The sequence below is a fragment of the Rhizobium sp. CFBP 13644 genome (assembly GCF_014842165.1).
GTDB lineage: Bacteria > Pseudomonadota > Alphaproteobacteria > Rhizobiales > Rhizobiaceae > Agrobacterium > Agrobacterium tumefaciens_C.
In genome coordinates this window covers 1-42,515 of record NZ_JACYVF010000015.1, presented here as the reverse complement: position 1 = coordinate 42,515, position 42,515 = coordinate 1, and the positions used below count along the sequence as shown (strand labels likewise).

Annotated in this window: 31 protein-coding genes and 5 pseudogenes; 20 read left to right on the top strand and 16 right to left on the bottom strand. The window is 55.7% G+C overall.

Annotated features, from left to right (window positions below; translation table 11 throughout):
• Positions 1-231: 231 nt before the first annotated feature.
• Positions 232-366 (bottom strand): annotated as a pseudogene (locus tag IFT53_RS22890) (GapR family DNA-binding domain-containing protein); the annotation flags it as partial.
• 274 nt (positions 367-640) lie between these two features.
• On the opposite strand from IFT53_RS22890, the pseudogene IFT53_RS22885 reads away from it, so the two are divergent.
• Both IFT53_RS22885 and IFT53_RS24020 read left to right on the top strand, forming a co-directional pair.
• Positions 641-808, top strand: a pseudogene (locus IFT53_RS22885) (DDE-type integrase/transposase/recombinase); the annotation flags it as partial.
• A gap of 171 nt (positions 809-979) precedes the next feature.
• A pseudogene (locus IFT53_RS24020) lies at positions 980-1,273 on the top strand (transposase); the annotation flags it as partial.
• Positions 1,274-1,376: 103 nt separating this feature from the next.
• Here IFT53_RS24020 and IFT53_RS22875 read toward each other — a convergent pair.
• The 8 genes from IFT53_RS22875 to IFT53_RS22840 all read right to left on the bottom strand — a co-directional run bounded on the left by IFT53_RS22875 (position 1,377) and on the right by IFT53_RS22840 (position 12,161).
• On the bottom strand, positions 1,377-2,603 hold the full coding sequence (locus IFT53_RS22875) for a tyrosine-type recombinase/integrase (RefSeq protein WP_192068268.1): 1,227 nt from the start codon (positions 2,601-2,603) through the stop codon (positions 1,377-1,379).
• An 818-nt stretch (positions 2,604-3,421) separates the two neighbouring features.
• Positions 3,422-5,203, bottom strand: coding sequence for a glycerol-3-phosphate dehydrogenase/oxidase (locus IFT53_RS22870; protein ID WP_192068266.1), 1,782 nt, complete (start codon positions 5,201-5,203; stop codon positions 3,422-3,424).
• Between the two features lie 41 nt (positions 5,204-5,244).
• Positions 5,245-6,774: an FGGY-family carbohydrate kinase gene (locus IFT53_RS22865; protein ID WP_192068264.1), complete on the bottom strand. Its 1,530-nt coding sequence runs from the start codon at positions 6,772-6,774 to the stop codon at positions 5,245-5,247.
• 56 nt (positions 6,775-6,830) lie between these two features.
• Positions 6,831-7,673 carry a DeoR family transcriptional regulator gene (locus IFT53_RS22860; protein ID WP_192068263.1) on the bottom strand — a complete coding sequence of 281 codons (843 nt, stop codon included), beginning with the start codon at positions 7,671-7,673 and terminating at the stop codon, positions 6,831-6,833.
• Between the two features lie 164 nt (positions 7,674-7,837).
• Positions 7,838-8,785, bottom strand: a complete 948-nt coding sequence (locus IFT53_RS22855; RefSeq protein WP_192068261.1) for a D-ribose ABC transporter substrate-binding protein — start codon at positions 8,783-8,785, stop codon at positions 7,838-7,840.
• A gap of 112 nt (positions 8,786-8,897) precedes the next feature.
• Positions 8,898-9,950, bottom strand: a complete 1,053-nt coding sequence (locus IFT53_RS22850) for an ABC transporter permease (RefSeq protein ID WP_192068259.1) — start codon at positions 9,948-9,950, stop codon at positions 8,898-8,900.
• Between the two features lie 22 nt (positions 9,951-9,972).
• Entirely contained in the window at positions 9,973-11,514 is a 1,542-nt protein-coding gene (locus IFT53_RS22845) for a sugar ABC transporter ATP-binding protein (RefSeq protein ID WP_192068257.1), read from the bottom strand.
• The gene (locus tag IFT53_RS22840) at positions 11,511-12,161 is read right to left on the bottom strand and encodes a DUF2291 family protein (RefSeq protein WP_192068256.1); all 651 of its coding nucleotides are present in this window, start codon (positions 12,159-12,161) and stop codon (positions 11,511-11,513) included. Before IFT53_RS22840 ends, IFT53_RS22845 begins: the two co-directional genes overlap by 4 nt.
• Before the next feature lie 757 nt (positions 12,162-12,918).
• Between IFT53_RS22840 and IFT53_RS22835 the strand changes: the two genes are divergently transcribed.
• From IFT53_RS22835 to IFT53_RS24235, 15 genes are all read left to right on the top strand, one after another.
• A complete protein-coding gene (locus tag IFT53_RS22835; RefSeq protein ID WP_446737713.1) occupies positions 12,919-14,493 on the top strand; it encodes an FGGY family carbohydrate kinase in 1,575 nt (524 codons plus the stop codon).
• A 36-nt stretch (positions 14,494-14,529) separates the two neighbouring features.
• The gene (locus tag IFT53_RS22830; RefSeq protein ID WP_192068252.1) at positions 14,530-16,041 is read left to right on the top strand and encodes a glycerol-3-phosphate dehydrogenase; all 1,512 of its coding nucleotides are present in this window, start codon (positions 14,530-14,532) and stop codon (positions 16,039-16,041) included.
• A gap of 12 nt (positions 16,042-16,053) precedes the next feature.
• Positions 16,054-16,986, top strand: a complete 933-nt coding sequence (locus IFT53_RS22825) for a sugar phosphate isomerase/epimerase family protein (protein ID WP_192068250.1) — start codon at positions 16,054-16,056, stop codon at positions 16,984-16,986.
• A 70-nt stretch (positions 16,987-17,056) separates the two neighbouring features.
• Positions 17,057-17,995 carry a sugar-binding transcriptional regulator gene (locus IFT53_RS22820; protein WP_192068248.1) on the top strand — a complete coding sequence of 313 codons (939 nt, stop codon included), beginning with the start codon at positions 17,057-17,059 and terminating at the stop codon, positions 17,993-17,995.
• A 53-nt stretch (positions 17,996-18,048) separates the two neighbouring features.
• Entirely contained in the window at positions 18,049-18,843 is a 795-nt protein-coding gene (locus IFT53_RS22815; protein ID WP_192068246.1) for a triose-phosphate isomerase, read from the top strand.
• Positions 18,843-19,298 carry a D-erythrulose-4-phosphate isomerase gene (gene derI, locus IFT53_RS22810; protein WP_192068244.1) on the top strand — a complete coding sequence of 152 codons (456 nt, stop codon included), beginning with the start codon at positions 18,843-18,845 and terminating at the stop codon, positions 19,296-19,298. The genes IFT53_RS22815 and derI overlap by 1 nt, the downstream gene beginning before the upstream one ends.
• 354 nt (positions 19,299-19,652) lie before the next feature.
• A complete protein-coding gene (locus IFT53_RS22805) occupies positions 19,653-21,131 on the top strand; it encodes an ATP-binding cassette domain-containing protein (RefSeq protein ID WP_192068243.1) in 1,479 nt (492 codons plus the stop codon).
• A gap of 56 nt (positions 21,132-21,187) precedes the next feature.
• On the top strand, positions 21,188-22,192 hold the full coding sequence (locus IFT53_RS22800; RefSeq protein WP_192068241.1) for an ABC transporter permease subunit: 1,005 nt from the start codon (positions 21,188-21,190) through the stop codon (positions 22,190-22,192).
• An 82-nt stretch (positions 22,193-22,274) separates the two neighbouring features.
• Positions 22,275-23,261: a substrate-binding domain-containing protein gene (locus IFT53_RS22795; protein WP_192068239.1), complete on the top strand. Its 987-nt coding sequence runs from the start codon at positions 22,275-22,277 to the stop codon at positions 23,259-23,261.
• Positions 23,262-23,319: 58 nt separating this feature from the next.
• On the top strand, positions 23,320-24,093 hold the full coding sequence (locus IFT53_RS22790; RefSeq protein WP_192068237.1) for an SDR family oxidoreductase: 774 nt from the start codon (positions 23,320-23,322) through the stop codon (positions 24,091-24,093).
• Positions 24,094-24,124: 31 nt separating this feature from the next.
• A complete protein-coding gene (locus IFT53_RS22785; RefSeq protein ID WP_192068236.1) occupies positions 24,125-25,117 on the top strand; it encodes a dihydroxyacetone kinase subunit DhaK in 993 nt (330 codons plus the stop codon).
• Between the two features lie 12 nt (positions 25,118-25,129).
• A complete protein-coding gene (dhaL, locus tag IFT53_RS22780) occupies positions 25,130-25,774 on the top strand; it encodes a dihydroxyacetone kinase subunit DhaL (RefSeq protein ID WP_192068234.1) in 645 nt (214 codons plus the stop codon).
• 78 nt (positions 25,775-25,852) lie between these two features.
• Positions 25,853-27,952, top strand: a complete 2,100-nt coding sequence (locus IFT53_RS22775) for a bifunctional sugar-binding transcriptional regulator/dihydroxyacetone kinase subunit DhaK (protein WP_192068232.1) — start codon at positions 25,853-25,855, stop codon at positions 27,950-27,952.
• A 44-nt stretch (positions 27,953-27,996) separates the two neighbouring features.
• A complete protein-coding gene (gene dhaL, locus IFT53_RS22770; protein WP_192068230.1) occupies positions 27,997-28,692 on the top strand; it encodes a dihydroxyacetone kinase subunit DhaL in 696 nt (231 codons plus the stop codon).
• Positions 28,693-28,839: 147 nt separating this feature from the next.
• Positions 28,840-29,076, top strand: coding sequence for a DUF4145 domain-containing protein (locus IFT53_RS24235; protein WP_446737714.1), 237 nt, complete (start codon positions 28,840-28,842; stop codon positions 29,074-29,076).
• Between the two features lie 283 nt (positions 29,077-29,359).
• Here IFT53_RS24235 and IFT53_RS23895 read toward each other — a convergent pair whose 3' ends face one another.
• Positions 29,360-29,674, bottom strand: a complete 315-nt coding sequence (locus tag IFT53_RS23895) for a tyrosine-type recombinase/integrase (RefSeq protein ID WP_274604114.1) — start codon at positions 29,672-29,674, stop codon at positions 29,360-29,362.
• A gap of 235 nt (positions 29,675-29,909) precedes the next feature.
• Between IFT53_RS23895 and IFT53_RS23890 the strand changes: the two genes are divergently transcribed.
• Positions 29,910-30,083: a hypothetical protein gene (locus IFT53_RS23890; protein ID WP_244656451.1), complete on the top strand. Its 174-nt coding sequence runs from the start codon at positions 29,910-29,912 to the stop codon at positions 30,081-30,083.
• 560 nt (positions 30,084-30,643) lie between these two features.
• On the opposite strand, the gene IFT53_RS22755 is transcribed toward IFT53_RS23890, so the two are convergent.
• From IFT53_RS22755 to IFT53_RS22745, 3 genes are all read right to left on the bottom strand, one after another.
• On the bottom strand, positions 30,644-31,432 hold the full coding sequence (locus IFT53_RS22755; RefSeq protein WP_192068228.1) for a COG3904 family protein: 789 nt from the start codon (positions 31,430-31,432) through the stop codon (positions 30,644-30,646).
• Positions 31,429-32,748 (bottom strand): hypothetical protein, encoded by a 1,320-nt coding sequence (locus tag IFT53_RS22750; protein WP_192068227.1) that lies wholly within the window; start codon positions 32,746-32,748, stop codon positions 31,429-31,431. The genes IFT53_RS22755 and IFT53_RS22750 overlap by 4 nt, the downstream gene beginning before the upstream one ends.
• Positions 32,749-33,253: 505 nt before the next feature.
• Entirely contained in the window at positions 33,254-33,400 is a 147-nt protein-coding gene (locus tag IFT53_RS22745) for a DUF1127 domain-containing protein (protein ID WP_192068225.1), read from the bottom strand.
• 927 nt (positions 33,401-34,327) lie between these two features.
• Here IFT53_RS22745 and IFT53_RS22740 point away from each other — a divergent pair.
• Positions 34,328-38,323 carry a non-ribosomal peptide synthetase gene (locus tag IFT53_RS22740; protein ID WP_192068223.1) on the top strand — a complete coding sequence of 1,332 codons (3,996 nt, stop codon included), beginning with the start codon at positions 34,328-34,330 and terminating at the stop codon, positions 38,321-38,323.
• A gap of 395 nt (positions 38,324-38,718) precedes the next feature.
• On the opposite strand, the pseudogene IFT53_RS24230 reads toward IFT53_RS22740, so the two are convergent.
• Positions 38,719-39,684, bottom strand: a pseudogene (locus IFT53_RS24230) (IS110 family transposase).
• A gap of 64 nt (positions 39,685-39,748) precedes the next feature.
• On the opposite strand from IFT53_RS24230, the pseudogene IFT53_RS22730 reads away from it, so the two are divergent.
• A pseudogene (locus IFT53_RS22730) lies at positions 39,749-40,506 on the top strand (integrase core domain-containing protein); the annotation flags it as partial.
• Between the two features lie 492 nt (positions 40,507-40,998).
• Here the strand turns inward: IFT53_RS22730 and IFT53_RS24225 are convergent.
• Positions 40,999-41,250 (bottom strand): DUF2283 domain-containing protein, encoded by a 252-nt coding sequence (locus IFT53_RS24225; RefSeq protein WP_192068222.1) that lies wholly within the window; start codon positions 41,248-41,250, stop codon positions 40,999-41,001.
• A partial coding sequence (locus IFT53_RS22720) for a DUF6862 domain-containing protein (protein ID WP_192096967.1) occupies positions 41,247-42,515 on the bottom strand: 1,269 nt, incomplete at its 5' end. The genes IFT53_RS22720 and IFT53_RS24225, both read right to left, overlap by 4 nt.

Sequence of the window (42,515 nt, the reverse complement as noted above, 5' to 3'; positions counted from 1 at the left end):
GGTGCCCTCGCGTTCATGCGCGGCAACAACGTCATTCCATTCCGTCAAGCGTAAAACCACGTGCCATCAAAACGGCGCTTACCGTTTACGTCTCCTGTCGTTGCTACTTCTTCCATCTCTGTCTCCTTGTTTGACAATCGGTTCGGCAGCCTTGCCCATGGCGCCAATACCAAATATGTTGTGCTTATCTATTTGATAACGTTACGATAACATTCGTATTCAGGGGTTTAAGAAGCCCATCCCCTTGGCCTCGCCGCAGACATCCTTGATGTCATCAGCGATCGTCTTTTTTTCCTATTCGAGGCGTTCAATTGGCTCGATGGAGGCGCGGAGTAGCTCACGATCTACGCCATGGGCGTCGGACAGGTGGGTGGTCCTTTCTCTTGATCGCCGGCCGTTGGCTTGATGATGGTGTTGCCGTAGAAGTCCAAGGTGAGCTCGCAGATGGGGTTCACTCGGTGGAACACGTGCGACCCTGCTTGAGGTAGTATGCGGTCATGCACCGATCGCCGGCAGACTTGCGGAGCGACCGGCGAGCTTTCGAGCTCGCGGTACGGGCCAGACGATCTGGCCAGCAGAGCATCACTTCCTGATTGAAGGTGAAGCCGTTTGCTAGCTTCTCGTCGTGGCTCAAGCCGCTACCGACATCCGAACCAATGAAGGTTTTGCCTATCTGACCGTCGTCATCGATCTCTATTCCCGCCGCGTCATTGGCTGGTCGATGCAAAGCCTTCAGACAACGGATGTCGTGTTGCAGGCGTTGCTGATGGCTGTCTGTAGGCGAGAGCCAAAGGAAAAGGTTCTGGTGTAATCGGATCACCGCACCGCAGCCAGTCTGCTAAAAAAGGGGATGTTCCCCGACGTATCAGACGCACAAAAGGCGGGCTGAACGCTAAGTTGCATTCCGTCCGCGATGGTCACGGTCGGCCATTGATCCTGCTTCTGAGCGAAGGGCAGATGAGCGACTACAACGGTAGCGCAGATGCTACATGCTTTCCCGAAAGCAAAGACGCTTCTGGCCGAAAAGCGTTATGACGCTGACTGGTTTCGAGACGCGTTGGCGCAACGCAAAGTAACAGGATGCATTCCATTGCGGGCAAACCGCAAGGTGCCAATCCCACACGATCCGACGCTCTATAAAAAACGTCACAAGATCGAAAACGTGTTTGGCAGACTTAAGGACTGGCGCAGAATTCACACCAGATACGATCGCTGCGCTCATATCTTTTTTTCAAGCATATGCATCGCAGCGACCGTCATTTTCTGGCTATGATTTAACGAGGCCTGAACCTAGCCAGCGCGCCGATCGAGATACAGTTCCATGGTGTAAGGTTCAGGCAATGCCTAGTTTGGCGATGCTGCGAGAGCTGCTGCTATTATCCGTGAATGCAGTACCGCTCCCACTCCAGCATCATCGGTCGGCGCTGCTCGAGAAGATCGGTTCGATGGTAGGCAGCTTCGACCGCATTCTTCACTGTGTGGGCCAGCGCCCTTTCGGCCAGGTCACGCGGGTAGCCGTTCTCGGATGCCCAGTCGCGAAAGCTTGATCTGAACCCGTGTGCGGTCGCATTTCGTCCAGGGGTATCGCTTTCGATATCATGATCGTGCAGAAATTTTGTCAAAGCCACGTCGGTAACTGGTTTCTTCGTCCGTGACTGGAACACCAGTCCTACTCCGTGGTCCGACTGCTTAAGCTCGTGTTTCGATTGCTCAAGCCGTCCTTCAAGAATTTCGATTGCTCGCGGCCCGAGTGGTACGCGATGAGCAGCCTTAGCCTTCATCCTAGCCGCAGGCACCGTCCAGATAGCTTGGGAGAAGTCAATCTCTTGCCATTCCATGTGCCGAAGCTCGCCGGAGCGGCAGGCGGTCAGGATGACGAGCTCCAGCATCTGACGCGTGATATTAGTTTCGCCAGCTTGCAGGACCTCTTTGAAGAAAGTCGGCAGCGATTTCCATGGCAGCGCAGGTTGGTGCTGGACCCGTTCGCGCTTGCCCGGCTGCTTGGGCAGTATCTTGTCAACGACGCCGACGGGGCTTGCAACGATAAAGCCGTTTGCAGCTGCCCAGTTCATGACGGCATCACAACGCTGCTTCACTCGCGATGCAGTCTCCGGCTTTTCCAGCCAGATAGACTTGAGGCAGGCTGCAAAGTCGGCAGGGCCGAGCTCGTTGACGCGTGTCTTTCCAATCCTCGGGAAAATGAACCTTTCAAGTGTGCTGATCCATTGATCCCTATGCTTCTTGTTACCAAAGCCTTCCGCCTTGTCAGCGTGGTGCTGGTGTGCAGCTTCGGCGAAGGTGGGAACCGTCGCAAGCCGCACAGCCTCGCGCTCCTGCTTTCGGCGAACCTCCAGGGGGTCGTTGCCGCCATCAATAGCGCCCCGCGCCTCGAAGGCCTTCGTTCTTGCCTCCCTGATTGATGTGGTCGGATAACTTCCAAGCCCCATTTCACGACGTTTACCGGTCGTGGGAGACAGAAAGCGTAAGATCCATTTACCATTGCCGGGGCTACCGCCCGGTACGAGATAAAGCCCGGTGATGGTGCCGTCCGAAACGGGTTTGTCGTCCGGTTTCAGCTTCCGGGCCTTGGCGTCGCTGAGCATGTTTCACTCTCCTTCATGCACCTCATGAAGGTTTCCTAGCCCGCCACTCAGCCCGCCACAAGAGCCGAGATTTGGTGTTACGGGATGGTACTGGATGGCATGTGGACAAGCAAAAAGAAGATTAAATAAAAAGCAATTACAATACGATATGGGATTTAATGAGTTTGGATGGGTCGTTTCAAAAAGCGGCCACCCTCTCCGCCAAGTTGTAATCACTCTCCGCCAGATTACCTGCAAATCATTGAATTTCTTTGTGAAGCCTCTGCTCACCAGCGACCCATGAGAAGTGAAAATTCCGGTAGACAATTTGCTTGTTGTCTTGCTCATAGTGCACCCACTCTCTTAAAAGTAGGGCCTCCGGCAAACCGGGTTCGGTTCAATCACGGACTTTGGTCCGCATGTGCGCGGTAGAAACAGGCTATGCTATGATAATGCTGGGAGGACGGTTGCCGACGGCTTGTTAGAGGTGTCATACGCCGTTAAAAAACTTGGCACATGGGCTGTTGAGTACTTGAGAGTGGTGACGCTGTAGTATCAGCGATCCCGGTTAGGTAAATGACGAAATTGCGCGGCGCAGTCCCTCCCGATTTATATGAGGACAAGTCATGCCCAAGATAATACCAGTCAACCATCAAAATCTTACGCGCACGGATCCGAGCAATCGTTTCGGGATAACACGAGGCATGCTGAATCGAAACCGGACACTAGTGCGAAGGCGAAGGGAGCGACAAAATGAAACTGGCTGAAGAGTGACGGGCGACGTCAGTTGCGTGGACCGCAGCAGAGCCATAGCCCTGCACAGGGGAGAGATCCCGAAATCACCCCTCGCGCGCCGAAATCGATTGACCCGCGTTCATCGATTGAGCCAATCCAGAAACGCTTGGCATCTGGGAACGGACAGTTTCTTGCGAAACCTTCTGGCTGTGGAAGCGCTCAAGAATTGTCAAGACATCGTCAATTTCTGCCGTAATGCGTCCATCATTCCAGGACAATACCGCACCGGCGATGGCGGCGATTTCTCGCAATCCCTCCAGCGTCAACCGACCTTCAATGGCCAAGGTCGTTCGTCGCATCACGATATCCGACAGGTGGACGACCATTTCATTTCGCGCGATCCAGTCGATCTCACGGGCACTATAGTCGTGCGCATCCGGGAGCCGCTTATCGTCAGAACTGGCTAAATAGGAGGAAAGAATCGAGGTGGCCGTTGTCCCGTAGCGGCAGAGCAGCTCTTCGGCGCGTTCTATCGTGACTGCGTTTCGGCTCGCGACATCGGTTGCCCAACTCTGGCGTGCCTGCCCGCTTGCCGGGAAATCCTTGCCTCCGCCAATTGCAAGATAACGGGTCGATTGGCTTCGTTGACATTCCAGGCGCCACAAGATGGTATCGGCCACCTCCTCGGCGAAACCACGAAATGTCGTCCACTTGCCGCCAACTAGCGAGATGATCGGAAATGGCCGCCTATCCTCAGGCTCTATGACGGGTGCAGAATGATCCCGGCTAATGAGCCCAGGCGCTGTTGCATCCGAGGCCGGAAGCGGGCGAATGCCGCTATAGCTGTAGACGACCTGACGACGATCAAATGTCAGCGTCGGCAGCAATATACGCACGCTCTCGAGGAAATAATCCGTCTCCTCCTCATCGCAGCGCACATTGTCTGGGTCGTTTGCTGGAATATCCGTCGAGCCGACCAATGCCAGCCCAAGATAGCTGTAAACAAGGCAGATGCGTCCATCATCCGCCTCGAAATAGATCATGTGGCCGTTGAGGCTTTTCACCAATTCGGGATGGTCGAGGAGGATGTGAGAGCCCTTTGTACCGCCGATCAGCTTCGATGGGCTGCCAAGCGCGGCATTGACGTGATCGATCCAGGGACCAGCAGCGTTGACGACGAGCTTGGGCGCAATGGTAAAGACGCTGCTATCGGCTCGTTTGTAGGTTAACCGACCATCACGACTTTCCACCAGCGTCGTGAAGTTGGCAGCCAGACTTTTTCCGTTTCCGTCAAGCCCGTCACGCACGAGTTCATAGACCAGCCGCTCAGGCCTGCTCACTTTGGCGTCATAGTAAATTCCACCCGCAACGATGGCAGACGTGACATGCGGCATTTCCCGGCGCGCCCTGCCTTTCAGAATGAGACGGTGACGCGGCATCATCCGGTCACGAGAGCCAAAGAAATCGTAGAGCCAAAGCCCTATCTTGACCAGAATGGCACCCCTGCTGCGGGGTGCGGTTTTGGAACCGAACAGTGTTCGCAAAGCGGCCCCGATCCCGCGCGTCCAAGAAAACACGGGAATGAAGGTCGGCAGCGGCTCGACGCAGTGGGGTGCATTCTTCAAAAGAAGATTGCGCTCCAGCGTGGACTGCGCGACAAGCCCGAACTCGCCGGTCTCCAGATATTTCAGGCCGCCATGGATCAGACGGGATGGCGCGGCACTGGTGCCCGAGCCGAAATCGACCTTGTCTACAATCGCGCAATTAACACCTTGAACCGACAGGTCACGGAAGAGACCTGCCCCATTGATGCCGGCGCCAATGATCAGAACGTCGATATCAGTTTCCTGAAGGGTGTCAAAGCGCGTCTCTGGATCGGGTGTCATTGTCTGTCATCCTGAATTCTATGTCGATAATTGCCGTAGTGTCAGTTCGACTCTCGCTCCTGCGTGAGGGCCCCGATTTTGGGCCACAAGGGCGCCATGGTCGTGGCGATCTCGCAGAAGAGTCGATAACGCTTTTCCATGTCGGCGCTGCGTTGTGGATCCGGCCGATAGGTTTTCGCAATGCTGGCAATATCGCGCGGGTCGCTCTGAGGATCTGCATAGATGCCGACGCCCGACCCTGCGCAAAGGGCAGCACCCCAGGCCGCGGCCTCATCGGTTTGCGTAACCGTTACCGGCATGCCCAGCACATCGGCAAACATCTGTGCGACAGCGCGATTGCGGGAAACGCCACCCGCCAGACTAGCCTTGTCGAAGACAAAACCTTCCCGAAGCGAGTCGACATGGATGCGGTGGTTGAAAGCGATCCCCTCTAGCACCGCGCGCAACAGGTCTCCCCGATCATGCCAGCCGCCAAGGCCGAAAAAGCTGGCGCTGGCGGCGGCCCCATGAGGAGAGCCGAACAGAAAAGGATGAAACAGCACGGTCGAAGGCCGGGCCATTGCCGAATCCAGTTCCGGGGCCAGATGTGCATGGATCGACGTTCCGGCCGCGGCACAATCGACCAGCTCGGCGCGGCACAGGGTTTCCAGAAACCATTCGTAATTGGCCGAAGACGCCGGTGAGATCGACATATTGTTCCAACTGCCGGGCGCAATACCGTTGCGGCAGAACCAGCGCCGATCAACTTTCGGCTCACGCGACAGTGTTTCGTTGATCGAGTATGTTCCCGCAATCAGCGCCACCGTGCCTTCCAAATAATGCCCCGCGCCAAGGGCAGACGCCATGACGTCGTGCAGACCAGCAACCACAGCCGTTTTATCCGACAGGCCGGTGCGCTGCGCCGCCTGCGACGTCACGTGTCCGACAATGCAATCGGATCTGGAAACCGGAGGTAGCGCGTGGGCAATGCCCTCCAGCCCGAAAAGACGAAGCGCAGCGTCGCTGTAATCCTGAGTGGAAACATCGGTGAAGGACGTACTGGCTTCCGTGCGGTCGGCTCCGACAATCCCGCTCAAGCAGAAGGTCAACCAGTCCTTGCAGCTCATGATATGACCGATGCGCTCGAACCGCTCCGGCTCATTGTCACGAATGAAGGCGAGCAATGCAGAGGGCGCCGATACATGCGGCACTTGCCCCGTCAGTGCCAGTGATCGCTCCGATACACCATCCGCCTCCCACCGGTTGATGACCTGCCCTGCCCGGCTATCAAGCGATATAATGGCGCGACCCAGCGGGCGGTTCTGACGGTCAGAGAGATAGATGCCATCACCGTGAGCGGTGACAGACACCGCCTTGATGTCATCGGCCGGGCGGCCACTCAGGGCGACAGCCTCGCGGATCGCATCGGCGGTCGCGCTCCAGAGTTCGTCAATGTCACGCTCGACATAATGTGGCTTCGGCATGAACTGCGTGACCCGGCGCCTGGCAACGGCAAGCTGCGTTCCGTCGCTATCGAAGATGACGGCTTTGGTGACTGTCAGACCGCTATCGATCCCAAGCAAACTCGGCATGGATGCCCCTCAAATCTTGCGCTGCGCCTGCTCCACCCTGTCCCGATCACATCGGATTATCGTCGGGTTGGGCTGCTTCTGGCGACAACAACATTGATATTTTTTGATCGCATGCGATCGATCTGCTCCGCAGGCAGCTTGTCATCGACGATGACGACGTCGAAGTCCTCAAGCGCTGCAAAACTGTGAAGTGCGCGCCGCTCGAACTTTGTATGATCCGCAAGCAAGATCCGCTTGAGCGAACAGTCGAACATGGCGCGTTTGGTGTCGATGGTCTCGGGCGACTGGTGCAACACGACACCATCGCTGATCGCCGACATGGAAATGAACGCGATATCGGCTCTGAGCGCCTTGATCTCACTGATTGTCATCCGTCCCATAAAGGCGTTGCACCAGTTATAATAATGCCCTCCCAACGCAAGAAGCGTCACATCGTGGGCACCCGTCAAAGCATTCATCAGGGTCAGCGAATTTGTGATGGCAGTAATCGGCGCCCTGGAGGAAAGATGCGGCACCATCTGCAACACGGTGGTCGAGTCGTCGAAGAAGATCGCCTGACCCGGCTCGACGAATTGCATGGCAGCAGCCGCTATCAGCCGTTTCTCGGCCGCCTGCCGATTGGAGCGATAGACGTCGCTGGATTCGATCAGATTGGTGGCGGCAGCTGTCACGATACCGCGCGTCTTGCGGAAGAGACCACGGCTCACCAGTTCATCGACATCACGATGGGCGGTCATCAGGCTGATGCCGAAACGATCGGTCAAATCCTCGATCCGCATCGACCCTTCGTTCATGACGGCTTCCGCGATCATGCGACGGCGTGCGATCTGGCGCGTCTGACGGCTGTCGCTCGTCAATTGCTCCAGCAGATCGTCGCTCTGGTTCGTTTTCTCTTTCACGGATCACCCCTATCGCTGAGTTCAATGCCCCAGCTTCGTACAGTGATTGCCCGACGGAGGCAAAAACGGAGAAGCGAGATGAGCGTTTTCGCCCAAAAGCAGGTTGGTGAAGCCATGGCGTCGGGTTCGACACCATGGCTTTCTGGAAAGGCGCCCGCTCTCGATTATTGCGAGAGAACGAAGGGTGCCGTGTACTTGTCGACGTTGTCCTTGGTGATCAATAGGCAATCGAACAGCTGCTTTTCACTATCGACGCCAGTCTTGCCGGTCTTGATGACATTGTCGGCCTGCTTGACCGCTTCTGCCGAGAAAACGGCGACCGGCTGGAGAACGGTGTATTGCAGTTCACCCGCCTTGATCGCAGCAACAGCATCCGGTGAACCATCAAAGCCGCCGACCTTGATGTCCTTCAGCTTACCGGCTTCCTTCAGCGCAGCAATCGCCCCCAGCGCCATTTCATCGTTGCCGGAGATAACGCCGACAATATCGGGATTGGCTTGCAGCAGGGACTGCATCTTGTTGTGCCCCTGGGTGCGATCCCAGTTTGCAACTTCGCGGCCAGCCTTCTGGAGATCCGGATATTGTGTCAGCACGGTTTCGTAACCGTTGGAGCGAGTCGCGGCATTGTTATCGGAGGGGGCGCCGAAAAGTTCGACATATTTGCCCTTGTCGCCAACCGCTTCGACCCATTGCTGCGCACCGATGGCGGCACCCTGAGCGTTGTTGGAAACGAGCTGCGCCTTGGCGAGACCTTCCTGGTTGATTTCAGCATTGACGAGAATAACGGGAATGCCGGCGGCAACGGCCTTCTTCACTGCGCCAACGGAACCGTCGGCATTGGCCGGATCGAGAATGATCGCCACGGACTTGTTTGTGATGGCTGTGTCGATCAGGTTACTTTCGGTGTTAGTGTCACCCTTGTGGGCACCAACGGTTGCCGTATAGCCCAGTTTTTCTGCCGCCGCCTTGGCAACGTTGCCTTCGGTCAACCAGTAGGGGTTGGACGGATCGTTGACGATAACCGTCATCATACCGGCCGCCCAGGCGGAGCTGACCAACAGAGGTGCGACAGTTGCAGCTGCCAGAATAACGCGCATGCCCTTTTTAAACATGATCTCTCTCCCATTGAGTGACTTGGTTTTGCCGGTCTCCCGGCCTTGCTTTCCGCAATCGGCTTTGCGCGAATTGAGCCTGCCGTCGTGGATAAGTTCGGTTGACCGCCGATCAGGATGACCGGACGCGGCGGCCATATTGGATGCTGTTCATCAAGACGGCGAGGACGATAACCGCCCCGGTAAAGACCGTCTGCCAGTATGCGGATACGCCGATGATCACCAAGCCGTCTGACAGGAAGCCGATGACGAAGGCGCCGAGCATTGTGCCGCGGATCGTACCACGGCCACCCGTCAGGGCAGCGCCGCCGATGACGACGGCAGCAATCGCTGTCAATTCGTATGTCGTACCGGCAGTCGGACCTGCAGACGTCAGCTGCGACGACAGCACGAGGCCGGCAATGGCAGCGCAGATGCCCGACAAGACATAGACGAGCACCTTGACGCGGACGACTGGAACGCCGGACAGTTCCGCAGCCCGCTCGTTGCCGCCGGAAGCATAGAGCCAGCGACCGAAGGCGGTGCGGCTCAAAACGATGCCGCAAATAATCGCTAGCACAGCCAGAACGATGACACCGATCGGAATACCGGCGAGGCGGTTAAAGCCGAGCCAGTCGAAGCCGGTATTGCCGAGTTCGGGGCGACCGCCGAGATTGTTGTAGGTCAGGCCGTTGGTCATGAGCAAAGCGATACCTCGGGCGACGTAAAGCACGCCAAGTGACGCCACGAATGCTGGCACGCGCAGGTAAGCAATCAACACGCCGTTGACCGCACCGACGAGCGCGCCAACCGCGCAGGTCACGACTACGACGGCCCAGACCGGTAGATACAGGATCACGCCGAACTGCGGCAGCATCACACCTTGCATCAGGAAACCGGCAATGCATCCAGCCAAGCCTAGCGTCGAACCGACCGACAAATCGATGCCGCCATTCAGGATCACCAGCAGCATTCCGATTGCCAGAATACCGAAGATTGCCACATGCGAAGCCATGGTCAAAAAGTTGTTCACCGAGAAGTAGTATGGTGACAGAAAGGAAAAAACCGCGATGATGACGATCAGCGCGAAGAATGCGCGCCCTTCCAGAAGTAAGTGCACGATGTTGATCTTGCGTTTCTGCCCGTTCGCAACTGACGTGTTATCGGTGGCATTCGTGACTGACATAATCAGCTCTCCATATTCCGGGCTAGTGCGCGACCACGGCTTCGCCAGAGGCGGCCATGATCTTTTCCTTGGTGACGTCGGAAGTGAACTCGGCTGAAACCCGACCACGACGCATTACGATGATGCGGTGAGCGATGCTGAGGCACTCATTGACTTCAGACGTTGAATAGATGACCGCAAGCCCCTGCTTTGCCCGTTCGGCCAGAAGCTTGAAGACTTCTGCCTTGGCCCCTATGTCGATGCCGCGGCTCGGTTCGTCGAGCAGGATGACCTTGGGGTGGGTAGCCAGCATCTTGCCGATGACAACCTTCTGCTGATTGCCGCCTGACAGAGAACCAATAGGGGCATCCCCACCATCGGTTTTCACATGGACACTGCGGATCGAATCCTCAACCAGACTGCGTTCGCGACTTGCCGATGTGAACAGACCTTTTGTGAAGGCGCCGATGCTGGCAAGCGACAGGTTCGAACCTACCGACATGGTCTGCACGAGACCGTCGCGTTGGCGGTCTTCGGGGACCAAAACCAGGCCATCCGCGATACGCCCGGCAATGCTCAGTGACCCGATGTCGCGCCCTTCCAGCATAACGCGACCGGCACTGGAGCCTAGTCGTCCGGCCACGCATTCCAGCAGTTCCGTGCGACCGGCCCCCATGAGCCCGTAAATGCAAACGATCTCACCAGCACGGACATCAAGGGAAAGCTTGTCGACCGCATTGTAAGCAGCGCTCGAAGGACCGGGAACCGACAGGCTCTCGATTGACAGAGCCACGTCGCCGAACTGGCTATCCGGCGGGCTGCCAAGATCGAAATTGTCACCGACCATGTTGCGAACGATCCATTCGAGGTCGATCTCGTTGCGTTTGGCATAGGCCGTCATTCTCCCGTCGCGCAGCACAACGGCATGATCTGTGATCTGGAGTGCTTCCTCCAGATGATGCGAAATATAGACAATCGAGACGCCACGATCGGTCAGATCGTGAATGACCTTGAACAACACCTCGACTTCGGTCGCGCTCAGAGCGGAGGTCGGTTCGTCCATGATCAATATGCGCGAATTGACCGAAAGCGCCCGTGCAATCTCAACAATCTGCTGCTGACCAAGGCGCAGATCCTCGACCAGCGTGAGAGGATCGATGTCCTCTTCCAGTTCCTCCAGGAGGATCCGCGCCTGTCGCTCCTCCTCGGCAAAATCAACCGCCCCGCTTTTGGTGATCTCACGCCCCATAAAGATATTATCACGCACGCTGAGATTGGGTGCGAGGCTGAGTTCCTGATGGATGATGGAGATGCCGCAGTCACGCGCATGGGTGGATGAGTTGAAACTGATCGGTGCGCCATCAAGAATGATGTCCCCGGACGTCGGCCTGACCACCCCGGACAGGATCTTCATCAATGTCGATTTACCGGCACCGTTTTCACCAAACAGTGTCGTCACTTGCCCCCGATGAATATCGAAATTGACGCCCTTGAGGGCATGGACGCTGCCATAGGATTTTGCGACGTCACGGGCGGCGAGGACAACTTCGCGCTGATCGTTTTGGACTGGGTGCAGCTCACTCATTTGACGTCGACCTTCACCGGCGTGACCAGCCAGCTCTTTGGATTGATGAGCTTGAAAACACCCACCACGGTCGCAGATTTTCCATCGAGCGCATCCACATCGATACCGCTCAACACCGCCTTCTTCATCTCGTTGTTGATGCCAGAGCCAGCATCCTGATATTGGATCTGGTTGGTGAACTGGCCGAACTCGATGGTCCCTGTCGCGTCGCGGAGGTCCGTGCCGTTGACCGCAGGGCCGGTCTGGACACGGACCACCGTCTCGGGAGGAAGTCCGTCGATCTTCATTTCGTTTATGCTGGACTTGCGGGTTGAAAACGTACCCGTCAACTTCACCGGAACGACCGGGCCGGTGCTTGTGGCAATGCCATATCTCTCGCCAGCCCCTTTCTTGTCTGCCGCGATGGCGGTCGCAAGCTCAACGGCACCGACGGCGCGCTTTTCAACATCCGCCTGAATTTTAGGAAATTGCTCGGCACCATAGGCTTCGGGTGAGAACGCCTGCTTGCGAATATCACCTTCCGAACCAATCTTGACGACTGTTGTATCAAGCGCAATGGCACCGAGAACAGCCACGGCGCAAACCGCGAACTTGGTGGTCATGCCGTTTGCGGGCTTGCGAGCTGCATAGGCGGGCTGTGAACTCATATCGATACGGCCTCCCGAATTAAAACTGATGTCATGCGAAAGTGAGCGGCATATGCAGAGCACGGGCGTGCATCATGGCTGTTGCAGCCTGCCCTGCTTTGCGACCGCTTCAACGCTGCCGTTAACGATCATCGCGTGACCTCCTCCAATCAGGTTCCAGCGCCTGTCTCCTCCAACCGCCAGAACGTGCAACACCTCCCAAAGGTGCATCCTATGATATATCTATGTTATTTACTGGCAAAAGACTGTTATAAGTTCTCATTCTTGTCAACGGATGTTTTTATCAAATCTTAAGCAAAGCCCTGCCTGTGAGCAGTGACCCCTCTTGTGCGGCGCACCAATTTTTTGCAGTTGCAAATGATATCCTAGGGATTATCAATTGCGAAATTGATATCTTAAATTCTTGGTTTTGTTATTAGAAAGTTGAATTTCGGCCTTGTTGGAGCTTTATCGAAAACTCCGTGAAATGATCTCGACTGAAGGTGCGCCGACGCCTGAGCCCCCGGCATCATGATTGAAAAATATTTCATTGTTAGAAATTTATTTCTAGACTAATGATATCTTTATGTTAGATTTTAACATGACGCGAGGTGCCGAAATCGTCGGGTTTAACTCGGGACTTGATGATTTCTTAAGGTGACGGGCCATTTGGAGTGAAAGCGGAAGGCGCTTGCCTGCCGATTGGGAGGAATGGATATGAATTTCGAGCGCGCCCTGCCCGCTGCGGAACATGTGTCGTTGGCGAGATAGCGACGCAATGACATCAATCCGCAACATCATTGTCGGCATCGATGCAGGAACCTCCATCATCAAGGCGGTCGCCTTCGATCTGTCCGGACAACAACTCGCCTCCGCGTCCGTGCGAAACAGATATTCCACCGGCGCCGATGGCTCTGCCACCCAATCTCTGTCTCAAACCTGGATCGACTGTGCCAGCGCGTTGCGAGGGCTCAGTGAAAAAGTTGACCATCTTGCCGCACGCACCGCCGCGATTGCTGTCACCGGACAGGGAGACGGGACCTGGCTTGTCGGATCCGACAACAGCCCTGTGGCAGATGCGTGGCTCTGGCTGGATGCCCGCGCGGCACCGACCGTCACATCGCTTGCTTCGAGACCCTTGAACAGAGCACGTTTCGAAGCGACGGGAACCGGCCTTAACACCTGCCAGCAAGGCGTCCAGCTTGCGCATATGGACAGGTTTATGCCCGAACTCCTCGACAACACCGAAGTCGCATTGCATTGCAAGGACTGGCTCTATGTCAAGCTAACTGGCGTGCGCGCCACGGATCCTTCCGAAGCAAGCTTCACCTTCGGCAATTTTCGCACGCGCCAGTATGATGACGTCGTGATTGATGCACTCGGCCTTGGCCAGAGACGAAAGCTATTGCCCGAGATCATCGACGGAACCGAAATCAGCCATGCACTGACGGCGGAAGCGGCAAAGGCGTGCGGCTTTCTGGCTGGAACACCCGTCTGCTTGGGATATGTAGACATGGTCATGACCGCTCTTGGTGCTGGCGTCAGAAGCGGCGGACTGAATGCCGCGTGCTCAACGATCGGCTCCACCGGCGTCCATATGCGCGCAAAATCCGTTGCCGATGTCCATCTCAATCATGAGGGCACAGGCTACGTTATTGCCCTGCCAATTCCGGGAATCGTGACCCAGGTCCAGACCAATATGGGCTCGACGATCAATATAGACTGGATTCTCGGCATAGCATCGTCTTTGATGGCGGATGCTGGCAAGTCCGTCTCCCATGCCGAACTGATCGCACGCATTGACGACTGGTTTGCCGAAAGCCAGCCAGGGTCGGTTCTCTACCATCCTTACATTTCAGAGGCTGGCGAGCGTGGCCCCTTCGTCAACGCCAATGCGCGTGCGGGTTTTACCGGCCTTTCGACCCGTCACGGGTTTCCCGATCTCATTCGCAGTGTCGTCGAAGGTTTGGGGCTTGCGGCGCGAGATTGCTATGCGGCGATGAGCGCCATGCCGGATGAACTTCGCGTCACCGGCGGGGCGACACGCTCTAACGCGCTGCGTCGATCCCTGTCTGCCGCAATCGGTGCGCCGATCCGCCAATCTCGACGCGAAGAAACCGGCGCAGCCGGTGTGGCTATGATGGCCGCTGTCGCGATCGGCGTCTATTCATCGATGGATGACTGCATTGCAGACTGGGTCACGCCTCTCCTCGCCGAGGTGGAAGAACCAGATCCCGCAGAAACTGCGCGGTTTGACCGCCTGTTTGCAGCCTATGTCGATATTCGCACGGCGATGCCCCCTGCTTGGGACAAGCTTGCTACCGGGACGACGAGTTTGCCCCCCGGCGCATAAATCACTTTTTGATGCCAAGCATCGAAGGAGCAAGACATGAGCGAACCAGAAACTCTCGATATTTTCGTTATCGGCGGCGGTATAAACGGTGCAGGAATCGCGCGCGATGCGGCCGGTCGTGGACTGAAAGTTGCCCTGTGCGAGAAGGACGATCTGGCACAGGGAACCTCTTCACGCTCTGGAAAGCTTGTTCATGGCGGCTTGCGATATCTGGAATATTACGAATTTCGGCTGGTGCGCGAAGCACTCATCGAACGTGAAGTCTTGCTGAACGCTGCGCCACACATCATCTGGCCGCTTCGTTTTGTGCTTCCACACAGCCCGCAGGACCGGCCAGCATGGCTCGTACGCCTTGGCCTCTTCCTCTACGACCATTTGGGTGGCCGCAAGAAGCTGCCGGGCACACGCACCCTGAACCTCCTGCGCGATCCAGAAGGCGCTCCGATCCTCGATCAATACCCACGGGGCTTCGAATACTCCGATTGCTGGGTCGACGACGCACGTCTGGTCATCCTCAACGCCGTTGGCGCGGCGGAAAAGGGCGCAACGATATTGACACGGACATCGGCTGTTTCAGCACGGCGGGAAGACGGCATCTGGAAAATCATCACCCAAAACAGCGTGACCGGCGAGGAGAGGAAGTTCCGTGCCCGATGTATCGTGAACTGTGCCGGACCTTGGGTAAGCGATATCATCAACCGCGTGGCCGGATCGAACTCCAGCCGCAACGTGCGCCTCGTCAAGGGTAGTCACATCATCGTGCCGAAATTCTGGGCCGGTTCCAACGCCTATCTCGTGCAGAACCACGACAAGCGTGTGATCTTCATCAACCCTTATGAGGGTGACAAGGCGCTGATCGGCACGACGGATATCGCTTATGAAGGTCGAGCCGAAGATGTTTCAGCCGACGAGGGCGAAATCGATTATCTGCTGAAGGCGGTCAACCGCTACTTCAAGGAGAAACTGCGTCGTCAGGACGTGCTCCACTCCTTTTCCGGTGTTCGCCCGTTGTTCGACGACGGCAAGGGCAACCCATCCGCCGTCACCCGCGATTATGTGTTCGACCTCGAGGAGACAGGCGGCGCGCCGCTGCTCAACATATTCGGCGGCAAGATCACCACCTTCAGGGAACTTGCCGAGCGCGGCATGCATCAGTTGAAGAATATTTTCCCCACCATGGGTGAGGACTGGACCGAAAAGGCTCCTCTGCCGGGTGGCGACATGCCGAATGCCGATTTTGAGACCTTCGTTGACGGTCTACGTGAAACATATCCGTTGATGTCGCGCGCGTTGGTGCACCATTATGGCAGGCTCTATGGCACCTTGACCTGCAAGGTGATTGGCGGGGCAACAGGCATGGTAGACCTCGGGCGCCATTTTGGCGGACATCTTTATGAAGCGGAAGTCCGTTATTTGATCGAAAACGAGTGGGCCCAGACGGCGGATGACATTCTTTACCGCCGCACCAAGCATTATCTTCACATGACCGAAGCCGAGCGTGACGCCTTTAGCGAATGGTTTTGCGCCACCCGTCCAGTCGTTGCCTGAAGGAGGACCAAGATGCCGCTTACGCTTTCGCTCAACACCAATCCGCTCGTTAATCGCTTTGCCGATCCCGATGATCTGATCGACACCGTGGCGCGTGACCTGAAAATCCGCGATTTGCAGCTCACCCATGAATTCATCAATCCGAGCTGGCCAGCAGCTGTCATCCGTCGGCTTACCCGGCAGATGGATGCAGCTCTCAAGCGGACAGGCGTTCGCGTCACCTCCGGGATGACCGGTCCCTATGGTCGTCTCAACCATTTCGGCCATCCTGATGCAGATGTGCGCCGATATTATATTGACTGGTTCAAGACCTTTGCCGATATCACCGCCGATCTTGGTGGCACGTCCGTTGGCACACAATTCGCGATCTTCACCTATAAGGATTTTGACGATCCAGCCCGCCGTGAGGAACTCATCAGCATCGCCATCGACTGTTGGGCCGATGTCGCTGAGCATGCCCGCGCGGCTGGCCTTTCCTATGTTTTCTGGGAGCCGATGAGCGTCGGTCGCGAGTTCGGTGAGACGATAGACGCCTGCATGTCGCTGCAAAAGCGCCTGACTGCCGCAGACATGGCAGTGCCGATGTGGATGATGGCAGATATCGACCACGGCGACGTGACGTCTACCAATCCCGACGATTTCGACCCCTATGCCTGGGCACGCGCTGTAGCGTCCGTTTCGCCGATCATCCACATCAAGCAAAGCCTGATGGACAAGGGCGGCCACCGGCCATTCACGGCAGAATTCAATGCAAAGGGGCGCATCCAGCCCGCACCACTGCTTGAGGCTTTTGCTGCAGGTGGAGCTAAAGATAATGAGATTTGCCTCGAGCTCTCGTTCAAGGAACGGGAACCGAATGACCGGCAGGTCGTATCCCAGATAGCTCAAAGCGTCGCCTTCTGGGCGCCACATATCGATGCCGGCATTGCCGACTTGAACATTTGACGCCACAGGCCGTCCAAGGGCCAGGCAATCGAATGCGGCAACCGTCGCAGACACATCGAAAGGAAGCCGCATGACGGATGCCGATGAAACCCTTGCCGTGCGCGCTGCGTGGCTGCACTATGCTGGTGGCCTGACACAGTCGGAGGTCGCCAGACGCCTCGGCGTGCCGTCTGTCAAAGCGCATCGCTTGATTGCTAAGGCCGTCGCAGAAGGCGTGGTCAAGGTAACGATCGACGGCGATATCGTTGAATGTGTCGAGCTGGAAATGCAGCTATGTGAGCGCTTCGACCTCCAGCATTGCGAGGTTGCCCCTGATCTTGGCGAGGAGGGATTGCCCTTGCGCGCGCTCGGCCATGCCGGTGCCAATTATCTCAAGCGGGAGATCGAACGTGGCGAAAACAGGGTCATCGGCCTCGGCCATGGCCGGACATTGTCCGCCGCCGTGCAATATATGCCGAGGGTCAACACCAAGGATCTCCGATTCGTATCGCTGCTGGGCGGCCTTACCCGCAATTACTGTGCAAACCCCTATGACGTCATGCACCGGATCGCCGAGAAAACCGGAAGCCAGGCCTATGTCATGCCTGTGCCCTTCTTCGCCAATACGACCGAGGATCGCAAGGTGCTGCTGGCCCAGCGCGCGGTCAAGGAAGTGTTTGAACTCGCCAACAAGGCCGATCTGAAACTCGTTGGCATCGGCAATGTCGACTCAGATGCACAACTCGTCTCCTCAAGCATGATCGAACCGGAGGAGATCGCCGATATCGCGGCGTCCGGCGGCGTCGGGGAAATTCTCGGGCATTTTTTCGATGCGGATGGGCACATCATCGAAACCGACTTGAGCACCCGAATGCTTTCGGCGTCCTTCCCCATGAGCAAAAGCGAGCGCCTCGTGGCGTTGGCGGGAGGTGCAAACAAAGTTGCCGCCATCAGCGCGATCCTGAAGAGCCGCCGCCTTTTTGGATTGATCACCGATGAGCGGACCGCAAAAGCCCTGCTTGCAGCGTAAAGAAACACGACGAGACGGAAAACCCTTCTTCGTATCCCTGGAGATCAGCAACAATGACATCATCACCCCGCTTCTGGATCGGCACGAGCTGGAAGATGAACAAGACCCTGGCAGAAGCCATAGATTTCGCAAAGTCCCTCAGACAAGCGGATGCAAACAGGGATCAGCGGATTCAACGTTTCGTCATTCCTTCCTTCACCGCCGTTCGCGAAGTTAAGGCAGCCCTCGCAGGAACCTCCGTCAAGGTCGGTGCGCAGAACATGCACTGGGCCAATGACGGAGCATGGACTGGCGAAATCTCTCCGCTGATGCTGAAAGACTGCGGGCTTGATATTGTTGAGCTTGGCCATTCCGAGCGACGCGAGCATTTCGGTGAAACCGATGAAACAGTCGGACTGAAGACGGAAGCTGCCGTTCGCCATGGCCTTATCCCCCTGATCTGCATCGGAGAAACACTGGCTGACCGGGAAAGTGGTCGCGCAACGGACGTGCTGGCAAGGGAAGTTCGAGGTGCACTTTCCAAACTGGAAGGCTCGCAGAAGGATGCGGAAATTTTGCTTGCCTACGAACCGGTTTGGGCAATCGGTGTGAACGGCATTCCTGCAACATCTGATTATGCCGAAGCTCGCCAGGCCGAAATCATCGCTGTGGCAGAGGATGTGCTCGGTCGTCGCATTCCTTGCCTCTATGGTGGATCGGTTAATCCTGAAAATTGCGAGGAACTCATTTCGAGCCCACATATAGACGGGCTCTTCATCGGCCGTTCGGCTTGGAATGTCGAAGGTTACCTCGACATACTCTCCAGATGCGCTTCCAAACTTGAAACGAAACCTGAAGGAAAAAAATGATGAAACTAGCAATTGCAGGAGACAGCGCTGGCGAAGAGCTGGCCAAGATTCTCGCCTCCCATCTTAAGGACCGCTTTGACGTTTCCGAAGTCTCACGCACCAGTGAGGGACCCGACGCTTTCTACGCCAGCCTTGCGGATCGCGTTGCTTCAGGTGTCATCGACGGGACCTATGATAAGGCAATCCTCGTTTGTGGCACCGGTATAGGCGTCAGCATTGCCGCCAACAAGGTGCCAGGCATCCGCGCCGCACTGACCCACGACACATATTCGGCAGAGCGTGCTGCGCTTTCAAACAACGCACAGATCATCACCATGGGCGCGCGTGTGATCGGAACCGAACTGGCAAAGGCGATTGCCGACGCATTCCTCGCACAGACCTTTGACCAAAACGGTCGGTCAGCGGGGAATGTCACGGCGATCAACGACATCGACGCGAAATACAATCAGCGTTGACGTAAAACGGAAGCAGTCTGCCTTCTGCAGGCTGCTTCCCTCGGACCATTTGACCATGCCGGAACCCGGCGACAAGACCGTCTTGATCCGTTTTTCGGGCTTATATCCCCAGTCAGAATGTCGAGTCATCAGCCTGCCATGCGCGCTCCATAGCTGCCACCCGACGCAGCCCCTTCCTATCAGAACCGCCGTTTTTGAACCGGACCTGCGCATAAGCTTCTCTACGCAATTTCATTGCTTGACAAATGTCGCCTACAATCTGAATATTGTAAACATCAGCAGGCGGGATGGAGATTGCCTGCTGTGACAGTCGGAGCCTGAGAGGCAGGATACGACCGATGGGAGGAAACCAGAGTGCAATATCTTCTCGATGTCGAAGGGCTGAAGAAGTCGTTCGGCGGTGTCGCAGCTTTGAAGGATGGGCGCTTCCGTCTGGCCGCCGGTTCTGTCCATGCGCTGTGCGGCGGCAATGGTGCCGGAAAATCCACCTTTTTGAAAATCCTCATGGGAATCTACAAGCGCGACGCTGGTGCGATCCGTCGCGACGGCGCTGAAGTCGAGTTTTACGGCCCTGGCGATGCGCTGGCATCCGGTATTGCCATCATCGAACAGGAACTTAGCCCTGTCCCGCATATGACGGTTGCCGAAAACATATATCTGGGTCGTGAACCTGCCGGTCGATTTGGCGGTATCGACTTCAAAACCATGAATCAGAATGCCCAGGTGCTGCTGGACAGCCTTGAATTCCACATCCGGGCCAACCAGTACATGATGAATCTCTCGGTCGCACAAATGCAACTGGTCGAGATCGCCAAGGCACTCAGCCACGATGCCGAAGTCATCTTCATGGATGAACCCACGTCGGCGATTGGGGAAAAAGAGGCTCAGCAGCTTTTCAAGACAATCATTCGTCTCAAGGCAGCCGGAAAAGGCATAGTCTATGTTTCCCATCGGCTATCGGAAATTTTTCAGATTGCGGATGCCTACACGGTCTTCCGCGACGGAAGCTACATCGGCAGTGGTGAGCTTGACCAGATTGATCGCCAGAGCCTGATCCGCATGATCGTCGGTCGCGACCTCGGTGAAGAATATATAAAAACAAATACACCGACCAACGAAATCGGTTTCGAAGTGTCGGACCTGACGGCCGCCGGCAAGATAGATAACATCTCATTCTCAGTGAAGAAGGGGGAGATTTTTGGCATCTACGGATTGATGGGTTCAGGGCGAACGGAGATTTTCAACTGCCTGTTCGGTCTCGACAAATCTGACACCGGCTCCATCAAACTCCATGGCCAGCCGATAACCGTTTCCAAGCCATTGGACGCGATGGGGCATGGCATCGCCTTCGTCACCGAAGACCGCAAAGTGACGGGCCTCAATCTGGATGACAGCGTGCGTGGCAACATCGCCATGGCGAGCCTGCCAGAAATGAGCCCGAACATGGTCATGCGCCGACGTGAGGAGCAGGCAGCGAGTGCACGGATGATCTCGCATTTCGGCATCAAAACCGCACGCGACACCCTCCCCGTCTCGAGCCTGTCAGGGGGCAACCAGCAGAAAGTGGTGCTGGGCAAATGGTTTTTGCGTAATCCCAAAATTCTGCTGCTCGACGAGCCGACACGTGGCGTCGATGTGGGAGCCAAACGCGAAATCTATCGGATCATCTGCGATTTCGCGGCATCCGGTGGCACGGTGATCATGATTTCGTCCGAAATCGACGAGGTGCTGGGAATGTCGGATCGCATTCTCGTCATGCGGGATGGCCGTTCCGTGGGCACGTATCCGCGCAGTGAAGCCACCGCCGAAACACTCGTTCATCTATCGACGTAATATATCTTCCGAGGCTCAATCAAAAGCCAGCCCAGCACTTTAAGAGGTTTAGAAAAGTGTCTCTCACAGATAATAAAACGACGCCGGGCTGGTTCAGTTCAGACCGCCGCAGATTGATCATCCAGGAATATGGCATCTTTCTCGCCTTCCTCCTGCTTTCGATCATTCTGTCCTTCTCGAACCAGTATTTTCTAACCTCTGGAAATATATCGAACATTCTGCTTCAGACATCGATCAACGGCGTACTGGCGATTGGTATGACCTTTGTCATCCTGACACGCGGCATCGACCTGTCCGTTGGCTCTGTTGTAGCACTGGCAGGGATTGTCAGCGGCAGCCTCGCAACAACGTCGGCAACAGCCGGCGTGATCGGCGCGCCCTACCCTCCCTATGTTGCCATGACCGCGGGCATTCTCGTTGGTCTGGCCTGCGGAACCATCGTAGGCATCATCGTTTCCCGTTTTGCAGTGCCCGCCTTCGTCGCAACACTCGGCATGCTATCGGCGGCGCGTGGCATGACCCTCATCTACGGCGGCGGAAAGCCCGTGCCGGGCCTTACGCCAGCATTCCGCTGGATCGGCACCGGCGATGTGTTTGGCATACCCATGCCCGTCGTCATTCTGGCTTGCGTCTTCATCGTTTCGTGGTGGGTGCTGAACCGCACGCGCTTCGGTCGTTACATCTACGCTGTTGGCGGCAATCCACATGCAGCAAAGACCTCCGGCATCAACGTCACCCGCATTCGCTTTGTCGTCTACACGATTTCAGGCGGGCTTTCGGGCCTGGCTGGCATGATGCTCTCGGCTCGTACCGGCTCGGCTCTGCCCCAGGCAGGCGTTGCCTACGAACTCGATGCGATTGCAGCTGTCGTTATCGGCGGCACCAGCCTTTCGGGTGGTGTCGGTCGCGTCACCGGCACGTTGATCGGCGCCCTGATCATCGGCGTCATGAACAACGGTCTCGATCTGCTCGGCATCCAATCCTACTACCAGCAGGTGATCAAAGGCGCGCTGATCGTCGGCGCCGTCATGCTCGACCAAAAACGCAATCACGGTCAATGACCAGACAATTCGGGCCGCAGACCGCTGCCTGCAATAAAACGGCGCACTATCATGGTGGCCGATCTCTATGGAGGAGAAAGAGATGAAGAAACTGCTGCTTACCCTGATAGCAAGCGTTGCAATCCTCGCCGCCCCGGCAATGGCACAGGACAAAAAGCTCAAGATCGGTGCAACGACCTACGGCCTCAATGCCGAGTTCATGCAGCTCTGGTCTGCTGCCCTGAAACAGCACCCGGCCGTCAAGAGCGGGGAAGTCGAACTGACCGTATTCGATGGACGTTACGACGCTCTTGTCCAGCAGGAGCAGTTCAACACGATGATCACGCAGAAATTCGATGCGATCATCTTCGTGCCGATGGATATCGAGGCCGGTGCCGCCGCTGTGCAGGCGGCACATGATGCGGGCATCCCTGTCGTGGGTTCGAACGCCCGCGTCAATTCAGACCTGCTGACATCCTATGTCGGCTCGAACGACGTGCAGGCTGGCGAGATGGAAGCCAAGGCCGTCCTCGACAAGATGGGCTGCAAGGGCAATCTCGTCATTCTCGAAGGACCTATCGGCCAGTCCGGCCAGATTCAGCGTCTCGAAGGCAACCAAAAAGCCTTGAAGGCTTGCCCGGATGTCAAGGTTCTAGAAACCCAGACGGCAAACTGGTCTCGGGCCGAAGCGCAGACGCTGATGGAGAACTGGCTGACATCTCATCCAGGCCAGATCAATGGCGTCATTGGCCAGAACGACGAGATGGCGCTCGGTGCCATTGAAGCCATCAAGGCGGCGAAGCTCAATGTCTCCGATTTCGCCATCGCGGGTGTGGATGGCGTGACCGATGCGATCAACGCCGTCAAGGCCGGGCAGATGGCATCCATTCTGCAAGATGGCAGTGCCCAGGCGCAAGGTGCGATGGACATCGCCATCAAGGCGGTAAAGCCGGACTACAAGCCTCAATCCAGCATCTGGACGCAGTATCCCGAAATGAAGTGGAACGAAGGGACTGAAAAGACCTACCTCGTTCCATGGACTGTCGTGACGACTGAAAACGCCGACAAGCTGCTGGAATCGCGCAAATAAAGAGGCATGGGAGGGGCGGCCCTGCCGCCCCACCGTCCCCGCACACAGAGTGGAAATTATGACCGATACAGCCCCACAGATTGATCTGAACTTTCCGTTGACTGGCAAGATCGCACTGGTGACAGGCGGTGCCTCTGGTATTGGCGCAGCCATTGCCGATGCCTTCTCGACAAAGGGTGCCACCGTTGCCGTCCTGGATATCAACATTGATGTTGCGAAACGGAAGGCCGATGCGCTCGGCAACGGCGCCAAACCCTTCGTCTGCGATGTCTCGAATGTCACCTCGGTCAACGCGGCTGTGGCCGACGTGATGGCTGCGTTCGGAGGCATCGATATTGCCGTCAACTCCGCGGGTGTCGTCTATCTGGCACCGGCAGAGGATATTTCGCTCGATGACTGGGACAAAACGATCAATATCAATCTGAAGGGCAGCTTCCTTGTGACGCAGGCTGTGGGACGCGCAATGATCGCTGCCGGTCAGGGCGGAAAGATCATCAACATGGCGTCTCAGGCTGGCACGGTGGCAATCGAGGAGCACGTCGCCTACTGCGCATCGAAGTTCGGCGTGATCGGCATGTCGAAAACATTTGCCGCCGAGTGGGGAAAGCATGGGATTTGCGTCAACACACTATCGCCGACCATCGTTCTGACCGAACTCGGCAAGAAAGCCTGGGCCGGGGAAAAGGGTGAGGCCGCCAAGAAAAGAATACCGACCGGGCGATTTGCCTATCCCGAAGAGATCGCCGCCGCCGCCGTATTTCTGGCATCCGCAGGCGCAAACATGATCAATGGTGCCGATTTGCTCATCGATGGTGGCTACACCATCCTCTGAGCGACGATATCAGGAGTTTCAAGGAGATATTATGCAGCGATTTATCAATGATCCCGATCAGGTCGTCGAAGACACCGTCAAAGGCTTTGTCAAAGCACATCAGGATATTCTCCGATTGGGAGAAAACCCGCGCGTCGTCGTTGCCAGGCAGGCGCCAGTTGCAGGCAAGGTCGGCGTCATCACGGGCGGTGGCTCGGGCCATGAACCGGGATTTATGGGCTATACCGGACGCAACATGCTGGACGCGGTTGCTGTTGGCGAGCTTTTCTCCTCTCCAACGGCCAAGAGCTTTTACGATGCCATGCGCGAAGCCAATGGCGGCGCGGGCGTCATCTGCCTCTACGGCAATTACGCTGGCGATAACATGAACGTCAAAATGGCCGTCAAGCTTGCCGCCAAGGACGGCATCGAGATAGCCACTGTGGTTGCCAATGATGACGTCTGCTCTGCACCACCGCATGAGCGGGAAAAACGGCGCGGCGTCGCTGGCGAAATCTTCATGTGGAAAATCGGTAGCGCCAAGGCATCCGCAGGCGGCAGCCTCGAAGAGGTCAGAGCCGTAGCCCAGAAGGCAATCGACAATTGCCGCTCCGTCGGCATTGGTCTTGGCCCCTGCACTCTACCCGCAGTCGGCCATCCAAACTTTCAGATCGAACCTGGCACGATGGAAGTCGGGATCGGCCATCACGGCGAACCCGGCGTCCGTGTCGAACCCCTCAAGACCGCTGAAGCAATCGCCAAAGATATGTGCAAGATCGTCCTCGACGACCATAATCTTCCGGCAGGAACCGAAGTCGCCGTCCTGGTATCCGGCCTTGGCGCGACACCTTTGAACGAACTCTACATTCTCAACGACACTATCGAGTCGGAAATTACGGCACGGGGACTGGTCATTCACAAAACCTATGTCGGCAACTACTTCACATCGCTGGAAATGGTTGGCGCGACATTGACCGTTTTCGCGCTCGATGCCGAAATGAAAACGCTTCTCGATGTCGAAGCCAACTGCACCATGAAGCTTTAAGGGGGGCCAGTCATGCAAACGTTCAAAAATGCGTCCGCAGCTCCGATCGTTGTATCCATCGCCGAACGCATCATTGAAAATCGTGCCTATCTCAGCGAAATCGATGGCAAGATCGGTGATGGCGACCACGGGGTCAATATGGCGAAGGGTTTCGGCATGGCGGCAGAGCGCCTGAAGGGAACCGACAAGACGCTAGGTGAAGCCTTTGACGTACTTGGCTCGGCACTCATGACCGAAATCGGCGGCTCGATGGGCCCACTTTATGGCGTCATGTTTATGGAGTTTTCCGAAAAACTCGACGGTTGCGACGATATAGACCCGGCCATCTTCAGCGCGATGCTGCATGCAGGTCTGGAAGGCATTCAGTCCATTGGTTCAGCAAAGATCGGTGACAAAACGCTCATAGACGCCCTTGTACCCGCTATCGAAGCATTCGACGCAACGATTGCAGCGGGAGAGACCTTTGCACGCGCGCTCGACACGCTCGTGCTTGCCGCTGAAAAGGGTCGGGATTCGACGCTTAATCTGGTCGCCAAGATCGGTCGATCCAGCCGTCTCGGTGAACGCTCCCTGGGTGTTCTCGACGCTGGTGCAACATCATGTGCCATCATTCTCAAGGAGCTTTCCATCGCAGCAAAGGCTCGCCTTCAAGAGTAAACGCACTGCCTGCGGGTCGTTGCAGAACGCTGAGATTGCGTCCATGGTCGCGCCTGAAAAGGGAGACATTGCGAATAAATGACAGCCAAAGCATCTCAGCAACGTAAAAATGGAGCGGGCAAAGGCAACGCATCGGAAACGTTGGACGCAATGCCGTTGCGTTACGGCGACGATCCCTATGTATGGGCTTGTTGGTTGTATTATGAAGACGGGATGACACAAGGGGAGATCGCGGATGCGATGGGCATCTCCCGCGCAACCGTCAACAGCTATCTCGCCGAAGCGCGTGACAGAGGCATCGTCAACATTTCGATAGAGCCCGCCCGCCTTGCATCGCTCACGGTCGCGCAGGAGTTGAAGCACCATTTCGGCCTTGTCGACTGCCTTGTGGTGCCAAGCGAAGACGGCTCCCGTCCATTGATCGAGAGGTTGGGCTTAGCGGGTGCTCAGGCTCTCCAACGACTGTTGAAATCCGGCGATACGCTGGCCGTAGCCTGGGGAAGAACGGTGCTTGCTGTGGGCGAGCACGCATTTGCTCCCGGGCTTCAGGACGTGACGGTGGTGCAGGCAACAGGCGGAACACAGGCAAGTTTTCCTTACACACCTGAACTCTGCGCATCATCGATCGCGGAGGCTGTCAGCGGAAAGTTGGTTAACATTTCCGCACCTGCCATCGTGTCTACGTCAGAGGTTCGAGATATCCTAATGCAGGAAAAGTTGATCGAGAGGCAGTTTCAGACGTTGTCGCGGGCAACGAAAGCTCTTTTCGGCATCTCTTCGCTGCGCCCGAACTCGACCATCCACACCAGTGGATTTTTCGAGTCCGTATCTCTGAAGGACTATCTGACTAGAAACGCGGTCGGTGTCGTTGCTGGCCGTTTCATTGACGGGCATGGTCGTCCCATTTCCGGTCCGCTCGACGACCGGACAATCGGAATTTCGCTTGAGATCCTGAAAAACATCGGCTTGCGTATTGCTGTTGCGGGTGGCTTCGACAAGGTTCCCGCAATCCTTGCCGCCCTTCGTGGCAGCTATGTCAACGTGCTCGTGACAGACGCGGCGACGGCGCGCGGGATTCTTAAAGCTGATGGCGCCCCCGACGTTGAACAGAGGGTGTCGCATCGCGGCAGGACAGATAGCAACCCGCCACCAACGCCAGCAAACCAGCGGATACATACCAAAAAGTTTCTCAACAATCCTGATAGCGCCGTGGACGAAATGCTGGACGGTATAACCAAGGCGCACGCACACTACCTTCGACCGATTGACAAATCACGACGAGCCCTTGTCGCCTGCCATGGGCCAAGACCCGGCAAAGTCGGCCTCGTCATCGGAGGTGGGGCAGGCCATGAACCCGGCTTCTACGGCTATGTTGGCAAGGGTCTCGCCGACGCCGTTGCAATAGGAAACGTCTTTTCGTCACCGCCGCCAGGCCCTATTTTGAGATGTACTGAAGCGGCATCTGGTGGAGAAGGCGTGCTATTCGTGTATGGTAACTACGCCGGTGACGTGATGAATTTCGAAATGGCGGCCGAGATGGCGGAAGCAAATGGAATTCCCGTGAGGACGGTGTTGACGACAGATGATGTTGCTTCGTCACCGATCGAAGACCGTGAAGGCCGACGTGGTGTGGCGGGCAACCTCTTCATCTTTAAAATTGCAGGGGCAGCATGCGACATGGGTCTTCCACTTGCACGATGCGAGGCGATTACCCGTAAGGCCAATGATCGCACCTACACCGTAGGGGTCGCACTCGAACCATGCTCAATGCCGCAAACCCGCCGTTACAATTTCGATATAGGGCCCGAAGATATTGAGTTCGGAATGGGCATTCACGGAGAACCCGGCGTTGCAAGCGAGAAGATGAGCACGGCCGATACGATTGCAGACAAGGTCCTCGACCGCATTTTTTCGGAAACGAACCCCGCACCAGGGGAGCGTGTCGCCGTCCTGGTCAATTCCTTCGGCGGCACGCCGCTGATGGAGTTGTATATTCTCTACAGGCGCGTGGAGCAGCGCCTGTCGGCAAAAAAGGTGACCATCGAGGCAAACTGGGTCGGGCATTACTGCACGTCTCTCGACATGGTTGGTGCATCCATATCGATTTTGCATCTGGACGATGAACTAAGCTCGCTTCTAGCGCACCCTTGCGACAGCCCGTTGTTGAAAATTACCTGATTTCTATGATCGGCAGCGCGCTCGGCCGATCGAAGGAGGATATGATGTCTGTAACTACCGCTCGATTTTTTGGTTGTATGTTAAGTGACATTTCAACGGCAATCAACGCTGAAAAAGACTACCTGACTGCCCTCGACGGAGCGATTGGCGACGGTGATCACGGCATCACCATGTCTTTGGGCTTTAACGCCGTGACGACCGAACTCGCCAGCATGGACCTTGATCGTACCGCGGCCTGCGACGTATTCACGACGGCGGCAACCGCTTTTTTAAACGCTGTCGGTGCATCCACCGGTCCGCTTTACGCAAGCGCTTTCCTAAAGGCCGCACAGGTTCTTAAAAACGATGACACGCTCTCGATCGCCTCTCAGGTAGCAATAATTGAAGCAATGACGACAGGCATTCAGGAACGAGGCAAGGGGCACCGTGGTGACAAGACCATGTTGGATGCTTGGATTCCAGCGACAGAAGCAGCAATAGAAGCTCATTCTTGCGGTGCAGCTATCCCTGAAATGTGGGGCCGCCTGACCCAAGCGGCACGGGTTGGCGCCAATGCTACACGTTCAATGGTTGCCACTCGTGGGCGCGCGTCAAGGCTTGGCGAACGATCTCTGGGGCACATGGACCCGGGAGCGGCATCCGCCGTCATCGTTCTCCACGCAATGATGAGAAGCTTTGTATCGGTCAACGACATGACTGTATACGACCGGAAATCGGAACCTAACAAACAAAGAGATTGAACACTTCAAGGACGCAAATTTTTACAACTCAAAGAATCTTCAATAATGTTAACTCTCTAGATTCCAAAAAGCTTACGAGAGGTGGCTCGGGAAATCTTTACAGGTAGGTTAAGTGGAATTTCTGCCTGAGTTCGGTTTAAGTGACGAATACTGTGGAGCACTCAGGTTAATGAACTGGAAAAGCTCCATCCGGGCCACAAGCAGACTTTCGATGCTCTTCGTCGGGTAGGAAATGAAGGCAGCCATTCTGGAGAGGAGAAACGAGATAACCTTCTGAACTGCTTCGAGGTTCTAGAGCGCGTTCTGCAAGATCTGGTAGATGGCAAGAAAGCGCGCCTCGAAAACTGGCAACAGCAAATGATTGCTGTAAAGTGCAAGGTGTGATGTTGGGTAACGAAACGATCTATTACCATTACATTCCTCATTCTATCTGCGACGGTGGGCAGACGGACGTGCTGCGAGAGACGGTGCTTTATCTGTTAAGACAGTACCTCGCCCAATCCAGCATCATTGGTTGGCGCTGGTCGAGAAGATCGGCTCGTTGGCAGGCAGCTTCGACCGAATTTTTCACTGTGTGGGCAAGCGCCCTTTCGGCCATGTCACGCGGGTAGCCGTTCTCGGATGCCCAGTCGCGGAAGCTTGATCTAAACCCGTGTGCGGTTGCATTTCATCCAGGGGTATCGCTTTCGACATCATGACCATGCAGGACCTTTGTCAAAGCCACGTCGGCAATTGGTTTCTTCCTCCGTGACTGAAACACCAGTCCTACTCCGTGTTCCGACCGCTCAAGCCATCCTTCAAGGATTTCGACCGCTAGCGGCCCAAGTGGTACGCGATGAGCAACCTTAGCCTTTATCCTAGGTGCAGGCACGGTCCAGATAGCTTGGGAGAAGTCAATCTCTTGCCATTCCATGTGCCGAAGCTCGCTGGAGCCGTCGCATCCTCTTTCTATTCGACCGCAAGGTGCTGGGTCGGCAGACAAGCGACGCTTTGGAGACCACCGAAATCGAGGGCATGCTGAACTTTGCCCAGATTTACAAAGTCGCGGGACTGGAACAAAAGCTGCCGGGGCGCGAAGATCACGTACAAGTCGCGACTGTCTAATCGCTGCCCCCCATTATCAACGAGCCGGACCCAACCAAGCGCCCCACACCCGGCACCTTCGATTGCATCATCGTTGACGAGGCCCATCGCGGTTATACAAGCTGGATGCCGAAGTGCGTGAAAGCGACATCAGCTTCCGCAATCTCGATGACTACAAGTCAACCTATCGCCAGAACCTCGACGATTTCAACGCCATAAAAGTGGCGCTGACGGCACACCCGCGCTGCAGACCCGCGAGATCTTTGGCCATGCCGTTTACCATTATGGCTATCGCCAAGCGTCGTTGAAGGCTATAATAACGATCATATACAGCCAAAATGCATCATGGCTGCTCTGTCGGAAGCTGGCATTCATTTCGAAGGCTGCGAATAGTTCGAGATCATAGACCGCAAGTCAGGCCAGATAAATCTCTTCGAACTGCCCAACGAGGTCTCGCTCGACTAAGATCTCGCCGAACTGACGCATCTAATCGGAAGCCTTCAACCGCATTGTCTGCCGAGCGATTGCTACCGAGATATCCTGATATCTGAACCGACGGTCCCGACAAATTTTACGGTGTGCGCGGTGACGACGACACCGTTATTGTTGATTTCGCACAGCGCCGCGCCGATTTCATCCTCGGCATTCTATCCGATCCGGCTCACCGGCAGATAAGTCTGAATGTCATCCGGCCTCCAAAGGTTACCCCCCACGTGTTGCTCGACAGAATTTGCCAAGTCGACAGTGCTATTTGCCTAGCAATCACTTTTGCTGAAACCGTCAAAGAGCCTTGCATTGCCTGTTGTGCGGGTCACCTCTTCGAGGCTTCGCGGGTATGGTCACCGGGTCTCGATATGTCTGATCAGCATCAGCCAGCGCGTGGTCCAGCCACAGGGGTTGCGTCGGTCGTCAGCCGGTATTCCGACATTTCTGAGGGCGTGAGATAATAGAGCTGGTCGGGCGGGGTCTCCAGCGCGTGGAGCCACAAACCGGCGCCGATCCCCATTTCGTCGAGATGTCGCGCGACGAGCGCGGTGGTTGTTTGCGCACTGGACATTGCCTGATCCGGTGATGGGCGGTCGATGCCGGCATTGAACACCTGATGGACGCCCACCACGGCATCTTTTTCCGCCGATCGTGTCACGCCACCGGCAAAGACGATTGGGCATGAGGAAGCGCAGAGCGCCTTTTCCGCGACCTTCGTGGCGATATTCTTCTCCCGGATCAGCTTGGACATCGCAATGGCGTCATCGACCGACCCTCCCGGTGAATTCAAAGCGATCATTCTGATATACTCGCCACGGGCCTCAACCTCGCTGGCAAAACGGGCGGCTGCGCCTGGGTCGATGGTGCCTTCGGCAACGAGCACGCCACCCGAGACAAGATTGAATATCATCGGTTTGCGCAAGACTTCGTCCGGGCTCGAGGGTTGGACTGGCGGCGCGCCAGGCGCTCCCGGTGCGGTCTTCGGCGGGAGAAAGGTTGGCAGGTCCGGCAATGTGTCAAGACCCGGTCGTGCCGCTTCGGCCGTGCTGATCTCCCTGACATCGATCACCAGAAAGGCGGCTGCTGCCGCGAGCAGCACGTAGAACGCACCGCGCATCAGCACGCCGTCGTCAACGCTGATCAAAGCCTTGAGCGCAGATGCCGGTTTCATGTCGCCGGACCTTTGCGCGGCGGTTTGTTGAGACCGAGACTGGTGATGTTGCTGGCCTCCGTGTCGTCCTTGCTGTCTTCCGCCTCAGCAATGGCATTTTCCGTGGCCTGCACCTGGGTGGCAGTCACCGCTTCGGCGGCAATGGCCTTCTGCATCGCCAGCGTCTGCATCAGTTCTGCCACGGTGATCCGTTCGGCGAACGGCATCGTCTCTTCCTGCCGGCGGATTGCACCATTCACCACGGCCAGAATGAACACCATGACACCCGGCAACAGGTCAATGGAAATAGCCCCTGCCCATGCGGGAATGAAGTCGGAAGCATAACGCAGAACGGCTTCCGCCGACGAGAGCGGCACGAAACGCCGCTCGGCCACGGGAGGGCGCGCAAGAATTTCGTCGGCAGCGTCGGACAACACCTTGGATTGCGCCGCAACCGAGGTGCGGATGGTTTCCATCACGCGGTCCTGACGGGTGATCAGATCCTGTTCGCCGCCGTCGGGGATAGGCGCGATGAAGCCAAGCGAAAGATCGTCGGCCGCACGGCGGATGGACGGAGCGATGGAGGTTTGCCCCAACGAAGTAATGACGCCGGTCAGGGCCACGACTTCCGAGGAGAACTTGTCGGCGCGTGGTTCGATGACGCCGGGTGCCGATACGAGACCACGCATGGTCTCGAGGCGTTTCTGCCCATCGTTGAACAGGCTGGTGACCTGCTCACGCGAGGCATTGATGCCGTTTTCCAGTTCGTTAAGTTGCGACGACATCTGCGACAACAGCGAGACGACGCTGCCGGAACCGGTGGTACCGGTCAGCGCGCCCGACTGTCGTTCGGATGCCGCAAGCTGGGTGAAACGCTCCTTGGCGCGCTGAATGTCCGGCAACAGGCTCTGTGCTGCCAGCGCATTCTGGTGCGCCTGATCCAGATCTTCCGTATAATCCTCAACCGTTTCAGCAAGATGCTGTTCAAGTGCCGCCGATCCTGCAAGCGCGGCAGCGTTCAACCAGCTCGACATGGCAAGGATCATCACGCAGCCAACGGCCATCACCGCCAGCATGGCGGTGCGGCTGGAACGGCTGGTGACGTGCGGATAAAATCGCGCCATGTAGGACCAGAAGGCATAGATGCCGACGGAGACAGAGGCAGAGTAGATGATGGCGGCAAAAAACACCGCCGTCGGCGAGCCGTCCAGAATGCTGCGCACACCCAGATAGGTGTAGACGCCGGAAGCGAGTGCAAGAACGGCAAGGGCGAAACGTGTCATCGTTTCGACCGCCGCCAGGCTTTCCTGCAAGCGATGCGATGCGCCAAGCGCCATGGGCGATCTCCGGAAAAGGAATGTATTCCTTAACACTGATTTAAAATTCGGCGAATTCAAGGCTTCTGAAATATAAGGCTTCCGCAGCGCACCATGGCCGGTCAACTTTTGGTTATTCCCAGGTGAAAACAGCCGCTAATTCCCGCGCTATGGTCAGCCCCAAAACGAAAAAGCCTGCCGCGGGAGGAGGTGCGGCAGGCTTTTCGAAAAGAACCGAACAACGGCTGGGAGGAGGAGTGCCGCTGTTCCGACAGACGTGCCCTGGGAGGAGGAGTGGGCCGTCTGAATTCGAAGCTCTGCGGGAGGAGGTGCATCGCTTCGATGACAACAAGATACCTGTTCTATCCGCACATTAAATAAACTTTACTGCAGTGCAGACATGCGAGAAATGCACGGCACCCTCATGGAAAAAACTGCACCTCTGACATTCGTTGCATTCCAGACGCAGAAACGCCCGCGTCAGCAGCGGGCGTAGTGTCATTCAGTTTGGCAGAGAAGCGGGCGCTTAGCGACCGACCGATTGGCGGGCAACGCTTTGAATATCGACGCGGTTGATGCCGAGGTCCTGCAGTTCGCGTGAGCTCATGCGGCCAAGTTCGGAAACGGTCTGACGGTACTTGCGCCAGTTGTTAAAAGAGCGTGCTACGTTCATGATGATCCCCTTTCGTGAGGTCTCTTGACGCCAGCAACCTTGCTTCGGTTCCAACGTCGTTTCGATGATTGGAATATAGGCCTTTGCCAATCCACCGATAAGGCACAAGCTCTCAGGTCGGCCATGCGCTCAAAGCATGGGTTCAATAGAGGTGGATGAAGAAGCGATCAGGCTCGGAACCGGTCGCATGCGGTAGGCCAGATTTCGGCCATTGCTGCCCAAAAGCAGACAGTCCGTAACCCATCCCTGTCACGCCGGCCGTCGCAAAGCCTGTGTGGCGCCATCCATCATTTGCGCGGTTATAGGCATGCCGTAGACGTCTTTGCGAAACTTGCTTCTCCGTCAGAAGAAGTGGCCTTTCAAACACCCATCTGAAACTCAATGAGGGTAAAGCACAAACGCTAGGCATCTGGACGCTTCGGGCCCATGGGATGCACTGCACCATTGGGCTTTCCAGTAGCCCAAACAGGCCAACACAAGCGCGCTGCCTATTCAGCCATTTTGCGTTGCACAGGTCGCCGCACAAAAAATTACCCGCAATATTCGAGTCGGCATTTTATATCACCCTTGATTGCATTTATATGAAAATCATTTCTTGTGGACAGATAGAAAATCCATGAATCATTGACGTTTATCTCGAACTTAAATCTTCACTCGCTTACTCAGGTTTAAGTTTAATTCAAGCCTTACATGTCAATAGTAAACTCTGAATGGCATATAATTTTAATACACCGTTGACTTGTAATTTAATTTGCCCTCTGTAGGTTGCATCGCAGCAAAGTGAGTTGGGCCGTCCTCCCCTCAACTCTGCAAATTACGAAAATCAAAGCACCTGCACAGCAGCATTGGCGCGAGCTCAATGCCGTTTTGCGCCCGTGCGAGCGTAAACCAGTTCTTTCGCCTACTCGCGTTTTTAAGGGTTAATTGATGGATATGCATTTTAAATCTCATCCACTATCGGTTGCGCAAACAGGCATGTGGGTGAAAGAGAAATTGTCGCCACCGGATCTAAGTTTTGTGCTGGCTGAGGCCCTCGAAATCCATGGACCCGTTTCACCAGACATCTTTTGTGAGGCTCTTGGGCGGTTGAGTGACGAGATTGAAGCGACGCGTCTCCAGATTGTGGAAATCGACGGAAAGCCTCGACAGGTCATCACCCCATATGTAGGGCGAGAGTTCGAAGTCGTTGATTTTAGCCATGATGGTGCACCACTGGAAAGTGCCTATGCCTGGATGCGTTCCGAGTTGGCAGGCTCGCTTGAGCTGGAACAAGACGATCTTTGGTCAAGTGCGCTTATCAAAATTCAGGACGATCACTGGATTTGGTATCACAGGGTTCACCATATTCTGTTCGACGGCTTTTCCGGTGGATTGCTCGCGCGCCGCCAGGCTCAGATCTACACATCGATGGTCCGTGGCGAGGACATTGAGGCATGCGACTTCGGATCAATTGTCGAACTTTTGGAAAGTGAAGACAATTATCGCCGCTCTGTCCATTTCGAACGTGACCGAAGCTACTGGCTTGAGCAATTGAAGGGAATTTCGCCGCCAGTGACGCTGGCCAGGCGAGCCGAGGCTCCCTCCGGCGGCCTGTTGCGATTGCGAACCACAATTGGTCACGATGATGTCAAACGTTTGCAAAACAAGGCGAAAGAGCTCGGTGCGAGCCTACCGCAAGCGTTGATCGCAACTGTTGCAGCCTATTACGCCCGTGCGACCGATTGCTATGATCTCACGATGGTCACAATGGTCACGGGCCGCATCAGTGGAGCAGTGCGCCGAATACCCGGCATGGTGGCTAATGCAGTTCCGCTCCGTTTCAAGATCACCCCGGAACTTTCATGGCAGGACATGGTCAAACAATCGTCCGGTCAGATGATGCGCGCTCTGCGTTACCAGAGATATCGCTATGAAGACATGCGGCGCGATCTCGATTTCGCCAGCCAGGATCAGCAGATTGCACGTCTGGGTGTCAACATCGAGCCTTTTGACTACGATCTTCGGTTTGATGGACATGCTGTGACTGCGAACAATCTGTCGAACGGCACAATGACGGATTTCACGATTTTCGCTTATGATCGTGGCGATGGTGGCGATCTGCACATCGATTTCGATGCAAATCCAGCGCTTTATACTCTCGGGGAACTGGAGGAGCACAAAGACCGGTTCCTCCACTTGATTTCCACTATACTTGCCAAACCGGACCGGCCCGTCTGCGACATTTCACTGCTTTCAGCAAGCGAACATCAACGTATTTTATATGATTGGAATGAAACCGAGGCGCCAACTGAGGATATCACTTGGCTTGACTTGTTCGACAGGCAGGTTCAGCGGCAGCCAGATGCAGCAGCGGTTATCTTGGAGGGCCGAGAGCTCACCTACAAGGAGCTGGACAAAGCTTCAGATGACTTGGCGGTTATATTAAGGGAACACGGTATCGAACGTGGGCACCTTGTGGCGATAGCCACGCCCCGAAACGAGCAGATGCTTGTAGCGCTCATGGCGGTTGCGAAGACGGGTGCTGCCTATCTGCCGCTTGATCCTTCCGATCCGGGCGATCGCCTATCGAAAATCCTTGAAGACGCAACGCCGAGCCTCGTTTTGTCAACATCATCCGCTCGTGTTTCGCTGCCTGCGACCGCCGCCCCCATCATGCTTTTCGACGAGATGCCTGAAGCCGTTTCGGGTGAGAGGATTGCTGCACGCCCCGGACCGCAAGACACCGCCTATGTGATTTTCACCTCCGGCTCGACAGGGCGCCCAAAGGGCGTTGAGATCTCCCACGCATCCAAACTCAACTTTTTACAGGCCATGCAGGAGTTGCTTGCCCTGAAACCGGAAGATCGTATCGCCGCCGTCACGACGATTGCTTTCGACATTGCGGTCCTCGAACTCTTCCTGCCACTGACAACGGGTGCGGCCACGGTCATTGCCACACGCTGCGTGGTAAAAGATCCTACTGCGCTCTGCCGCCTGATAAAAAGCAACGCAGTCACGCTCATGCAGGCAACGCCATCATTGTGGCGCATGCTGTTGAGCGAATTCCCCACACAATTGAGAGGCCTGCGTCCGCTTGTTGGCGGCGAAGCTTTGCCGCGTGATCTGGCGCGTTTGATGGAGAAACTGGGACACCCGGTAGTTAATCTCTATGGTCCCACAGAAACGACGGTCTGGTCTGCTTGCATGCCACTGACTGGCGCTGATCTGGACAGCGTTCCAATCGGCAGGCCGATCCGAAATACCCAGTTTTATGTGCTGGACAAGATGGGCCGACCTGTTCCTCCTGGCAGTGTGGGAGAGTTATATATTGGAGGCGCTGGCGTTGCGAAGGGCTATCTCAACAACCCCGAGCTGACGGCCGAACGTTTTCTGCCGAACCCATTCAAGACAGGGGCGGAACGCATCTATCGCACCGGCGACCTGGCACAGTGGCGCAGCGATGGGGTAATCGAGTATCTCGGGCGAAACGACAACCAAATCAAAATCCGTGGTTTTCGTGTCGAACCTGGCGAGATCGAGGCTGCGATCATGTCGGAGGGTACGGTGCTCCAGACTGTGGTCGTTTTGCGAGAGACATCGGGCAAAAACAAACAGCTGGTGGCATATCTCGCGCCCTTGCCTGGCGAGACGGTCGACACCGAGCACCTCGCCAATCGTCTCGCCGGAGTCCTCTCGCCGCATATGGTGCCTGCGATCTATGTCGTCCTGAAAGAACTTCCGATGAATACCAATGGAAAGATTGATCGCAACGCCCTTCCGCCACCACCCAAGGCACGGGTTTCACACAACCATGTTGCGCCCAGCACCCCCACCGAAGCATTGCTGGCTAAACTTTGGTGCGACGTGCTCGAACTGGAGACCGTGAGCATCCATGATGATTTCTTCCAATTGGGAGGAGACTCCCTCGCGGCAGCGTCGATGCTGTCGGCTTTAGCCCGAAGGTTCGATGGAGATATCGCGTGGACAAGCTTTGTGGATACGCCGACCATTGCCACTTTTGCAAAGCATATTGATGGCCCGCGTCAGCAAAAGGCGTCCATGCCCCCCGTTCTGCCCATTCGGGCTAAGGGAGAGCACTCACCCTTGTTTTGCATCCATCCCGTCATGGGGCTCGGTTTGGCTTTCACGTCAATGAGCCAGTATATTCATGAGGACATACCCATTTTTGCCTTGCAGGCGGATGGGCTTAACAACAACGTTGAGATGCCAGCATCAATCGAAGATATGGCCCGGCTCTATCTCAGCCGAATTCGCGAGATTCAACCTGAAGGGCCTTACAATATGATTGGCTGGTCTTTTGGTGGACTGGTTGCACACGAGATTTCCAGGCAATTGGAGAAAAATGGGAGTGAAGTCGCTTTTCTCGCTCTTCTGGATTCCTACCCGTTCATGCCACCTTCGGGTGCCGTGTTTAACGACGAAAGCGTGCTTGCGAAAGCTGCCCTGGGCTTTCTTGGTTTCGATGAGAACATCATTGGAGAGACACCTGCATTCGCTGCTCTGAGCGAGTTTTTAACGCAGCAATACGGGCTGCGCGAAAACGTGTTTTTCAAGGAAGTGTTACGCCAGGACCCGGCATTTCTGGAGCGTCTGCACAGCGTCATTCTTCACCACCTGGACCTCGCGCAACGTTTCGTGCCCGGCAGGATCGATGCCGATATACGTTTCTTCAGCGCAACCGCAACACCGTCGGAGACGCTTCACAAAATTCTGAATTACAGGGTGGAAGCATGGCATGCACACACAACCGGTGACGTTGATCTATATGAGCTTAACTGCTCTCATGAAGAAATGCTGGAGCAAAGCAATGCAGAAAAAATTGCGTCCGTGTTCATGCATCATACGTTGAGGGAGATGTCACATCTCTTGCGAACTCGGGGAGACGACCGAAGCGACAACATGGCGTTGCCCATGCTTTATTGATCGAGATAACCAGAAAGGCTAAGATCCCCAATTCGATTATAAGGAATCGATTTTGGGCGTCACATTTGTAAACTGAGTCTGAACGGCTTGCGCGCGGCAACGGCAGCGGCCCTCGGAATAGCACTCCGTATACTGCTTGGCGTCCCGCCTACGATTAAACTTCGTGCAGCGGTCAAATGAAAGTATACCGCATTGCCCCTTGGGCCAAGGTTATAGCCGATAAAATAATTGAACACTGCGCGGGCGTTGCAGCCAGGCCATGATGAGATCCGCACAAGCCGTTCCAAATAAATGGTTCGGGCCCTAAGCGCGCTTTTTTTTGCACAGGACTTACGGCATGTTGCTCCACTGTTTCGTCATCACTATTGCCGAGCCTTGCAATCGAGCCAAGAACGTCAGATGAATGCAGGGTCTCTGCTGTAGAGTGCTCCAGGCTCGGTCAGGACAATCCAGACAATCCGGGCCATCTTAGCGGCAAGTGCGACAACAGCTTTGTTGGGGTGCATCCGGGCTTGGAGCCTATCCAGCCAACTCCCCAGTCGATCCTTTGTTCGGTCGAGACTCCGAATGCACGATCGAGCACCATGCACACGGAGTTTGCGAACACAGCGGTTCCCCTCTTGCTGATACCGAGAAGCTATTGCTTCCCACCCGTGAAGTATTCCCGCGGCACAAGGCCGAGCCATGCCGTTAGGTCGCGGGCTTTGTGGAACTGCCGTCAACCGCCGACCGCTGCAACAAGTGCGGTGACTCACAATGCTCCGATTCTGGGGAACGTCATGAGTCGTCGAGCCACATCCTCTCAACTAGCTACAGCTTCCACCTCACGTGTGACGTCGCCAATGCGTTGCTCCAATTGCCGTAGATCGGCAAACAGATCCGCGAGCAGCTTCCGCATCGCCGACGAAAGATCGTTCGTTTGGTCTTCGAGAACCCGTGGCAGGTCGAGCTTGAACAGACCCGCGCGCTGCGCGGACCAATCCCATATTCCAGGCAGAAGGCTCGCATCTGATTAATCAGCCGCGTTCTCGTTCCGATCATCTGGTCTCGCGCCTTTGCAATGCCTGAAGATCGGCTTGTTGTTCGATTTTACGTAGGGCTTTACAAATTGCGCGGGGGTCAAGCGCACCTTATCTCCGAGCGCCTGTATCTTCCTGGTAATCCAATTGAGAGCCAGCGCAGGATTCCATCCCTACCATCGCTGGCGCTGCTCGCTCAAAGAATAGCAGCAGCGTGTCGCGTCGGAAACGAACCTTCTGGATTGGCACGCCGTGGATTCAAACTCCGACAACGTGGAAGATGTTCTTACCAATATCAATTCTGCAGACAGCCGCTGAACGCGGCACATTGCGTTGTGGCATTGCGACCTCCTTCAGTTTGACAGCCTCATAATGCTACGGGAGGACGAGGCGGACCATCCCATTAGTGCTGACGGCCGCTGCAAGCCGGAAAGCTGTCGCTCATCTTATGGATCACCACCAGATGAGCGAACGGCGGGCGTGTAAAGCCATGGCTATCGGTAGGAGAAGCTTACGGTGCGCAAGCGTGGCGGGCGTTACCGGACGATAGGCGCCCGGGCGCCGATCTTGATCCCGACAGCTGCCAATAATCGCTGGTCGCTGGACTTCGTGTTATATCAACTCCCTGATGGCAGTAGGTTCCGGGTGTTTACGGTCGTGGATGACTGCAAAAGGGAATGCCTGGCTCTTGTCGCCTATACGTTCTATTCCTGCCTGCGGGTTGCCCATGAGTTGGACAGGATCATCGAGAGATGTGGCAAGCCGAAGATGATTGTCAGTGACAACGCCAGTGAGTTCACAAGTAATGCAATCCTACAATGGGCGGATCGGTCCAAAGTGGAATCGCACTATATATCGCTTGGCAAACCGGTCCAGAAAGCTTTTATCGAAAGATTCGATGGACGGCTACGAGAAGAGTTCCTGAAGAAACGCTCTTCTCGTCACTGACCCGTACTCGATCAGCGCTTCTAAACTGGAGAGGCGATTACAACGAGCATCGACCAATCTGGACTTGGCTGAATGACACTTGCCGAGTTCGCTCAAACCTTCAACCCGCGACATGATGCGGTGCTGCGCAGCCAAAATGGCTCTGCACCGCAACCCGCCGCCACCGTCCCGAATACAGCAACCCAAAGCCGCTGGAGCGAACTCAAAACTGGATAAAACATTGGGCAACGTGACGCTTCAAGTTTACGCTGCCTGGCTGGGCGTAAGCGCAAAGTCCGCATGTCCATCGAAATTTGGTCCCCGCGGCTTAACGCGCTTTCAGTAGCACGAGTTCAGCTTGGGATTGTCAACCTAAGCAGCGGCCGAGCGCAACACGCAGGTTGGCGCCGATGTCTTCGTTGCTGCTGTGCTTCGGACACAAACATTTAATGTCCTCTGGGAAGTATTCAGATAGTTCTTCCCCGACCATTATGAATTCCTTAACCTCAGCTTTGATTCGAAAATATCCACATGTCCATTTGCGCCCCATTTCGATGCACCGGGAAGTCTCTGTTCGAAATTCGCCTGGTACATATCAAGCTTTTCTTTGAAGCTTGGCGGTCTGAATTGCCGCAATCCGTCTGCACTTATCATAATTCCGTTAGAGTTAATTCGATATCCACTACCGACCCAAGCTTCGCCCAATTTCAAAGTCTCCATTTCGCGAATTTATTCTTTCTCAGTCTTACCTGTCCCCTCAACCATTCCCGATCCAGCGTCCAATAGATATCTCGGAAGCTTCTTGCTGGCGCTCAAAACCTCGATGCCAATCAGCCGACCTTCAATGTCAAAGTCGAGATTTATCTGACCATCGACCTCAATCGGGTCGCAGCAATACGTGAAACCGAAGCTGTGTACGTCATCTTCGCTCTTTAACTTTATATACGCCGCGTCTACATTAACATCATAATTAATCTTCACTGCCTTGCCTTCAAGTTAGCAATATATTTGGTGGGATTTTTCGGTTTTATCACGGTAGTAATATCGTCGCCAACACCAACGAACGTGTTCGTCTTCGCATCGTAGTAGCCGTCGTGCCACTTCCCTTTTTCCAAGTACTGGAACGGCTTGCTGTCCATCGCAGTTTTAATATTCTCGATACTTATGTTACGCTCTGTCGCTCGAATCCTCGCATGGTCGCTCATTTTAACCCCATTGATCACAACATTCGCGTTTCCGGCTCCATCGACAACGATGACTGGATACGCACTATTTGAACCACCGCCACCACTAGTTCCATTTCCATTCGGCGGATTCTGCTGATCGTTGGGCTTGGGCTTCGTGTTTCCAAGACCCGGTTGACCCATTTTCGCTTCGATACCTAGCGATACAATCATAATCGCAGCGTCGATCATTGCTCGCTTGGCGAAATCTGTAAGTGCGTGGCTGGCAGCCTCAGAATACTTCTCCAGCAACTCTATCGTTTGTAGCCGCCCCGCTAGAACGGCCTCGGCGAGTTTCTGAGTTTCTGGATTGGCAAAGCCACCGTTACTAAGCCGCTGCTGCAGCTCCTGATACCCGTTGTACTCAGTTCCTCCAAATATTCCCAGCGGTCCCCCGACCTTTGGAATATATCCGATCGACATCAGCGCGTCTTGCAAGGCGGAAACGCATGCAGGTCCCGAGGCGTCTGCATCGCACGCCGTTGTAAGCGCCAGATTGCGTTGTGCATCGAGATCATCCCAGTATGCGACCTGCTCTTTCAGGGACTGCTTCTCTTGGTTTGTGCAATTATCTCCTGCCTCACACCGGGCAAGCTCCTTCTTCGCTTTTTCACGAAGCATTTGCTCCTGATGATAGAGATAATTATGATTGACGTTATCGAGCGCAGCCGCAGCGCCTCCCTGTCCACCGGCAGCCGCGCCGACAGCAACGGCGATCCACTGGGTGATCGCGTTCTTCTGCTCATCCGTCAGGTTCGGATCGGCCTTCAGAACCTCCTGCAAGGCTGCATTGGCGATTTCGCTCAACGCGCCCGCGAGGGCACCTGCGCCAACGTCCGTGCCCGCCATGGCGGCAACTGCGGCACCCACCGCTGCATGCAGCGCCACCTTAACCGGTGAACCTTCGGCAAAACCAAGCTGTTCAGATAGGTCGCCTACACTGACCTTGCCCCGTTGAAATAATCCATTTTGAAGTAAGCTCTGGCCCATTGAGAGGACCAGAGAATGAAGCGCAACCGTTTT

Bases quoted from the DNA above. Each gene is read 5' to 3' on its own strand.
- IFT53_RS22795 (WP_192068239.1), top strand. From the start codon at position 22,275: ATGAAGAAACTGCTGCTTACCCTGATAGCAAGCGTTGCAATCCTCGCC.
- IFT53_RS22865 (WP_192068264.1), bottom strand. From the start codon at position 6,774: ATGCCGAGTTTGCTTGGGATCGATAGCGGTCTGACAGTCACCAAAGCC.
- IFT53_RS22820 (WP_192068248.1), top strand. From the start codon at position 17,057: ATGACGGATGCCGATGAAACCCTTGCCGTGCGCGCTGCGTGGCTGCAC.
- IFT53_RS22740 (WP_192068223.1), top strand. From the start codon at position 34,328: ATGGATATGCATTTTAAATCTCATCCACTATCGGTTGCGCAAACAGGC.
- IFT53_RS22855 (WP_192068261.1), bottom strand. From the start codon at position 8,785: ATGTTTAAAAAGGGCATGCGCGTTATTCTGGCAGCTGCAACTGTCGCA.
- IFT53_RS22745 (WP_192068225.1), bottom strand. From the start codon at position 33,400: ATGAACGTAGCACGCTCTTTTAACAACTGGCGCAAGTACCGTCAGACC.
- IFT53_RS22835 (WP_446737713.1), top strand. From the start codon at position 12,919: ATGACATCAATCCGCAACATCATTGTCGGCATCGATGCAGGAACCTCC.
- IFT53_RS22840 (WP_192068256.1), bottom strand. From the start codon at position 12,161: ATGAGTTCACAGCCCGCCTATGCAGCTCGCAAGCCCGCAAACGGCATG.
- IFT53_RS22875 (WP_192068268.1), bottom strand. From the start codon at position 2,603: ATGCTCAGCGACGCCAAGGCCCGGAAGCTGAAACCGGACGACAAACCC.
- IFT53_RS22850 (WP_192068259.1), bottom strand. From the start codon at position 9,950: ATGTCAGTCACGAATGCCACCGATAACACGTCAGTTGCGAACGGGCAG.
- IFT53_RS22750 (WP_192068227.1), bottom strand. From the start codon at position 32,748: ATGGCGCTTGGCGCATCGCATCGCTTGCAGGAAAGCCTGGCGGCGGTC.
- dhaL (WP_192068234.1), top strand. From the start codon at position 25,130: ATGCAAACGTTCAAAAATGCGTCCGCAGCTCCGATCGTTGTATCCATC.
- IFT53_RS22845 (WP_192068257.1), bottom strand. From the start codon at position 11,514: ATGAGTGAGCTGCACCCAGTCCAAAACGATCAGCGCGAAGTTGTCCTC.
- IFT53_RS22870 (WP_192068266.1), bottom strand. From the start codon at position 5,203: ATGACACCCGATCCAGAGACGCGCTTTGACACCCTTCAGGAAACTGAT.
- IFT53_RS22755 (WP_192068228.1), bottom strand. From the start codon at position 31,432: ATGAAACCGGCATCTGCGCTCAAGGCTTTGATCAGCGTTGACGACGGC.
- IFT53_RS22785 (WP_192068236.1), top strand. From the start codon at position 24,125: ATGCAGCGATTTATCAATGATCCCGATCAGGTCGTCGAAGACACCGTC.
- IFT53_RS22815 (WP_192068246.1), top strand. From the start codon at position 18,049: ATGACATCATCACCCCGCTTCTGGATCGGCACGAGCTGGAAGATGAAC.
- dhaL (WP_192068230.1), top strand. From the start codon at position 27,997: ATGTCTGTAACTACCGCTCGATTTTTTGGTTGTATGTTAAGTGACATT.
- IFT53_RS22790 (WP_192068237.1), top strand. From the start codon at position 23,320: ATGACCGATACAGCCCCACAGATTGATCTGAACTTTCCGTTGACTGGC.
- IFT53_RS22830 (WP_192068252.1), top strand. From the start codon at position 14,530: ATGAGCGAACCAGAAACTCTCGATATTTTCGTTATCGGCGGCGGTATA.
- derI (WP_192068244.1), top strand. From the start codon at position 18,843: ATGAAACTAGCAATTGCAGGAGACAGCGCTGGCGAAGAGCTGGCCAAG.
- IFT53_RS22775 (WP_192068232.1), top strand. From the start codon at position 25,853: ATGACAGCCAAAGCATCTCAGCAACGTAAAAATGGAGCGGGCAAAGGC.
- IFT53_RS22825 (WP_192068250.1), top strand. From the start codon at position 16,054: ATGCCGCTTACGCTTTCGCTCAACACCAATCCGCTCGTTAATCGCTTT.